The sequence below is a fragment of the Shinella sp. SUS2 genome, assembly GCF_001262505.1.
In the GTDB taxonomy this organism is placed as follows: Bacteria; Pseudomonadota; Alphaproteobacteria; order Rhizobiales; family Rhizobiaceae; genus Shinella.
This window is the reverse complement of the sequence record NZ_KQ410725.1, coordinates 170,218-225,571: the sequence shown is the minus strand read 5'-3', so window position 1 is coordinate 225,571 and position 55,354 is coordinate 170,218. Positions and strand designations below refer to the sequence as shown.

The window sequence follows — 55,354 nt, the reverse complement described above, 5'->3', positions numbered from 1 at the left end:
CGGGGCGGATCGTGCTCGTCTCCAACGAGGTCGGCCTCGGCATCGTGCCTGAAAACCGCATGGCGCGCGAATTCCGCGACCATGCCGGGCGGCTGCACCAGAAGGTCGCCGCCCTCGTGCCTGAAGTCTATTTTATCGCGGCCGGACTGCCGCTGAAAATGAAGGGTTGAGCCATGCTGCAACAGAAGATCCCCGCCACCGTCATCACCGGCTTCCTCGGCGCGGGCAAGACGACGCTGATCCGCAACCTCCTGCAGAATGCCGGAGGAAAACGCATCGCGCTCATCATCAACGAGTTCGGCGATCTCGGGGTCGACGGCGACGTGCTGAAGGGCTGCGGCGCGGAAGCCTGCACCGAGGACGATATCATCGAGCTGACCAACGGCTGTATCTGCTGCACCGTCGCCGACGACTTCATCCCCACCATGACGAAGCTGCTGGAGCGGGAGAACCGTCCGGACCACATCGTCATCGAGACCTCGGGCCTCGCCCTGCCGCAGCCGCTGGTCGCCGCCTTCAACTGGCCGGAAATCAAGACGCAGGTGACGGTGGACGGCGTGGTGACGGTCGTCGACAGCGCCGCCGTTGCCGCCGGCCGCTTTGCTGACGACCACGACAAGGTGGATGCGCTGCGCGTTACGGACGAGAACCTCGACCACGAAAGCCCGCTCGAGGAACTGTTCGAGGATCAGCTTACGGCCGCGGACCTCATCGTGCTCAACAAGACCGACCTGATCGATGCCGAAGGCCTCAAGGCGGTGCGCGACGAGGTCGCCTCTCGCACGGAACGCAAACCCTCGATGATCGAGGCGAAGAATGGCGAGGTCGCCGCCGCCGTACTGCTGGGCCTCGGCGTCGGCACGGAGGACGACATCGCCAACCGCAAGTCGCACCACGAGATGGAGCACGAGAACGGCGAGGAGCACGACCACGACGAGTTCGACAGTTTTGTCGTCGAGCTGCCCGCCATCGTGGATCCGGCCGCCTTCATCGAGCGTCTCAAGGGTGCCATCGCCACGCATGACGTCTTGCGCGTCAAGGGTTTTGCCGATGTGCCCGGCAAGCCGCTGCGCCTGCTCATCCAGGCCGTCGGCAGCCGTATCGACCATTATTTCGAGCGTGCCTGGGCCCCGGGCGAGGCCCGCGGTACCCGCCTCGTCGTCATCGGCCTGCATGACATGGATGAAGTTGCCGTGCGTGCGGCCATCGCCGCGGCGGTGTGAGTTCCGGCATGAGCATGCAGCAGTCCCTCCCTTCGGCGTTTCAGGTGCGGCTCGGCCTTTTTGGGCGTGCCGCGTCGATGGATCCTCGGGCCAAGCCCGGGGATGACGGAGGGGAGGAGAGGCTGCAAAGCCCATCAATCGGCGCGGCGGCGGCGATCGTTGCCCACCATCCCTGCCGTCCATCGTCATCTTCGGGCTTGACCCAAGGGACCACCGGCTCGATGTGCCGGCAGAAGGGAGGCGCGGCATGCATCTCCTTCTAGCCCAGAAAGGCACCATCGCAGACGGCCGGGAGGCGATCGACCTCGGCCAGACGCCGGGCGACATCCTCTTCCTTTCGGCCGCCGACACGGAGCTTGCCTCCATCGCCGCCGCCCACCGGGCGCGCGCGACGCAAACGCAGCTGCGGCTCGCCAGTCTCGCCACGCTCTCCCATCCGATGTCGGTGGATACCTATATCGAGCGCACGGCGCGCCACGCCAAACTCATCGTCATCCGCGCCCTCGGCGGCGCCAGCTACTTCCGCTATGTGCTGGAAGCGCTGCTTGCAACCGCTGTCGCCAATGGCATCCGGCTCGTGGCGCTGCCTGGCGACGACCGGCCGGACGAGGGTCTCGTGCCCTTCAATCGCATAGACGACGCTGACCGCCAGAGCCTCTGGGCCTATCTCAACGAGGGCGGCGCGGACAACGCGGACCGTTTCCTCGCCTATGCCGACGCGCTGGTGTTGGGCGGCAGCAAGCCGGAACCCGCAACGCCGCTGGAAAAGGCCGGCATCTGGTGGCCGGGACGGGGTGTGGTCGATATCGAGACCTGGCAGGCGCTGGCGGGTGCCGCGTGCCCCGCTTTAGAGGAGCACGCTCCCCCGACCGCTGCTATCTGCTTCTACCGCGCCTATGTCCAGAGTGGCGAGACGCGCCCGGTCGAAATGCTGATCGAAGCCTTGGCGGCCGAAGGTGTTCGGGCCCTGCCGCTCTTCGTCTCCAGTCTCAAGGAGCCCGTCTCCATCGAGACGGTCCGCGCCGCCTTCGCGGATGTCCAGCCCGAGGTGGCGCTGAACGCCACCAGCTTCGCCGTGTCCGCGCCCGGTGCCGGCCGAAAGCCGACGGTGCTCGACGAGACCGGCGCGCCGGTTCTGCAGGTCGTCTTCTCCGGCTCTTCGCGCGAGGCTTGGGAGGCATCGGGGCAGGGGCTGACGGCGCGCGATCTCGGCATGAACGTCTCCCTGCCGGAGGTCGATGGCCGCGTGCTCGCCCGTGCCGTCTCCTTCAAGGCGGCCGCACGCTATGACGAGCGCGTCGAGACGAACATTGTCAGCCTCGATCCGGTCGAGGACCGCATCCGCTTTTCCGCCCGGCTGGCCGCCGGCTGGGCGCGGTTGCGGCGGGCAGTGCCGGCGGAACGCCGCATCGCCCTCGTCATGGCGAACTATCCGAACCGCGACGGGCGCCTCGGCAACGGCGTCGGCCTCGACACGCCCGCCGGCACGCTGGAGGTCCTGCGCGCCATGGCGGCGGCGGGCTACACGGTCGACGGTCTGCCGGCCGATGGCGACGCGCTGATCGCCCACCTGATGGCCGGCCCGACCAATGCGGCGAGCGACGGGCGTGAAATCCGCGAAACGCTTTCCCTGAATCATTACAAGGCTTTCTTTGCCTCTCTTCCGACGCTGATTCAGGCGGAGATGACGGCCCGCTGGGGCGCGCCGGAGGACGATCCCTTCGTCACCGGCGATGTCTTCGCCCTGCCGCTCGCCCGTTTCGGCGAGACGCTGGTCGGCATCCAGCCGGCGCGCGGCTACAACATCGATCCGAAGGACACCTATCACTCGCCGGACCTCGTACCGCCGCACGGTTATCTCGCCTTCTACGCCTTCCTGCGCCGGCATTTTGGCGCCCATGCCATCGTGCATATGGGCAAGCACGGCAATCTCGAATGGCTGCCCGGCAAGGCGCTGGCACTGTCGGAGGCCTGCTATCCGGAGGCCGTGCTCGGCCCGGTGCCGCATCTCTATCCCTTCATCGTCAACGATCCGGGTGAGGGAACGCAGGCCAAGCGCCGCTCCGCCGCCGTCATCATCGACCACCTGACGCCGCCCTTGACCCGTGCCGAGACCTACGGCCCGCTAAAGGATCTCGAAGCGCTCGTCGACGAGTATTACGAGGCTTCCGGCGGAGATCCGCGGCGCATCAAGCTGCTGACGAAGCAGATCCTCGAGCTTGTGCGCGACATCGGCCTCGACCGCGACGCCGGCATCGCCCGCGGCGATGGCGAGGAGACGGCGCTGCAGAAGCTCGACGCCTATCTCTGCGACCTCAAGGAAATGCAGATCCGCGACGGCCTGCACGTCTTTGGCGTCTCGCCCGAGGGCCGGCTCCTGACCGACCTGACGCTGGCGCTCGCCCGCGTGCCGCGCGGCCTTGGCGAGGGCGGCGAGGCGAGCCTGCAGCGGGCGATCGCGGCGGATGCGTTTGCGATACCCCCCTCTGTCCTGCCGGGCGTCTCCCCCTCAAGAGGGGATATCCCGCGGCAAGACTTCGACCCGCTCGACTGTATCTCCTCCGACCCGTGGACCGGGCCGCGCCCGCAAATCCTCGAAGCCCAGTCCGACGCCCCATGGCGCAGCAATGGCGACACCGTGGAGCGCGTCGAGCTGCTCGCTGCAAAGCTGGTGGACGGCACGTTCCCTTGCCCGGGAAGTTGGCACGCCACCCGCGCCGTGCTCGACACGATCGAAAGCACCATCGGTCCGGCCATTGCCGCCTGCGGAGCGGCGGAGATCACGGCGCTCATGCGCGGCCTCGACGGCCGCTTCATCGAACCCGGCCCCTCGGGCGCGCCGACGCGCGGGCGGCCGGATGTGCTGCCGACCGGGCGCAATTTCTACTCCGTCGACAGCCGGGCCGTGCCGACGCCGGCGGCCTGGGAGCTTGGCAAAAAATCTGCCGAGCTGCTCGTAACCCGCTATGCGCAGGACCATGGCGAATGGCCGACCTCCTTTGGCATCACCGCCTGGGGCACCTCCAACATGCGTACCGGCGGCGACGACATTGCTCAGGCCATGGCGTTGATCGGCGTCAAGCCGACCTGGGACATGGCCTCGCGCCGCGTCACCGGCTTCGAGATCATCCCGCCCGCCATGTTGCGCCATCCGCGCGTCGACGTGACGCTGCGCATCTCCGGTTTCTTCCGCGATGCCTTCCCCGAGCAGATCGCGCTGTTCGACAGGGCCGTGCGTGCGGTCGGCGCGCTGGACGAGGACGATGCCGACAATCCGATCGCTGCGCGCATGCGGGCGGAGGCGGCAGCGCTGGCGGCGAAGGGTACGTCCGAGGACGAGGCGCTGAAGCAGGCCGGTTTCCGCATCTTCGGCGCGAAATCCGGCGGCTACGGCGCCGGCCTCCAGACGATGATGGACGAGGGGCTGTGGACGGAGCGCGGCGACCTTGCCGAAGCCTGGCTCGCCTGGGGCGCGCATGCCTATGACGGGACGAGCGACGGCGTGCCGATGCGCGAGCGGCTGGAGGCACGCATGAAGAGCCTTGAGGCCGTCGTGCAGAACCAGGACAGCCGCGAGCACGACCTGCTCGACAGCGATGAATACTACCAGTTCGAGGGCGGCATGGCGGCTGCAGCGGAGCATCTCTCCGGCAGGCAGCCCGTCATCTACCACAACGACCTGTCGCGGCCCGAAAAGCCTGTCGTGCGCACGCTGGAGGATGAGATCGGCCGCGTCGTGCGCGCCCGTGTCGTCAATCCCAAATGGATCGACGGCGTCATGCGCCATGGCTACAAGGGGGCCTTCGAGATTGCCGCGACGGTCGATTTCATGTTCGCCTTCGCCGCGACGACCGGTGCGGTGAAGGACCACCATTTCGAGGCGGCCTACCAGGCCTATGTGCTGGACGAGCGGGTGCGCGATTTCCTCATGGAGAAGAACCCGGCGGCGCTTGCCGAACTGGCGGCGCGGTTTGCCGAGGCGATCGACCGGGGCTTGTGGACGCCGCGCTCCAATTCCGCGCGCTTCGACCTGGACATGCTCGGCGCGCGCAAGGCCTCCTGATTGCGAATGAGACGAAGGGAAGAACGATGAGCGACAACCACGACGAAACCGCCGGCATGAGCGAAGCCGAGCTTGCCCGCCACTCGGAGAAGATGGCGAAGAAAAAACAGGCGCGCGAAAAGATCATGGCGACCAAGACGGACGAGAAGGGTCTCGTCATCGTCCACACCGGCAAGGGCAAGGGCAAGTCCACTGCCGGCTTCGGCATGATCTTCCGCCATATCGCGCACAAGAAGCCCTGTGCCGTCGTGCAGTTCATCAAGGGCGCCATGGTGACGGGCGAGCGCGATCTCATCGAGGCGCATTTCTCCGATCTCTGCCAGTTCTTCACGCTGGGCGAGGGCTTTACCTGGGAAACGCAGGACCGCGCGCGCGATGTCGCAATGGCCGAGAAGGCCTGGGAGAAGGCGAAGGAGCTGATCCGCGACGAGCGCAACTCGATGGTGCTGCTCGACGAGATCAATATCGCGCTGCGCTATGATTACATCGACGTCAACGAGGTGATTGCGTTCCTGAAGACGGAGAAGCCCTACATGACGCATGTCGTTTTGACGGGCCGCAACGCCAAGGAAGAGCTGATCGAGATCGCCGACCTTGCTACCGAGATGGAGCTGCTGAAGCACCCCTTCCGCGCCGGCATCAAGGCGCAGCAGGGCGTGGAGTACTAAACCCCGGGGGCGTTGCCCCATCCTCCGGTGCCGAGACCGTCTCCCCGCAGGCGGGGAGACGCGGGAAAACGACGCGCAGATCGTTCCTCGCCTTGCTTGCGGGGAGAGGATGCCGGCAGGCAGGTGATGGACTTTGGTTGGTCGCTCGCCTTTTGGAATCACCACCCCAGCCAGACGCGGAGCGGATGGCTGGGATCGGCCATCAGGCGGATAGCAAGCGTAATCGAGGTGACGACGAGCAGCGGCTTGATGATCTTCGCGCCGACCCTCATCGCGACGCGCGAGCCCGCCTGTGCGCCGAGGAACTGTCCGACGCCCATCACGAGGCCGACCTTCCACAGGACAACGCCATAGGCGAGGAACACGGCGAAGGCGCCGACATTCGAGCCGAAATTCAGGAGCTTGGTGTGTGCCGTCGCCTTCAGCACGCCAAAACCCGCCAGCGTCACGAAGGCCAGCATGAAGAACGAGCCGGTGCCCGGGCCGAACACGCCGTCGTAGAAGCCGATCGCCGGCACGATGGTGGCGGTGAACAGGAAAACGCTCATGCGGCGGTGTTTGTCGACATCGCCGATATTCGGCTTCAGCCCGAAATAGACGGCGATGGCCACCAGCAGGAAGGGCAGGATCGCCTTCAGCACGTCGCCGGGCACCACGGTGGCGAGCAGGGCGCCGAAGGCCGATCCCACCGCCGAGACCACGGCCATCGGCATCTGTTCGCGAAGCCGGACATGGCCGGCGCGGGCATAGGCGAGCGTCGCCGAGCCGGAGCCGAAGAGGGATTGCAGCTTGTTCGTGCCGAGCGTTTCGAGCGGCGGGATGCCGGCGATCAGCATGGCCGGAATGGTGATCATGCCGCCGCCACCGGCGATGGAATCGATGAAACCGGCAAGGAAAGCAGCGAAGAACAGGAAGACGAGGATATGAAGGGCGATGTCGGCCAAGGCGGGACTCGGACTATGCGAGGAGAGGATTTTCCGCACTTCTGTCAGACTGCGCCGCAAAAGCAAAGCCCAGGGTGCCCGCAAGCCGAGAAGGCGCTTGCGCCGGCCATGCAAGACGGGTCAAACAGGCTTAATGGCACCACGAGGAGAGGTGAGGATGAGCAAGGGTCTGGACACGGGCAGCGAATGGGAGCGGGCGTCCGCCGCGGAGCAGGGCTTCGATCCGCGCCTCGAACGCAAGCTGCTCGCCGGTATCGAAGCCGGCCTCATCCGCGACGTGCATGCGGTACTGGTCAGCCGGCGCGGCAAGCTGGTGCTGGAGCACTATCGCACCGCGGTCGACGAAAGCTGGGGCATGCCACTTGGCACGGTCGCCTTCGATGCCACGACGCTGCACGATCTGCGGTCGGTGACGAAGAGCGTGGTGGGGCTGCTCTACGGCATCGCGCTCGACCGGGGTCTCGTCCCGCCGCCGCAGGCGCCGCTTCTGGCGCAGTTTCCGGACTATCCGGATCTTGCCGCGGACCCGGCCCGCGCGGACCTGACGATCGGTCATGCGCTGACCATGACGCTGGGGCTGGACTGGGACGAGTACCGCTCCTACGCCGATCCGCTGAACAGCGAGATCGCCATGGAGAACGCCCCGGATCGCTATCGCTTCGTGCTGGAGCGGGCGGTGCTGCAGGCGCCCGGCACGCACTGGGTCTATTCCGGCGGGGCAACCGCGCTGGTTGGGGCGATCATCGAGCGGGGCAGCGGCCAGCGGATCGAGGATTTCGCCCGAGAGGCCTTGTTTGCGCCGCTCGGCATTTCACGGTTCGAGTGGCTGAGCGGGGCGGACGGCGTCGCTTCGCCGGCCTCCGGCCTTCGCCTTTCCGCGCCGGATCTTCTGCGCATCGGCCGCCTCGTATTGGAGGGCGGGCGTATCGACGGGCGGCAGGTCGTGTCGAAAGGCTGGCTCGACGTGTCGCTGGCGCGGGCCGTTTCGACTGACGACGGGCTCGACTACGGCCACTTCTGGTTTCTCGGCGCGGCACCGGTGCCGGCCTTCGGCGCGGAGCGGCCGTGGATGGCCGGTTTCGGCAATGGCGGCCAGCGGCTCTGGGTGATGCCGGAGGCGGATCTTGCCTGCGTCATCTTCTCCGGCAACTACAATGCGCCGGACGCCTGGGTGTCGCCGACACGCCTGTGGCGGGAGATCGTGCTCGCCAATCTCGTCTCTGCATGAGGCGTGGCGCAACCGGTGCGGATCATGCCGCAATCCGGTTTGACCGGCTTCCCGCCCTCCGGTACTAAGAAACCAGCGACGGTGCCCGCGGGGCGGGCCGAGCGGTGTCCGGTGCGGCTGACCCAGAGGGGCTTCATCCGGAACTGTCGGTGGACGGCAAGGCCGGGTCCTTTCGCGTGGAATTTTGCGAGAGACCGTCATGCGCGCTGAGGCCCCATCTCCTGACACCGGACGACGTATGCTCGTCCTCGGCCTCGGCTGCGAACGCGGTACGCCGCCGGCGGAACTCCTCGATCTTGCCCTGTCCGTCATCCCTATCCCCGGTGATGTCGCCTTCGTCGCGACGCTGGATGCCCGCGCGGAGGAACCGGCCATGCATGCCGTCGCCCGGCATTTTGCCGTTCCGCTCGTCACTTTTCCGGCGGCTCGGCTGGAAGCGGAGACAGCCCGTCTTGCCAATCCCTCGGAGCGTGTCTTCGCCATCACCGGCTGCCACGGCGTTGCGGAGGCGGCGGCGCTGGCGCTGGCCGGCGGCAGCGGCAGGCTCGTCGTGGAGAAGACGAAATCGGCCCATGCCACCGTGGCGATCGCCGAATCTTTCCAGTCGCTTGCGGCGCTTTCCTTCGGGATTGAGTCCGCGCCTTCGCATTCTGATTCAAGTCGGGAACCCGCCTGATGCAAACCCTTTTCGCCGCCCTCCCGCCCATGGAAAAGGGCAGTGTCTGGCTCGTCGGTGCCGGCCCGGGCGATCCTGGCCTTCTGACCCTGCATGCCGCCAACGCGCTCCAGCAGGCGGATGTCATCGTGCATGACGCGCTGGTCAATGCCGAGTGCCTGTCGCTCGCCCGGCCGGGCGCCGTACTGGAATTTGCCGGCAAGCGCGGCGGCAAGCCCTCGCACAAGCAGCGGGACATTTCGCTGCGGCTCGTGGAGCTGGCGCGCGCCGGCAACCGCGTGCTGCGGCTGAAGGGGGGCGATCCCTTCGTCTTCGGTCGGGGCGGCGAGGAGGCACTGACCCTCATCGAACATGGCGTTCCGTTCCGCATCGTGCCGGGCATTACGGCCGGCATCGGCGGCCTTGCCTATGCGGGCATTCCGGTAACGCACCGCGAGGTCAACCACGCCGTCACCTTCCTCACCGGCCATGATTCTTCCGGCCTCGTGCCGGACCGCATCAACTGGGAGGGCATCGCCAAGGGCTCGCCGGTCATCGTCATGTACATGGCGATGAAGCATATCGGCCAGATCGCCGCCAATCTCATCGCCGCAGGCCGCGCGCCGGAGGAACCCGTCGCCTTAGTCTGCAATGCCGCGACCGCCCAGCAGCAGGTGCTGGAGACGACGCTTGCGCGCGCGGAGGTCGATGTCACAGCGGCCGGTCTTGAGCCGCCGGCCATCGTCGTCGTCGGCGAGGTGGTGCGCCTGCGCGCCTCGCTCGACTGGCTCGGTGCGCTGACGGAGGGGCGCGTTCTGGCGCCCGATCCGTTCGGCTCCCGTGGACTGAAGGACCCGGCATGAGCGGATTGCTCATTGCTGCGCCCGCGTCCGGCTCCGGCAAGACGACGGTGACGCTGGGGCTCGCGCGTGCCCTTGCCGATGCGGGCCTTGGCCTCGTTTCCGGCAAAGCGGGGCCGGATTACATCGATCCGGCTTTTCACGCAGCCGCCAGCCGCAAGGCCTGTCTCAACTACGATCCCTGGGCGATGCGGCCGGGCCTCATCCGCGCCAATGCCGCTGAGCAGGCCGGTGCGGGGGATTTCCTGCTTGTCGAGGCGATGATGGGCCTCTTCGACGCCGCCGCCGACGGCACCGGCGCACCGGCAGACCTTGCGGCGACACTTGGCCTGCCTGTCGTGCTCGTCGTCGACTGCAGCCGCATGTCCCAGTCCGTCGCCGCGCTGGTGAAGGGGTATCGCGATTATCGCAGCGATATCCACCTTGTCGGTGTCATCCTCAACAAGATTGGCAGTTTGCGGCACGAGGCCATGCTGCGCGGCGCGCTGGAGGCCAGTGGCATCGAGATCTTCGGCGTGCTGGAGCGTGATCCGCTTCTTGCCTTGCCGGAGCGGCATCTCGGCCTCGTGCAGGCCGGCGAGCATGGCATGCTGGAGAATTTCATCGCCCATGCGGCCACGGTGGTGACGCGGTGCTGCAATCTGGAGCGCCTGATTGCGGTTGCCGCACGGCAGGAAAGGGGGCGGCCGGAGACGGCCGTGCCACGCTTGCCGCCGCTCGGCCAGCGCATTGCGATCGCCCGCGACGTCGCCTTCGCCTTCACCTACGAGCACCTCCTGATGGGCTGGCGCATGGCGGGAGCGAGCCTTTCCTTCTTTTCGCCGCTGGCTGACGAAGCGCCGGCGGTTGACGCGGATGCCGTCTATCTGCCCGGCGGTTACCCGGAACTGCACGGGGCTGCTCTTGCCAATGCGGATGTCTTCCGTCTAGGCATGCAGGCGGCAGCGCGCCTGGGGGCGCGCATCTATGGCGAATGCGGGGGCTACATGGCGTTGGGGGAGGCTCTGGTTGCGGCGGACGGATCCCGCCATGGCATGCTCGGCCTCCTGCCGCTCGTCACCAGCTTTGCCGAACGTCGGCGTCATCTCGGCTACCGCCGCGTGGTGCCGCTTGCCGGCTCGGGATTTTCAGCACCGATGACCGCCCACGAATTCCACTACTCGACCGTCGCCAGCGAAGGTGCGGCGGAGCGCCTCTTTTCCGTCACGGACGCGATCGGCGAGGATCTCGGCGAGGCGGGCCTGCGTCGCGGAAGCGTCAGTGGCTCCTATATGCACCTCATCGATCTCGCACCGGAGGCGGCATGACCGCGCCGCGTATCGTTCATGGCGGCGGCATCGCCGCTGCCGCCGGCCGTTTCGGCGGCCGGCCGGAGGACTGGCTGGATCTTTCGACCGGTATCAACCCCAATCCGGCAACCCTGCCCGAAGTGGATGTTGCCGCCTGGCACCGGTTGCCGGATCGCCACCGCCAGGACGCGACCCGTGCCGCCGCCGCCCGCTATTATGGCGCATCGGGCGCGCTGCCCTTTCCCGTGCCGGGAACGCAGTCCGTCATCCAGCTGCTGCCGCGGTTCGTCGCTGCCGGCCGGCGTGCCGCCGTCATCTCGCCGACCTATGGCGAATATGCCCGCGTGCTGGAAAATACCGGCGTGGCGGTGGACCGCGTCGCCGGCCTTGATGCGGTGAGCGATGCCCATGGCCTGGTCGTCGTCGTCAATCCGAACAATCCGGACGGCCGGCTGTTTTCGCCCGACGCGTTGCTCGACCTTCACCGGCGCATCGCCGGCCGCGGCGGCCTTCTTGTCGTCGATGAGGCTTTCGCCGACATGCGTCCCGAAGCCGCCGTCGCGCCGCTCGCCGGCGATGGCATGCCGGGCCTTCTCGTCTTCCGGTCCTTCGGCAAGTTCTTCGGCCTTGCTGGCCTGCGCCTTGGTTTCGTGATCGGCGAAACATCGATCGTCGAGCGGATCGAGGACGGTCTAGGTCCCTGGGCCGTGTCGGGCCCGGCACTCACCATCGCCACCGGCCTGATGACCGCCGACACGGCCGCCATTCGCCGGTCAATCGAGGCGCGCAAGGCCGCGCTTGATGCGGTCCTTGCCGATGCGGACCTTTCTGTTGTCGGCGGCACCGGCCTGTTCTCGCTGGTCGACCATATGGATGCGGCGGGCCTCCAGGAAGGGCTCTGCCGCCAGCACATCCTCGTGCGCCCCTTCGACTACAATCCGCGCTGGCTGCGCTTCGGTCTTGCGCCTGATGCGGCCTCGGATGCCCGGCTGGCGGCGGCGCTGGCGGCGGTGATGGCCGGACGATGAGCGAAACGCTTCTCCTGCTTCTGCTGGCGCTGTTGCTCGACCGCGTCGTCGGCGATCCGGACTGGCTGTGGCGGCGCGTGCCGCACCCGGTCGTGCTGTTCGGCTGGGCGATCGGGCTGATGGACAAGCTCTTCAACGGCAAGCGCCTCTCAGCGGAAACCAAGCGCTTCAACGGTGCCGTCTGCATCGCCGTGCTGCTTGCCGCCAGTGCGCTTTCCGGTTTCGTGGTGCACCAGCTGCTCGCACCGCTCGGCATTTTCGGCGCCCTCGTGGAAATCGTCATCGTCGCGATCTTCCTCGCGCAGAAGAGCCTTTACGGTCATGTGCGTGCCGTCTCCAGCGGCCTGAAGCGTGACGGTCTTGCGGGCGGGCGGCAGGCCGTGTCGATGATCGTCGGCCGCGACCCGGCGACGCTCGACGAGCCGGCCATCTGCCGTGCCGGCATCGAAAGCCTGGCGGAGAATTTTTCCGATGGCGTCGTCGCTCCGGCGCTCTGGTATGCGCTTCTCGGCCTGCCGGGCCTGTTCGCCTACAAGATGCTTAACACCGCCGATTCGATGATCGGCCACAAGAACGCGAAATACCTCGATTTCGGCAGGGCTTCCGCCCGGCTGGACGATTTCGCCAACTGGCCCGCCGCACGGTTCTCCATCTTCCTTATCGCTGTGGGTGCCTGGGCGGTGAAGGGCAGGGCGGCGGCGCGCCATGCGGCCGGCACGGCGCTGCGCGACGCCGGCCTCCATCGCTCGCCGAATTCCGGCTGGCCGGAAGCGGCCATGGCCGGGGCGCTCGGCATCGGCCTTGCCGGCCCGCGCATCTATGGCGGCACACGCGTCGACGAACCGATGATGAATGCCAGCGGGCGCACCGTGGCGACAGTCGCCGATATCGATCTGTCCCTGCGGATATTCTCCGGCGCCTGCGCCGCACTCGCTGCTGCTGTATTGCTGGCGATGCTTCTTGTCGCTTTGCTGTGAGCGCGCTGCACAGCGTTTGATAAAATTTTACGCCTTAACTTCGTTTTCTTTTCTTCACCCCCGTCAATATTGTGGAAGTCTGAAACGTCTATATTCTGTCTCGCTGTGAGACATGGCGTGGAAGCCGTGCGCAATCGAATAGAGGGGAAGTCATGCGTATCTTGTTTGCGACCGCAGTCGCATTCCTTCTTGTATTGTTCCAGACCCAGACCGCTCTGTCTGCCAACCTTATCGCCCAGATCAGTCTTTCTTCGCAGACCATGGTCGTTACTCAGAACGGCGCGGTGAAGTATCGCTGGCGCGTCTCGACCGGCCGCAAGGGGTACGGCACGCCGACGGGAGCCTGGTCGGCGAAGTGGGCCTCGCGCAACCATCGCTCGCGCAAGTACAACAACGCGCCGATGCCCTATGCGATCTTCTTCAAGGGCGGATATGCGGTTCATGCGACCTACGAGACGAAGCGCCTCGGTCGTCCCGCGTCGCATGGTTGTGTACGCCTCCACCCGAACAATGCGGCGACCTTCTTCCAGATGGCCAATCGCCACGGGCTGTCCAACACACGCATCGTCATCACGCGTTGAGCATTTTGCTCAATCGTTGCCGGCGTAGCGCATCAGCCGGTCCATGTCGGGAACGGTGACATGGCGGTTGTTCTCGATGCGGATGACGTTTTCCTTGCGCAGCTTGGTGAACTGCCGGCTGACGGTCTCGATCGTCAGCCCGAGGAAATCGGCGATGTCGGCGCGTGAGAGCGGCAGGTCGAAGGTCGACATGTCGACGCATTCCGGGTCGATATGGGTGGCGATGAGGTAGAGGAAGCTTGCCACCTTCTCCTGCGCCGTCTTGCGGCCGAGGGTCAGCATCCAGTCGCGGGCTTCGTCCAGTTCCTTCAGCGCCTGCCGGTGCAGCTTGTGTTCCAGTTCCGGCGTCTTCTTGACGAGACGGTCGAGCACATGGCGGGGGAAGTTGCACACTTCGCTTTCCGTCGCCGCTTCCGCGGTGATGGCGCTTTCCTCAAGGAAGGGCCGGCCGAGGAAATCGGGGGCGAATTGCAGGCCGACGATCTGCTGGCGGCCGTCCGCCATGACCTTGGTCAGCTTCACGACGCCGCGCATGATGTTGGAATAGTTCACCACCGTCTCGCCCTGGCCGATGACTTCGGCGCCGGTGTCCAGGCGGTTGCGGAACGAGTGCTTGTTGAGTTCGGAAAGCTGCTCGGAGGTCAGCGCGCCGCACACGCCGCCATGGCGGGCCTCGCAGGCACGGCATACGACCGGAATATCGGAGTTATGGATATCTTGGCGGCGAATTTCCATATCGGCTTTCCTTTCGCCCGGCGGGTGCTGCGGCGCAATAATGCCGTGCTACCGCACGTGGTTCTGAACATAAAGCGTGCCGCCTAGCGGCAAAATAGCGCTTCCTGACTATTGTCAAATCCTAGCGCACTCATTCCGGCTTTCACTTGATCAAAATCAAATGGCGACGGCCATTTCGTGTTTATTTGCTATGTGAGCAAGGAGATGACCATGCAGCACACCCTCGTAGAACGCCTTTCGTCGCCGGTTCCCCGCTATACGAGCTATCCGACCGCGCCGCATTTCGACGAAAGCATCGGACCGGACGTCTATGCCGGGTGGCTGGGGCGCCTTACGGCAGAGAATCGCCTCTCGCTCTACGCCCACATTCCCTATTGCGACCGGCTGTGCTGGTTCTGCGCCTGCCACACCAAGCAGACGCTGCGCTATGAACCCGTCGAAGCCTACCTCAAGGGGCTGCATGCGGAGATTGCCGCCATCGGAGGACGCGTGTCACGGGAGGTCCCCGTCACGGCGCTGCATTTCGGCGGCGGTTCGCCGACCCTCCTGCGGCCGGATGACATGCGGACGCTGAAGACCTGTCTGGAGGCGAGTTTTTCCTTCGCGACGGATGCGGAAATCTCCGTAGAGATGGATCCGAACGATCTCGATGACGCCAGGCACGATGCGCTGGCCGATATCGGCATGACCCGCGCCAGCCTCGGCATCCAGGATTTCGACCCCACGGTGCAGAAGGCGATCAACCGCATCCAGACTTTCGAGCAGACCCGCGGCGTGGTGGAGGCCGCACGGGCGCGAAACGTGCGCTCGGTCAATTGCGACATCCTCTACGGCCTGCCGCACCAGACGCTGGAGACGCTGGCCGAGACGGTTCGCGCGGTCCTGTCGCTTGCGCCCGACCGTATCGCGCTCTTCGGCTATGCCCATGTGCCATGGATGAAGAAGCACCAGACGATGATCGACGAGGCGGCGCTGCCGGGCGTGGTCGCGCGGTTCGAGCAGATGGCGCTTGCGGCCGACATGCTGGTCTCGGCCGGCTATGAGGCGATCGGCATCGATCATTTCGCGCTTCCCGCCGACGGGCTCGCCGTGGCGGCGCGGCAGGGCACGCTCCGGCGCAATTTCCAGGGCTATACCGACGACCAGGCGGACGCGCTGGTCGGGCTCGGTGCATCGTCGATCGGCCAGCTTCCCGAAGGTTACGTGCAGAACATGCCGGCGACGGGCGAATACCTGCGCCGGGTGGAGGAGGGTGGCCTTGCCGCCGTCCGCGGGTACGCGCTGACCGGGGAGGACCGCGCCCGCGCCTTCGTGATCGAGAAGATCATGTGCGATTTCGGCTTTTCCTTCACGGCGCTTGCCGCAAGCCATCCCGCCTTCTCCGGCATCATCCGGGCCGAGGCGATCGGTTTTGCCGCTGCCGACCGGGACGGGCTTGCCCGCATCGACGGCGACCGTTTCGTGCTCACCGCGGCAGGGCGACCCTTCGCCCGCACCGTCGCTGCGGTCTTCGATGCGCATCTGGCGAGCGGACGCGGGCGGCATTCCATCGCGGTCTGACCGGCGGCCCGTGGCCATGCTGTTTGCGCAACACAGCATCGCCGACTGCGCAGGGCCCTCATCAAACCCATTGGCAATTGCGTCTTATTTCCATATAGGATCGCCCGACTATAGATTCATGAGGTATGGGCGTGACTGCTACATTCGACAAGGTTGCCGACATCATTGCTGAGACGAGCGAGATCGATCGCGAGACGATCACGCCGGACAGCCACACGATCGACGATCTCGGCATCGACAGCCTCGACTTCCTCGACATCGTCTTTGCGATCGACAAGGAATTCGGCATCAAGATCCCGCTGGAACAGTGGACCCAGGACGTCAACGAGGGCAAGGTCGCGACGGAAGAGTATTTCGTCCTGAAGAACCTCTGCGCCAAGATCGACGAACTGCGGGCTGCCAAGGCCTGAGGTAACAGCGCCGGCCGGTTTGCGGCCGTGTTCCTGACGATCCCGGTGCTTGTGGTGCACGGCCTGCCGTTTCCGGCAGGCCTTTCGATTTCCGGAACCTGCCGGAGGTATCCCGATGCTGCTCGAATATTTCCAGATGATCGATCGCGTGGAGGCCGTTGACGGCGCGCGCCGCGTGTTGAAGGCCCGCTCGGTCGTGCCGGCGAAGAGCCCCGTTTTTGAAGGCCATTTTCCCGGCATGCCGCTCGTTCCGGGCGTGCTGCTCATCGAGACGATGGCGCAGGCCTCCGGCTTCCTCGTGCTGGCTGCGACGGATTTTGCCGCCATGCCCTTCCTGATGACCGTCGACGGCGCGAAGATGCGCACCTTCGTCGAGCCGGATGCCGTGCTCGACATCGAGGCGGTACTGGAGCATGACGGGTCGGGTTATGCCGTGACCAAGGCGAAGATCACGTCCTCGGGCAAGAAAGTCTGCGATGCGCAATTGAAGCTGCGCACCATGCCGTTTGCCGAGGTGCCGCTCGCCGATATCGTGCGCAAGCGCGCCGTCGAGGTGGGTTTGTTCGAGGCGCTCGAAGCGTCTGCGGAAGGGAAATGAGCATGGCGAACAACGATGTGGTCATCACGGGCGTCGGCATCGTCACCTGCCAGGGTGTCGGCGCCGCGGCGCATGTGGAAATCCTTGGTGGCGCGAGCGCGCCGGCGCTGAAGATCGAGACAGAGCGTTTTGCGCCCTATCCGGTGCATCCGATGCCCGAGATCGACTGGAACCAGCAGATCCCCAAGCGCGGCGACCAGCGCCAGATGGAGAACTGGCAGCGCCTCGGCGTCTTCACCGCCGGCCTCGCGCTCGACGATGCCGGTTTCAAGGACGATGCGGATGCCTGCGGCACGATGGATATGATCGTTGCGGCCGGCGGCGGCGAGCGCGACATCGCGGTGGATTCGCTGATCGTCGACGAAGGCCTCAAGCGCAATGACCGCGAGCATCTGCTCAACGAGAAGCTGACGACCGAACTGCGCCCGACACTCTTCCTTGCCCAGCTGTCCAACCTGCTCGCCGGCAATATCTCCATCGTGCACAAGGTCACCGGTTCCTCCCGCACCTTCATGGGCGAGGAGGCGGCTGGCATTTCCGCCATCGAGACCGCTTTCCACCGCATCCGCTCCGGCCAGTCGACGCATACGCTCGTCGGCAGTGCGCTGGTGGCCGAGCGGCAGGATGTCATCATGCTCTACGAGGCCATGCAGGCGCATGCGACGGGCGGCTGGACGCCGCTCTGGTCGCGCGATGAAGCGGCTGGCGGTGGCATCATCACCGGCACGGCCGCGGCCTTCCTCGTTCTGGAATCGCGTGCCCACGCCGAGGCGCGCGGTGCGCGCATCTATGCGACCATCGACGCCATCGGCGGCGATCGCGGCTCGCGGGACGAGGGCCGGCTGGAAGCCCGCCTCGAGCGCTTGGCCGACGGGGCTTCGGCCGGTGCCGAGACCTTGGTCTTCTCCGGCGCTTCCGGCCAGCACGGCCCGACGGCGCGTGAAAAGGCCTGGCTCGACACGCGTTTTGCCGGCAGCCCGGTGCGCGGCTTCAGCGCGGTCACCGGCCAGGCGCTGGAAGCGCAGTTTCCGCTCGGCCTTGCCATTGCCGCCCTGACGCTCGGCGCGGGTGTCAAGGTCGCGCCGTTCGATACGAAGGCCGAGACCGTGATGACCGAAGCGGCAAAAAGCGCCGTCGTCACCACGGTCGGCCATGCCCGCGGCGAAGGCGTCGCAATCCTTGTCGCAGAGAAGTAGGAGCCGGCCATGACGAATGCCGCTTACAGGGATCATCTCGGCCGCCCGATCGTCGCCGTCACCGGCATGGGCGTCATCACCTCGCTGGGGCAGGGCCTCAAGGACAACTGGACGGCGCTCGTCGGTGGGGTGTCCGGCATCCATGGCATCACGCGCTTCCCGGTGGACGGGCTCAACACCCGCATTTCCGGCACGGTGGATTTCATCGACCTGCCCGTCGAAAATCCGGTCGAGCGCTCCTACGCCTATGCCCGCGAGACGACGGACGAGGCACTGGCACAGGCCGGCCTTTCCGGCGAATTCGGCGGTCCGCTCTTCCTCGCCGCTCCCCCGATCGAACCGGACTGGCGCGACCGTTTTGCGCTCGCCGACCGCGCTCCGCCGTCCGAGCGTCCGGGCGATGCCTATGACCGCTTCCTTTCGGCCTTGCGCGAGAAGGCCGAACCTGCCCTGCATGAGGCCTGGGCCTTTGGCTCGATCTCCGAGCGGCTCGCGGATCGTTTCGGTACGCGCGGGCTGCCCGTCACGTTGTCTACCGCCTGTGCCTCCGGCGCCACTGCCATCCAGCTCGGCGTCGAGGCGATCCGCCAGGGTCGTACCGACCGGGCACTGACCGTTGGCACCGACGGCTCGGTGACCGCCGAGGCGCTGATCCGCTTTGCGCTTCTCTCCGCGCTTTCCACACAGAACGACCCGCCGACCAGGGCCTCAAAGCCCTTCAGCAAGGACCGCGATGGTTTCGTCATCGCCGAGGGCGCGGCGACGCTCGTGCTGGAATCGCTGGAATCGGCCATTGCCCGCGGCGCGAAGGTGCTCGGCATCCTCAAGGGGTGCGGCGAGAAGGCGGACCATTTCCACCGCACCCGTTCCTCGCCGGATGGCGGCCCCGCCATCGCGACGATCCGTGCTGCGCTGGAAGACGCCGGCATCGACGAGAGCGGCATCGGCTATATCAATGCCCACGGCACCTCGACGCCGGAAAACGACAAGATGGAATATCTCTCCATGTCGACGGTCTTTGGCGACAAGCTGGCGAACATCCCGGTCTCCTCCAACAAGTCGATGATCGGCCATACGCTGACGGCGGCCGGCGCGGTCGAGGCGGTGTTCTCGATCCAGACCATGCTGACCGGGACCCTGCCGCCGACCATCAACTACACGAACCCCGACCCGGCGATCGTGCTCGACGTCGTGCCGAACGTGAAGCGCGATGCGCGCGTTTCCGCGGTCCTCTCCAACTCCTTCGGCTTCGGCGGCCAGAACGCCAGCCTCGTCATGACGGCCGAACCCGCCTGATAGGAATCTTGATATGCGCGCTCTCCAGCTTCTCGACGACCGCAAGCTTGAACTCACCGATATCCCGGAACCGGACGCTCCCGGCCCCGGCGAGGTGACGCTGCGCGTCAAGGCCGTTGCCCTCAACCATATCGACGTCTGGGGCTGGCGCGGCATGGCCTTTGCCAAGCGCAAGATGCCGCTGGTCATCGGCGCGGAAGCGGCCGGCGTCGTCGAAACGCTCGGCCCGGGCGTCTCCAACGTGCTGCCCGGCCAGCTCGTCTCGATCTATGGCGCGCGCACCTGCGGCCTCTGCAAGCCCTGCCGCGAAGGCCGCGACAATCTCTGCGAACATGTCGGCGGCGTACACGGCTTCCATCTGGACGGCTTCGCACAGGAGAAGGTGAACCTTCCCGCCCGCCTGCTCGTGCCGGCCCCGCCCGGTGTCGATGCGGTTGCGGCGGCACTCGCCCCCGTCACCTTCGGCACCGTCGAGCACATGCTGTTCGACAATGCCAAGCTTGAGCCCGGCGAGACGATCCTCGTGCATGCCGGCGGCTCCGGCATCGGCACGGCGGCGATCCAGCTTGCCAAGAAGATCGGCTGCACCGTCATCACGACCGTCGGTTCGAACGACAAGATCGAGAAGGCGAAGGCGCTCGGCGCGGATCATGTCATCAATTACCGCGAGGACCGTTTCGAGGGCGTCGTGCGCAAGCTGACGAAGAAGAAGGGCGTCGATGTCGTCTTCGAACATGTCGGCAAGGATACCTGGGCCGGCTCCATGCTCTGCATGAAGCGCGGCGGGCGGCTCGTCACCTGCGGCTCCACTTCAGGCGTCTCGACCGACCTGAACCTGATGATGCTCTTCCAGCAGCAATTGAAGCTGCTCGGCTCCTTCGGCTGCCGCATGGAGAACATGGCGAACGCCATGCAGAAGATGGCGCGCGGCCTCGTCCATCCGGTCATCGATACGGAAGTCACCTTCGACGGTATCGCGACGGCCCTGGAGCGCATGGAATCGCGCCAGATCTTCGGCAAGATCGTCCTGAAGCTGGATTGATACCGTGCGGATGATCGTCACACGCCTCGTCCTGGCGCTCAGGAAGTTCAAGCAATGGTCGGTGGCGCAGCTCGTCTTCGGCCTGCTCAGCCTCCTGAAGCTGCTGCCGGCAGACGGTGCGATCAATTTCGCCGATCGCGTGGCGCGCTGGATCGGGCCGAAGACGAAGCGCCACACGCTGACGCTCACCAATTTGCGCAATGCCTTTCCGGAGAAGCCCGAGGCCGAGATCGCTGAGATCGCGCTCGACGCCTGGGGAAACATGGGTCGGCTTGCGGCCGAATATGTTTTCCTCGACCGTCTCTTCGATTTCGATCCCGCGCGTCAAACGGCCGGCCGCATCGAGGTCTCGGGCATTCCGCTTTTCGTGGACCTGCGCGACAATCCGCGGCCCTTCATCGTCTTCACCGCCCATACCGGCAATTTCGAGCTGCTGCCGGTCGCCGGTGCCTCCTTCGGCCTCGACGTGACGGTGCTCTTCCGCCCGCCGAACAATCCTTACGTTGCCGACAAGGTTTTTGAATTCCGCCGCGCCCGTATGGGCGATCTCGTGCCGTCCCATGCCGGCTCGTCCTTCACGCTTGCCCGCAAGCTGGAAGCGGGCGGTCCGGTTGGCGTGCTGGTCGACCAGAAGTTCAACAAGGGCCTGCACACGGAATTCTTCGGTCAGAAGGTGCAGACCAACCCGCTGCTGGCCAAGCTCGTGCGCCAGTTCAACTGCGAGGTCTATCCCGCGCGTTGCATCCGCCTGCCGGGCAACCGCTACCGGCTGGAACTGGAACCGGCGATGCACATTCCCCGCAGGGAAAACGGCTCCGTCGATGTGGATGCGACCGCACAGATGCTGAACGACAAGGTCGAGCAGTGGGTGCGGGAATATCCCGGCCAGTGGCTCTGGTATCATGACCGCTGGAATATCAAGCGCGGCCTTATTACTTGACTGCTTACTATTGTTTCTTTCAATCGCGATTTTGAACACGTTCAGTTTCGCGAAATATTCGACTTTCGTCGAATTTGGGGTTTGACATCCTCTCGTTCGCTGTTACCATTTTGCTAATGTAAGCGCTTTGGGCAGCATATTTGGAGGGGAACGATCAAAGCTGTATCTCATTTCTGAACATTTCAAATAGTGTAGTGATGCAATTGCTGTAATTTTCAGCAATTCGGGGAGCATGCATTGAAAGCTCTTGTAGAGTTGTTCTGGTTTAAGTATTCACAACTCCAGCATGCGGTGAAGACCGGAAACGAACGGCTCGTTTCCATGCTGGACAGGGAAATCGAACCGGCCCTGGCGGCCGTGTTGCAGAAGGAGGCGAGCGACGCCTCCGAGTTTCGCTCCCAATTCCAGTTCGTGGTGGATCTCCTTCGGGAAGAGGCGGATGACAAGGCCTGCGTGCTCCGGCAGGCGCATCATTTCAAGCTGCTGCTGGACCGGTATTTCGGGACGGAAGAGGGTGTCGCGCCGTTCCGGGTGGAGATGCTCGAAGCTGGGCGTCCCGTTTCCACGCCGCGCGTGGTGGAGGATGGACTGCTCAACGAGGCGATTCTCGACAGCTTTCCGGACCGCGTCGCCGTCATCACGACGGACTATCGTTATCTCTACTCCAATCCGCTCAATGCCGAGTGCTTCAGCGAAAAGCCCATCGATCTCGTCGGCCGGCATATCGTGGAGTTCATCGGCGTGCAGCGTTTCGAGAGCCGTGTGAAACGCAATCTCGATCACTGCTTTGCCGGGGACGTGGTGGAATACGACTATGTTTCCGCGCGCCGGGGGCAGGCGATCACGCGTTGCCGCATGACGCCGTGCCTGTCGGCGGCGGGTAATGTGCTCGGCGCCATCCTGGTTCTGCAGGAAACGGCGCAGCAGGGGCCGCTCGCCGCCTGAGCGGTCAGGAGGAAAGGCCGGTGCCCCGCAGCATGAACTGCTGCTCGAAGGCGATGTGGCGCCGGATCGATTCGAAGAAGCCGCGGAGCATGTAGCCCGCGGTTTCCGCGTTCACGGTGTCATCGCCGCTGCCGAGCCGGTTCAGCGTATCGGTCAGCTCTTCCGCAAAGCACTCGTCCTCGACATGCTCGAACTTCAGCCGGGCAATGGAATCGATCAGCTCCCGGTCGCCGGAGGCCTTACGCTCCAGGAGCGGAAACACCGCCTCTTCCTCGTAGCGGTGGATGCCGTTCACCAGCGGCATCAGCGATTTGGCCGCATACATGCACTTCTGCCGGTTGACGTTTGCCGGCAGGCTGTCGGCGATATCCTCCAGCGCTTCGCAGAGTGTCAGTTGCGCGCTATGGGCCTTTTTCAGCCAGTCCAGTGAAACGGCGTCCGTCGGGGTATCCGAAAGCAGCCGGGCGATCCCTGTATAGTCTGTCATGTCGTGTTCCCTCGGTTCGAGAGTGCCGCGAGCGTTTCGACGCGCGGCTGCGTCAACCTGTCCCTTGATGCCGCTGGCAACCGCGCTTCGCCTTGATCCATGTCAAGGATGCTTCCGGCCGCATCTGCGAAGGCTCAGTCGAGCGCAAGGGCCGATTCCGCGAGGGAACCGGTGTTTGCGGGAAATTGACGAGTTGGGGGATGCCAACGATGAAATATGTAACGGAAACGATCGTCCTGGCCGTGGGGGCGTTCATCGCGCTGCTCGGCGCAGCCTTTGCTCAGGACAGGTTCTTCGAGGCCCACATGTGGGTTCTCTTCTTCGTGCTGCTCGCCAGCACGCTCTTCATGATCCGGCGCATCTCTTTCGCGCCGGCTGTCGCGGTCAAGTCCTCGCAGGACGACGAGGGCTACTTCGACGAGGTCGTCAAGTACGGCGTCATCGCGACGGTGTTCTGGGGCGTCGTCGGCTTCCTGGTCGGCGTCGTCGTGGCGCTGCAGCTGGCCTTCCCCGACCTCAACATCGAGCCCTGGCTGAATTTCGGCCGCACGCGCCCGCTGCACACATCCGCGGTGGTCTTCGCTTTTGGTGGCAATGCGCTGATTGCGACCTCCTTCTACGTGGTGCAGCGCACGTCGCGTGCCCGCCTCTTCGGCGGCAATCTCGGCTGGTTCGTGTTCTGGGGGTACCAGCTCTTCATCGTCATGGCCGCCACCGGCTACCTGCTCGGCATCACGCAGAGCCGGGAATATGCCGAGCCGGAATGGTATGTCGATATCTGGCTCACCATCGTCTGGGTCGCCTATCTGATCGCCTTCCTCGGCACGATCATGACGCGCAAGGAGCCGCATATCTATGTGGCGAACTGGTTCTTCCTGTCGTTCATCGTGACGATCGCCATGCTGCACATCGTCAACAACCTGGCTGTCCCGGTCTCGTTCCTCGGCGTGAAGAGCTACTCGGCCTTCTCCGGCGTGCAGGATGCGCTGACGCAGTGGTGGTACGGCCACAACGCCGTGGGCTTCTTCCTGACGGCCGGCTTCCTCGGCATGATGTACTACTTCATCCCGAAGCAGGTGAACCGTCCGGTCTATTCCTACCGCCTGTCGATCATCCACTTCTGGGCCCTGATCTTCATGTATATCTGGGCCGGCCCGCACCACCTGCACTATACGGCGCTGCCGGACTGGGCGCAGACGCTCGGCATGGTCTTCTCGATCATGCTCTGGATGCCCTCCTGGGGCGGCATGATCAACGGCCTGATGACGCTCTCGGGCGCCTGGGACAAGATCCGCACCGATCCGATCGTGCGCATGATGGTCATGGCCGTCGCCTTCTACGGCATGGCGACCTTCGAAGGCCCGATGATGTCGATCAAGTCGGTCAACTCGCTCAGCCACTACACGGACTGGACCATCGGCCACGTGCATTCGGGCGCGCTCGGCTGGAACGGCCTCATCACCTTCGGCGCGATCTACTTCCTCGTTCCGAAGCTGTGGAAGCGCGAGCGGCTCTACTCGATCCGCATGGTCAACTGGCACTTCTGGCTCGCAACCCTCGGCATCGTCGTCTACGCCGCTGTCATGTGGGTCGCCGGCATCCAGCAGGGCCTGATGTGGCGCGAATACGACGAGCAGGGCTTCCTGGTCTACTCGTTCGCCGAAACGATCGCCGCCATGTTCCCCTACTACGTGCTGCGTGCCGCCGGCGGCGGGCTGTTCCTGCTGGGCGCACTCATCATGGCCTACAACGTGACCATGACAATCCTCGGTTACCAGCGCGACGAGGCCCCGATCCCGGGTGCCGCGCCGAAGCTGCAGCCGGCCGAATAGGAGGGACCCGATGTCCATTCTTGACAAACACGCGATCCTCGAGCGCAACGCGACGCTTCTCCTCGTCGGCTCGCTCTTCGTGGTCACCATCGGCGGCATCGTCGAGATCGCCCCGCTGTTCTACCTGGAAAACACCATCGAGAAGGTGGAGGGCATGCGGCCTTATTCGCCGCTGGAGCTCGCCGGCCGGGACATCTATGTCCGCGAGGGCTGTTACACCTGCCACAGCCAGATGATCCGTCCGTTCCGCGACGAGGTGGAGCGCTACGGGCATTATTCGCTGGCGGCGGAATCGATGTACGACCATCCGTTCCAGTGGGGTTCCAAGCGTACCGGTCCGGACCTTGCCCGCGTCGGCGACCGCTATTCGAACGAATGGCACGTCCAGCACCTGATCGAGCCGCGCTCGGTCGTGCCGGAATCGGTCATGCCGAGCTATTCCTTCCTCAAGGAAACGCCGCTGGAGGTGAGGAACGTCTCGATGCATCTTGAGGCCAACCGCGCCGTGGGCGTGCCGTACAGCGACGAGATGATCGCCAACGCTGCCGCCGACATCAAGGCGCAGGCCGACCCGAATGCCGACACGTCGGGCATCGAGGCCCGCTATCCGAAGGCCAAGCTCGGCGATTTCGATGGCGACCCGGCCAAGCTTACCGAAATGGATGCGCTCGTCGCCTATCTGCAGATGCTCGGCACGCTGGTGGACTTCTCCACCTATGACGATGCCAGCGGCTACCGCTGAGGAGGAAGCCCATGGAAACCTACACCGCCATGCGGCACTTCGCCGACAGCTGGGGACTGCTCGCCATGACGCTGTTCTTCCTCGCCGTCGTCGCCTTCACCCTTCGCCCCGGCGCCCGCAAGGCCGCCGAACGGGCCGCTGAAATCCCTCTCAAGGAGGACTGATCATGGCCGAGAAGCATATTGACGAAATCTCGGGCGTCGAAACCACCGGCCACGAATGGGACGGCATCCGTGAATTGAACAACCCGATGCCACGCTGGTGGGTCTGGTCGTTCTACGCGACGATCGTCTGGGCGATCGGCTATACGATCGCCTTTCCGGCCTGGCCGCTGATCTCCGATGCCACGACCGGCATGCTCGGCTGGTCGAGCCGCGCCAATGTTGCCATCGAACTTTCCGAGGCAAAACAGGCGCAGGCCGGCATGGTCGACCGCATCGCGAAATCGTCGCTGCAGGAGATCATGGCCGATCCGCAGCTCTCGCAGTTTGCGATTGCCGGCGGCGCCTCGGCCTTCAAGGTCAATTGCGCCCAGTGCCATGGTTCGGGCGCGGCCGGTGCCGCGGGTTTCCCCAACCTCAACGACGACGACTGGGTCTGGGGCGGCACGGTGGACGACATCTACCAGACGATCGCCCATGGCATCCGCCATCCGGGCGACGACGAGACCCGCATCTCGGATATGCCGGCCTATGGCGAAATCCTCCAGCCGGAGGAGATCAAGCAGGTCGCGGCCTATGTGGTCAGCCTGACGGGCACGCCGTCGGATGCCGGCCTCGTGGAACCCGGCAAGCAGATCTTCGCCGACAACTGCGCGGCCTGCCACGGTGAGGACGCCAAGGGCAACCGTGAAATGGGCGCCCCCGACCTTGCCGACGCCATCTGGCTGAAGGGCGAGGGCGAGGCCGCCATCGCCCAGCAGGTGCGTGCGCCGAAACATGGTGTCATGCCCGCCTGGCTTCCCCGTCTCGGCGATCCGTCCATCAAGCAGCTTGCCGTCTTCGTACACTCGCTGGGCGGGGGCGAGTAGGCGCCAGGATCACCAAACGACGAAGGCCGCGGTTTCCGCGGCCTTTTTTTGGTCAGGAGCTTGCCCGGCGGAACAGCCTTCAGGCGACGACCGTGTTCCGGCCCATCGATTTTGCCCGGTAGAGGTTGCGATCGGAGGCGGCGAGCGCCTCGACCGGATCAAAACGCGGCGCGCAGTGGAAGACGCCGATGCTGATGCCGAGCGCGATGCGCATACCTGACGGCGCGCGGAGGTCGATTGCCTCCACCGCCTCGCGGATCGTCTGGGAATGGCCCAGCATGTGGTCGGGCGAGGCGGCGTCGAGGAAGACAGCGAACTCCTCGCCGCCCAGCCGGCCGATGAGGTCGTCCTTCTCCGCAAGCTTGCCCAAAAGCGCCCCGACGAGGCGCAGCGCCTCGTCGCCCGCGGCGTGGCCGAAGCGGTCGTTGACGGACTTGAAGTGGTCGAGGTCGAGGAAGAGCAGGCCGCCGGAGTGGCCATTGCGGCTGCGGGTTTCAAGTTCGGCCAGAAAGGTCGCGCGGTTGAGCACGCCCGTCAGCGCGTCGCGCTGCGCCTGGTGTTTCAGGCGGGCATAGGCCTCGGCAAGCTGGTCCTTTGCACTGGCGAGGGCGGCATTGGCGGCGCGCAGCCGGTCCGCCTGGTAAAAATGCAGGATCGAGACGGGAATGGAGATGGCGATCGGACAGACGATGGTCATGACGAGGCCGGCGCCCGCGACCTGGCCGCCCATGAGCGGCACGAAGGCGAAGCTGATGGCAAGGGATGCCAGCGTCGAGAGAATGCCGACCGCCAATGCCTTGCCGAGGATTTTGTACATGGAAAAAGCCCGCGTCCGTATTGATCGCGGGCCCTGACTAGGAGCGTCTTATTGAGAAAACCTGAATTCCTTCGGTAAAAGGCATCCGGCCGTTCACATTGACGTTACGGCAGGCAAATCACTGGTCGGACCAGACCGCGAGCTCGTAGCCGTCGGGGTCGGTGAACTGGAAGCGCCGGCCGCCGGGAAAGTCGAAGATCGGCTTGACGATCGCTCCGCCCGCCGCCGTCACCCGTGCCAACACCTCTTCCAGCGCATCGGCAAAGAGGATGACGAGCGGGCCGCCCTTGGCGCTGACCGGGGCAAGCGTCGTGAAGCCGCCGGTGAGGCGGCCGTCCTGGAACTCGCAGTACTGCGGGCCGTAGTCGGTAAAGGTCCAGCCGAAGGCCGCGCCGTAGAAGGCCTTGCTTGCCGCGATATCCGCGACGTTGAACTCGACGTAGTCGATCTTGCGATCTGCGCCTCTGGTGCTCATTCCTGTCCGTCCTTTTCTTCCATCAGTCTCGCCAGCGTTTCGAGATCACGCGCCACATGGGCCGCGTCCCGCTCGAAGGCTGCGTCGTCCATATCCGGTTGCCGCAGCAACAGGAACATCACCTCCGCGCCATCGCCGTTGGGCGCGACGCGCAGCGCATTGTCCACCACCCGCCCGTCCGGCAGCGTCACCCGATGGTCGACGATGCCGAAATCGTTCGGCGGGGCGAAGCGCACCCGCACATCGCCGATCGGCCCGCCGTCGGCGATCCAGTCTTCGCCGTCGCGCGTCAGCCCGGCGGCAAGGCCCGAGGCCCAGAGCGGCATGTTTTCCGGCCGGGCGGCAAAGGCGTGCACCGCACGCCAGTCACACCGGATGGTGCGGTGGATGACACGAGCGGGCAGGGTGGTCATCGGTTTCTCCATTCGGCGCCACGATACGCGGTCCCTTGCCGAAGTCTTGAACAAAACGGACATGTCAGACGCGCATCTGCCTCTGGATCTCGCCGGGCGTCAGGCTGGTCAATGCCAGCACGTCCCGGTTCATGTGCGCCTGGTCGGCAAAGCCCGTGTCGGCGGCAAGGCCGGCGAGGGAGGTGCCCGGCCCGGCGACCCGGTCGAGCAGGCTCTGCAATCTGAGGATACGGGCCAACGCCTTCGGCCCGTAGCCGAACTCGGCGACGCTGATGCGCCGGAGCGTGCGCGTCGTCACGCCGATTTCGGCGGCGATGACCTCCGGAGGCCGACGAGCGCTCAGTGCATACAGGGCCGCTGCATCGGGCCGCAGGTCGGGAATTTCTCCCATGCCGGTGGCGAAAATCGCCTGGAGCAGCCGCAGTCTCTGCCGGGGGCCAGAAGTTGCAAGCAGGCGCTCGTGCTGGGTGACCAGCCCGTGCAGGCCGATGTCGGCAAGGGGCACGACCTTGCCGGTCAGCGCGTCGAGGTCGCAGCGCAAGAGGTGGCGGGCGATGCCGGGTCGCAGGCGCAACCCGAGGATCGCCTCGCCCGGCCGGAGTTTTGGAAAGGCGGCGGTACGATCAGGCCCGGCAACGCGAAAACCCTGTTCCGTCCACAACAGGTCGACGCAGCCATCCGGCACGACAGCAATGCGTGCGGCCGGCGGGTTTTCAGGCGCACGATGCATCCAGGCGCAGCGAATGACGGCCGAGAGCGCGTCCGCAGGTGCGTATTCGCGGTAGTCGCCGTAGCGCTTGGCCAGGATGGTGCCCGTCATTGTCCGTCCTCTGTGCGGCAACCCGCCACGCCCTGCTATGTCCAAAACTTGACGTAGATCAACGATGGAGACCGTCGTTGGCGTCATTGTGCCGGCACAACGACAGGTGCGGCCGACAGACATGCAACAGAATACCACGACGATCTACAATTCCATCGAGCGCCATGAGGCGGAACCCGTCAATTCGGCGAAGGTTCGAAAGCCGCTTTACGAAAAGCGCAAGAAGATCTTCCCGAAGCGTGCGGAAGGCCGCTTCCGGCAGTTCAAGTGGCTGGTGATGCTGATCACGCTCGGCATCTATTACCTGACACCCTGGATTCGCTGGGATCGTGGGCCGCACGCGCCGGACCAGGCGGTGCTCATCGACCTGGCCGGCCGTCGTTTCTATTTCTTTTTCATCGAGATCTGGCCGCAGGAATTCTTCTTCGTCGCCGGTCTGCTCGTCATGGCGGGCTTCGGGCTGTTTCTCGTCACCTCGGCGGTAGGGCGCGCCTGGTGCGGTTATGCCTGTCCGCAGACCGTCTGGGTCGATCTCTTCCTTGTCGTGGAGCGGGCGATCGAAGGTGACCGCAATGCGCGGATAAAGCTCGACACCGGGCCGTGGACGCTCGACAAGATCTGGAAGCGTGTCAGCAAGCACGCCGTCTGGCTGGTGATCGCGGTTGCGACCGGTGGCGCCTGGATCTTCTATTTCGCCGATGCGCCGACGCTGCTCGTCGATTTCGCGATGCTGAAAGCGCCGCCCGTCGCCTACATCACCGTCGCCATCCTGACCGCGACCACCTACATTTTCGGTGGGCTGATGCGCGAGCAGGTCTGCACCTATATGTGCCCCTGGCCGCGCATCCAGGCGGCGATGCTCGATGAGAGTTCGCTGGTCGTCACCTACAACGACTGGCGCGGCGAGCCGCGCACCCGCCATGCCAAGAAGGCGATCGCCGCCGGCGAGAGCGTCGGCGATTGCGTCGATTGCAACGCCTGCGTCGTCGTCTGTCCCATGGGCATCGACATCCGCGACGGCCAGCAGCTCGAATGCATCACCTGCGCGCTGTGCATCGATGCCTGCGACAATGTGATGGACAAGATCGGCAAGGAGCGCGGCCTCATCGCCTATGCGACGCTGTCGGACTATTCGGCCAACATGGCGCTCGCCACGGCCGGCGGCACGGAGCCGGTCGATCCGAAGCGCGTGCGCGGTGCCGACGGCGCCTTCGACGGCAAGATCCGGCATTTCGACTGGCGCATCATTTTCCGCCCGCGCACGCTGCTTTATTTCGGCGTCTGGTCGCTGGCCGGCTTTGCGCTGCTCTTCGCGCTCCTTTCGCGCGACCGGCTGGACCTCAACGTCATCCACGACCGCAATCCGCAGTTCGTCGTCGAATCGGACGGTTCGATCCGCAACGGCTATGCGGTGAAGCTGCTCAACATGATCCCCGAGCCGCGCGTCATCACCGTGTCGATCGAGGGCATGCCGGGCGCAACGATGAAGATCGCCGGCCATGAGAGCGCCGACGGCCGCAGCGTCGATGTACCGGCCGATCCGGACAAGGTGACGGCGCTGCGTGTTTTCGTCACCCTGCCGCAGGATCGGCTTGCAGAAGCCGCCGAAGGCTTCCAGATTATCGCGGAAGACCGGCAGGGCCACGAGCGCGACGTCTATTCCGCCAATTTCAACACGCCGGGAGCAAAGTGATGGCCATGGAACGCAAGGAACAGGGGTTTGTCTTCACCGGCTGGCATATGGCGGGTGTCATGGGGCTGTTCTTCGGCACGATCATCACCGTCAACCTGATCATGGCGTGGAATGCCTCGAACAGCTGGAGCGGCCTCGTGGTGCCCAACACCTATGTCGCCAGCCAGCAGTTCAACGGCAAGGTGGCGGAAGCGCGCGCGCTTGCGGCCAGCGGCATCGAGGGTGACCTCACCGTGAAGGATGATCGCATCGTCTACCGTGTCACCGATGCGAACGGCGCTCCCGTTGTCGCTGACGACGTCTCGGCGGTGTTCAAGCGGCCCGTCGACGAGCGCAAGGATTTCACGGTCGCTCTTCAGCCGGTGGGCGACGGGCTGTTCTCGGCGGACCGCCCGGTGCCGGCCGGCCAGTGGGTCGTCGATATCAGCACGAGGCGCGATGGCGAGAAGGTCTTCCACCAGACCGTGCGCACCGTTGTTGCGGGAGGGGCGAAATGAGCTGCTGCGCACCCGGTACGGAGGGCGCCCTCGATGCACAGCGTGCGGCGCTGCCTTCCTCGGAAGAACTGATGCTGGCGAGCCGCTCCGTCGGTGAAGGCCTGCGCCAGAACGACCTCAGCGTGCCGGGCGTCTATTGCGGCGCCTGCATCACCACGGTCGAGGGCGCGCTGAACGCGCTGCCCGTCGTGGAACGGGCGCGCGTCAACCTCTCCACCCGCCGCGTTTCGGTGGTCTGGAAGGAGGAAGTCGAAGGCCGGCGCACCGATCCGCAGGAGATCGCCAGCGCCATTCGCGCCACGGGTTATGACACGCATCTCTTCTCGCTCGCGGCGGAAGGCGACGACCGCCTGCGCAACCAGTTGATCCGCGCCGTTGCCGTATCCGGCTTCGCCGCGATGAACATCATGCTGCTCTCGGTCTCCGTCTGGTCGGGCGCGGAGGCCGCAACTCGCGACCTCTTCCACTGGATCTCCGCGCTGATCGCCGGCCCGACGCTGATCTATGCCGGCCGCTTCTTCTACCAGTCGGCCTGGAATGCGGTGCGTCACGGCCGCACCAACATGGATGTGCCGATCGCGCTCGCCATCACGCTCTCCTACGCCGTTTCGCTCTGGGAGACGCTGCACAGCGCCGAGCATGCCTGGTTCGACGCGACGGTGAGCCTGCTCTTCTTCCTTCTGATCGGCCGTACGCTGGACCACGTCATGCGCGACCGCGCCCGCTCGGCCATAACCGGCCTTGCCCGCCTTTCGCCGCGCGGGGCAATGGTCATCCGGCCGGATGGCGGCCGCGACTACCGGCCTGTCGAGGAGATCGCCGTCGGCGAGCACCTTTCCATCGCCGCCGGCGAGCGTATCCCGGTCGATTGCCGCGTGCTTTCTGGCGCAAGCGACATCGACCGCTCAATCGTCAACGGCGAAAGCGATCCCCTGGCCGCCTCGCCGGGCACGCGGCTGGAAGCGGGTGCGATGAACCTCACCGGCTCGCTGACCGTCGAGGCTGTCGCCACGGCGCGCAATTCGTTCCTGTCGGAGGTCATCGGCCTGATGGAGGCCGCGGAAGGGGGCCGGGCGCGCTATCGCCGCATCGCCGACCGCGCCGCGCAGATCTATTCGCCGGCCGTGCACCTGCTGGCGCTCGTCTCTTTTCTCGGCTGGGGTTTTTACGATGGCGACTGGAAGCATGCCATGCTCGTCGCCATCGCCGTGCTGATCATTACCTGCCCCTGCGCGCTCGGCCTCGCGGTGCCGGTGGTGCAGGTCGTTGCGGCAGGACGCCTGTTTGCCGGCGGCGTGATGGTCAAGGATGGGTCGGCCATGGAACGCCTTGCCGAGATCGACACCGCCGTCTTCGACAAGACCGGTACGCTGACGCTCGGCAAGCCGCGCCTCGTCGACCGCGAAAAGGCCGATCGCACCCATCTCGCGCTGGCGTCGGCGCTCGCCGCCCATTCGCGCCATCCGCTGTCGATGGCGCTGGCGAGCGCCTGGGCAGGGCCGATGCCGCTCTTTGAAAGCGTGACGGAAGTTGCTGGCGGCGGCCTGGAGGCGGAGACGCCCCAGGGCCTCTATCGCCTCGGCAACCGCGCCTTCGCCAGCGGCAGTGCCGCAGCCGGCGACGAGGAACACGGGCTTTCGGAAGTCGTGCTCTCGCGCAATGGCAAGGTGCTGGAAACCTTCCGTTTCGAGGACACCCTGAGGGCTGGGGCTGGGGATGCCATCGCCACGCTGAAGCGGGCGCAGATCGATATGGCGATCCTCTCGGGTGACCGGGCGCCGGCCGTTGCCCGCATCGCAGGCCTTCTCGGCATCGCGCGCTGGCGCGCTGCGCTGTCGCCCCGGGAAAAGACGGAAGCGGTCACCGAGCGGGCGGCGGCCGGCCACCGTGTGCTGATGGTCGGCGACGGCATCAACGATGCGCCGGCGCTCGCCGCCGCCCACGTCTCCATCGCTCCGGCCACGGCGGCCGATGTCGGCCGGCAGGCGGCGGATTTCGTCTTCCTGCACGAGAGCCTCGAGGCCGTGCCCTTCGCCCATGCGACCGCCAGCCGTGCCGGCCGTCTTATCCGGCAGAATTTCGCGCTCGCCATCGGCTACAATGTCGTCGCCGTGCCGATCGCAATTCTCGGCCACGCCACGCCGCTGATCGCCGCCATCGCCATGTCCACCTCGTCGATCATCGTCGTGGTGAACTCGCTGCGCCTGCGCGGCCAGATGCCGGCCTTCGCCATGCGGGCGGCGGACGAGGCCCGCCCGGTCAATCCGCTGGTGCGCGCGGCATGAACACGCTGGTCTTTCTCATTCCCATCGCGCTCTTTCTCGGCGGGCTCGGGCTTGCCGCCTTCCTCTGGTCGTTGAAGAGCGGGCAGTATGACGATGTCGAGGGCGCCGCCTGGCGCGTTCTCGACGATGGCGACGACAAGCCGAAGCGCTGACGGCGCCGCTGCAGGCGGGTGAATTATGGGATCTGAATCGCCATGCAGATGGCGGTGAAAATCCCGCCAAAGGCAAACAATCCCTTGTCGTAAATCGATTTGAATGCCAAAACACCACCGCTGGAGCAGAGCTCCTCACTCTCTTTCTGCGCGGCGTTTCCGGCATGGGTCTGGAAGTATCCCACGCCGCGCCATCCTACGGAGGTATGAACGTGGCACAGGCGGAAATCGGTCTCATCGGTCTCGGCGTGATGGGGTCCAACCTTGCGCTCAATATTGCTGAAAAAGGCAACAAGATCGCAGTCTTCAATCGCACGGTGGCGCGCACGAAGGAGTTCTACGAGGAAGCTGGCGACCTCAAGGGGCAGATCGTCCCTTGCGAGACGATCGAGGAATTCGTTGCCGCCATCCGCCCGCCACGGCCGATCATCATCATGATCCAGGCCGGTGCCGCGGTTGACCAGCAGATGGATCTGCTGCGTCCCTATCTCGAACAGAACGACATCATGATCGATGCCGGCAACGCGAACTTCCGCGACACGATGCGCCGCTTCGATGCGCTGAAGGACAGCGGCCTTACCTTCATCGGCATGGGCGTTTCCGGTGGCGAAGAAGGCGCGCGTCACGGCCCCTCCATCATGGTCGGCGGCACGGAAGAGTCGTGGAAGCGCGTCGAGAAGGTGCTGACCTCGATCGCCGCCACGTACAAGGACGAGCCCTGCGTCGCCTGGCTCGGCGAGAACGGCGCCGGTCACTTCGTCAAGACCATCCACAACGGCATCGAGTATGCCGACATGCAGATGATCGCCGAGATCTACGGCATCCTGCGCGACGGCCTGAAGATGAGCGCGTCGGAAATCAGCGCCGTCTTCGGCGAATGGAACAAGGGCCGCCTCGAATCCTATCTGATCGAGATCACCGAGACGGTTCTTGCCGCCAAGGACCCGATCGGCGGTGGACCGATGGTCGACATGATCCTCGACAAGGCCGGCCAGAAGGGTACGGGAAAATGGTCCGCCATCGAGGCGCAGAACATGGGCGTGCCGGCCACCGGCATCGAGGCCGCCGTCGCCGCCCGCTCGATCTCCTCGTTCAAGACGGAGCGCGAAGCCGCTGAAAGGATCCTCGGCCTGCCGGACGTGCCGGCACTCGCCGTGGCCGACAAGGCCGCCTTCATCAAGGACCTCGAAAGCGCGTTGCTGGCTGGCAAGATCGGTGCCTATGCGCAGGGCTTTGCCGTGATGTCCGCCGCCTCGAAGGAATATGGCTGGAACCTGCCGATGCCGACCATCGCCAAGATCTGGCGTGCCGGCTGCATCATCCGTTCGCAGTTCCTCGACGAGATCACCAGCGCCTTTACCAAGGCGCCGGATGCGGCGAACCTCATCGTCACACCGGCCTTTGCGGCCATGGTCAAGGAAACCGACGGGGCGCTGCGCCGCGTCGTCTCCACTGCCGCGCTGCACGGCCTGCCGGTCCCTGCGCTCGCCTCTGCGCTCGGTTATTTCGACAGCTACCGCCGCGCGCGCGGCACGGCCAACGTCATCCAGGCCCAGCGCGACTTCTTCGGCGCCCATGGCTTCGACCGCGTCGACGGTGCCGACAGCCATCACGGTCCGTGGGGTTCCGGCCTCAACGCCTGAGATCCGGCGACACGATGAGAAAAGGCCCGGTCGCAAGACCGGGCCTTTTCGTTTGCGGGTGTCTTGCGGCTGTGTCAGGCATAGACGCCGCGAAGATGCGGGCCGATGGCGCCGTCCGACAGGGCTGCGAGTGCAGGTTTCGCCGAGGCCTTGGGCGGGGGCATTCTCGCGCCGATCGCAAACAGGATGGCACTGGCCACCGAGAAGCCCGCGAAAAGAAGGAACATGCCGGGGCCGCCGAAGGCGCCGAGCATGAGGCCGCCGAAGGTCGGGCCGACGAAATTGCCGAGGGTCGAGAACGAGTGGGCGCCGAAATAGCTGCCCCTGTTGCGGTCGTTCGAGATGCCGTCGACCAGCATGTATTCCGACGGGACGACCAGGATTTCGCCGATGGTGAAAACGACCATCGAGATGGCAAGACCCCAGAGGCCGGCGGAGAAGAGGAAGCCGAGCTCGCCGGCAAGGAACAGCAGGCAGCCGACGATGAGGGCATTGAGTGCGCCGGCGCGTTCGATGAAGCGGCGGGCGAACGGGTTTCCGATCAGGACGACCGCGCCGTTGATGGAGACGATGTAGGCAAAGATCTCCACGCCACCGGGTATGCTGCCGGAAAGATAGGGGGCGAGCGTGGCCGACCATTGGCCGTATACGGCGATCAGCAGAGTGCCACCGCCGACGAAGAAGGCAAGGCGCGGATCGCGGGCCGCGGTCTTGATGCTCTGAAGCACCGACAGTCTCGGTGCGGAAGCCTGCTCCACCGCGCTGCGGTGCAGCGGCACGGCCAGCAGGTAGAGGGCAAGCGCGAACATCGCATAGACGGCGCCGGCGATGATGAAGAGCGTCATGGACGCGGCGCCCGCCGCAATGCCGATCAGCGGGCCGACGGCAAAGCCGAAGTTGATCGCCATGTAGCGCCAGGAGAAATATTTGAGACGCAGCGGTTCGGGGCACACGTCGCTCATCAGCGCGCGGGAAACCGGTTCGTTGATCGCAACCGCGACGGCCGCGACGACCTGGGCGATGCAGAAGGCGAGCACCGTCTCGGCGATCCCCATGCCGACCATGGCCAGGGCCATGGACAGCAGCGTAAGCGTCAGCACGGCCTTGCGGCCCACCTTGTCCGACAGCGAACCCGCAAAGGGGGCGGCGACCGCGCCGACGAGCGGACCGATGCCCAGCAACATGCCGATCATCGCCGGTCCGAGGCCGAAGGTCTGCTGCAGCTTGATGGCGAGGAACGAGAGCGTCATCGCCCTTGCGATGTTGACAAGGCCGGCGCCCGCGATGAGGAACAGCACATAGTTCAGTCGTTGTTTCTCGTCGGCCATCATCGCTCCTTGCCCGCCTGCCGTGATGATTCACGCGACCGCTCTGCGGTGCCGTAAAAACGAGCGATCCGCAACGGCCAGAAATGACCACAGCGGGGCTCCGGCCAGCCGGGGCAGGGGGCGTGTGTCAGGTGTCGTCCGTCGGGATCGGATAGCTGAGGGTCTGCAGGTCTTCCGGCGCCGCTCCCTCGATGCGGCCGATGACGGCCTTGGCAAGCTCGCGGCCGGCAAGGCGGATGTCCTCGCGCATGGTCACGACCTCGGGCCGCAGCCATTGCAGGAACATGTGCGGCTCCTTCGACACCATGTCGATGTCCTCGCCGAGTTTGCGGCCGTTGGCCTCCAGCGCGGCGATCAGTGCCACCGCGCCGCCGCCGCTGCCCGAGACGATGCCGTCGGGCCCGTCCGGTGCGCTGAACAGCGCTTCCGCGGCCCTGCGGATATCGACGAGATTGTTGTCGAGGTTCACCTGATTGAAGGGCAGCGCCATCGCGCCGAAATCGCGAATGCCCTTTTCGAACCCTGCCCGCATATGCAGGTAGAAGGTGAGGTAGGGTGGCGGCTGCAGCAGGATGAGCCGTTTGCGGCCGCGCTCGACGAGCTTGCGGACCGCCTCGTAGGCAAAACGCTCGTTGTCGAAATCGTGGTAGGGATGGGTGAGATCCATTTCCGTGCGCCCGTGCGTGGCGAAGGGAAAGTTACGCTCCATCATCAGTGCGACGCGCGGGTCCTTCGGTTCGGTGCGCGAGATGATCACACCGTCGGCCGCGCCCGTTTCTAGCACGTAGCGCACCGGATCCAGCGCATTGCCCTGCGCCCTGTAGGGTGTCACCACGAGATGGTACTGGGTCGTCGCGAGGACTTCCGAAATGCCGATGACCATGGGGCTTGTCAGGCCCATGATCTCTTCCTCCAGGCTGAGGATCAGGCTGATGACATTCGTCTTGCCGGTTCTCAGACGCACGCCGGCGCGGTTTGGCTGGTAGCCGATCTGGCGCGCGACGAGGCGCACGCGCTCCTTCGTCTCCGCACCGATATCGGGCGCGTCCTTCAGCGCCCGCGAAACCGTGGTGATGCCGAGGCCCGTCATGAAGGCGATCGTCTTCAGCGTCGGCCGCTCGCCCGGTTGTGGAAGCGCTCCGGCCGGGCCCTCGCTCTTCGTCTTGTCCATCCCCAGCCTGCCACCTCTACGCCCTTGGACCGGTTATACATTTTTTACCTTGGCCCGCCACTCCCTCGCGACGGGTTGCCTCAAGCTGTAACGATACAGGTTCTTTGTCGAGCAAAAAATACACCGTTGGTGGCCCAGGTAAGTCGGAGGGTTCGTTTTGCACCGCAAAGCCATAAAGTATGCGCTTGCGAAATTTTCCGTATGCACCAGTTTTCAAATGTTCGTTTTTTTGTAATACAAACAATTATTTGATCTCATTCTGCGTGGTTTCCGTTGCGACCCTTCTCGCCAGAAATACGGTATTCTCTGGTCGGTAAATTTGCGCGGGGAGGAAAAGCCGCTTTTGTCTTTCACTCCTGTTGCGTGATGAAAACGATTAGGCTACGTTTTTACTGCAACGTTTCAGTGAGGGAGGAGACTCATGAAAATGCGCTTTATGGCTGCTGCGCTGGCAGCGACCGCGGTCCTGCCGTTTGCCGTCGCCAACGCGACCGATCTGGAGGTGACCCATTGGTGGACGTCGGGCGGGGAGGCTGCGGCGGTCGCGGAATTTGCAAAGGCCTTCGATGCGACGGGCAACAAATGGGTCGATGGCGCGATTGCAGGTGCCGGCGGCACGGCGCGCCCGATCATGGTCAGCCGCATCACCGGCGGCGACCCGATGGGGGCGACCCAGTTCAATCACGGGCGCCAGGCGGAGGAGCTGATCGAGGCCGGCCTCCTGCGCGACCTCACGGATGTGGCGACGCGCGAGAACTGGAAGGAGATCGTCAAGCCCGCCAGCCTGCTCGACAGCTGCACGGTCGACGGCAAGGTCTATTGCGCGCCGGTCAACATCCATTCCTGGCAATGGCTGTGGCTGTCGAACGCCGCCTTCGAGACGGCGGGCGTGCCTGTTCCGAAGAACTGGGACGAGTTCGTTGCCGCCGCGCCCGCGCTGGAAAAGGCCGGCATCGTTCCGCTCGCCCTCGGCGGCCAGCCCTGGCAGGCGGCCGGTGCCTTCGACGTGCTGATGGTGGCGATCGCCGGCAAGGACACGTTCAACGCGGTGTTCAAGGACAAGGACGCCGAGGTGGCGGCCGGTCCTGACATGGCAAAGGTCTTCAAGGCGGCCGAGGATGCGCGGCGCATGTCCAAGGGCACGAATGTGCAGGACTGGAACCAGGCGACCAATATGGTGATAACGGGCAAGGCCGGCGGCCAGATCATGGGCGACTGGGCGCAGGGCGAGTTCGCGCTCGCCGGCAAGGTGGCCGGCAAGGATTATACCTGCCTTCCAGGCCTCGGCGTGAACGAGGTCATCTCGACCGGCGGCGATGCTTTCTATTTCCCGGTTCTGGCGGATGCGGAGAAGTCCAAGGCGCAGGAAGTGCTGGCCTCCACGCTGCTCTCCCCGGTCACCCAGGTGGCGTTCAACCTCAAGAAAGGCTCGCTTCCCGTTCGGGGCGACGTCGATCTTGCGGCGGCGAACGACTGCATGAAGAAGGGCCTCGACATCCTCGCCAAGGGCAATGTGATCGAGGGCACAGACCAGCTTCTGACGGCCGACAGCCAGAAGCAGAAGGAGGACCTCTTCTCCGAATTCTTCGCCAATCCCGCGATGACGCCGGAAGACGCGCAGAAGCGGTTCACCGACATCATCGCTTCGGCGGACTGATCGGGTGGGCAATTCCGGCGGGTCTGCCTCCGGAATTGCGGGTGAATGCATCGGCCGGTGGCTTGCCGCTGGCCGATGGCGCCCCTCGCGGGGCACATCCCTGATCGAGACCAAGGAGGAAGTGACCCATGACGGGCCAGGCACACACCGGTCGTCCCCGTAAACTGCTGCGCAATCTCAGTTCCAAGATTGCCTCCATTCCCATGATGCTCACCGCTGTCGTCATCTTTCTCGGCGGCACGATCTGGACGGTCGTCTATTCGTTCACCAATTCGAAGCTGCTGCCACGGGCGAAGTTCGTCGGCCTCGACCAGTACGAGCGCCTGTGGGATGCGCCGCGCTGGATCGTCTCGATCCAGAATCTCGCGATCTACGGCGCGCTGACACTGGTCTTCAGCCTCGTCATGGGGTTCGTGCTGGCGGCGCTGATGGACCAGAAGATCCGCTTCGAAAACACGTTTCGCACGATCTTCCTCTTTCCCTTCGCGCTGTCCTTCATTGTCACCGGCCTCGTGTGGCAGTGGATCCTCAATCCGGAATTCGGCGTGCAATCCGTCGTGCGTTCGCTCGGCTGGGAAAGCTTTGCCTTCGATCCGCTCTACGATGCGCAGATCGTCATCTATGGCGTGCTGATTGCCGGCCTCTGGCAGGGCACGGGGCTTGTCATGTGCCTGCTGCTTGCGGGGCTTCGCGGCATTGACGAGGACATCTGGAAGGCGGCACGCGTCGACGGTATCCCGATGTGGAAGACCTATCTCTTCATCGTCATCCCGATGATGCGCCCCGTCTTCATCACCACTCTCGTCATCATCGCCAGCGGCATCGTCAAGGTCTATGACCTCGTGGTGGCGCAGACGAGCGGCGGGCCGGGTATCGCCTCGGAGGTGCCGGCGAAATACGTCTACGACTACATGTTCCAGGCCCAAAATCTCGGGCAGGGCTTTGCCGCCTCCACCATGATGCTCGTCACGGTCGCCATCATCATCATCCCCTGGGCCTACCTCGAATTCGGAGGGCGCAAGCGTGTCTGACAGCGTCATTCTTTCCGCTCCCGCAGCCGCTGCCAAAGCCGGTGCGGAGCCCTGGGGCGCCAAGCCTCGCCGTGCCCTTTCCGGCCGCAACATCATGCTCTACGGCACGCTCTTCGTCGCCGCGCTCTACTATCTGCTGCCGCTCTACGTCATGATCGTCACCTCGCTGAAGGGCATGCCGGAAATCCGCCTCGGCAACATCTTTTCGCCGCCGCTGGAAATCACCTTCGAACCCTGGGCGAAGGCCTGGGCCAGCGCCTGCACCGGCCTCAACTGTGATGGCCTGTCTCGCGGCTTCTGGAATTCCGTGCGCATCACCGTGCCCTCGACGCTGATCTCCATCCTCGTCGCCTCGGTCAACGGCTATGCGCTCGCCAACTGGAAGTTCAGAGGCGCGGACGTCTTCTTCACCATCCTCATCGTCGGGGCCTTCATTCCGTATCAGGTGATGATCTATCCGATCGTCATCGTGCTGCGCGAAATGGGGATCTACGGCACGCTGACCGGCCTCGTCCTGGTACACACCATCTTCGGCATGCCGATCCTTACACTGCTCTTCCGAAACTATTTTTCCGCGCTTCCGGAGGAACTGTTCAAGGCGGCGCGCATCGACGGGGCAGGGTTCTGGCAGATTTACCTGCGCATCATGCTGCCCATCTCGCTGCCGATCTTCGTCGTCGCGATGATCCTGCAGATCACCGGGATCTGGAACGACTTCCTCTTCGGTGTCGTCTTCACCCGGCCGGAGGTCTACCCGATGACCGTGCAGCTCAACAACATCGTCAACTCCGTGCAGGGGGTGAAGGAATACAACGTCAACATGGCCGCGACGCTGCTGACAGGCGCGGTTCCGCTCATCGTCTATTTCGTGTCGGGGCGTCTCTTCGTCCGCGGCATCGCCGCCGGCGCCGTGAAGGGTTAAGCCATGCAGAACTCCGTATCGATCAAGGACCTTTCGCTCAACTTCGGCGCGGTCAACGTGCTGGAAAACCTCAATCTCGACATCGGCGACGGCGAATTCCTGGTGCTTCTCGGTTCGTCCGGCTGCGGGAAATCGACCCTGCTCAACTGCATCGCCGGCCTTCTGGAGCCGACCGGCGGGCAGGTCTTCATCAAGAACAAGAACGTCACCTGGGAGGAGCCGAAGGACCGCGGCATCGGCATGGTGTTCCAGTCCTACGCGCTCTACCCGCAGATGACGGTGGAGAAAAACCTCTCCTTCGGTCTGCAGGTCGCCAAGGTGCCGAAGCCGGAGATCGACAAGCGCATCGCCCGCGCCGCCGAAATCCTGCAGATCGGCCCGCTCCTCAAGCGCAAGCCCTCGGAACTCTCCGGTGGCCAGCGTCAACGCGTGGCGATCGGCCGGGCGCTGGTGCGCGATGTCGACGTCTTCCTGTTCGACGAGCCGCTCTCCAATCTCGATGCGAAACTGCGCTCGGAACTGCGTGTGGAAATCAAGCGGCTGCACCAGTCGCTGAAGAACACGATGGTCTACGTCACCCACGACCAGATCGAGGCGCTGACGCTCGCCGACCGCATCGCCATCATGAAGAGCGGTGTCATCCAGCAGCTCGCCGATCCCAACACGATCTACAATGCGCCGAAAAACATGTTCGTCGCCGGCTTCATCGGCTCCCCGTCGATGAATTTTTTGCGCGGCGAGATTGCAGCGCGGGACGGCAGACCGGTCTTCGCGACCAATGGCGTCGATTTCGCGCTCGACGGCTATCGCGCGTTGGACCTGCTCCAGCCCGGCCGGAACGTCGTGCTCGGCGTGCGGCCGGAACATGTCGCGGTCAATGCCGAGGGCATCGAGACCCACAAGGCGACCGTCGACATCGAAGAGCCGATGGGGGCCGACAACCTGCTCTGGCTCAGACATGCCGGTCATACCCTTTCCGTCCGCGTCGGTGGGGCGCGGCGCTTTGCGCCGGGAACCGCCGTCACGCTCGCCTTCGACATGGGGCTCGCCTCGCTGTTTGATGCGCAGACGGAGGAGCGGATCTAGGGCCGGCACGGCTTGCCTCCCTTCAAGCCGGTTTTCCACTTTCAGCAAGACGAGGATTTCTTGATGCAGACAGTCAGTTTCCAGCTTTACAGCGCCCGTGACTTCCAGCCTTTTTCGGCGGTTTTCCGCATCCTTGCCGAGGCAGGCTACAAGCAGGTGGAGGGGTATGGCGCCCTCTATGCCGCGCTCGACGATGCGGCGATCCTTGCGGTGAAGGCCGATCTCGATGCGAACGGTCTCACCATGCCGACCGCCCATTTTAGCCTCGATATGCTTGAGAGCGAGCCGGAACGCGTGCTTGCCATCTGCCGCACGCTCGGCATCGTCGCTGTCTACTGCCCCTATCTCCTGCCGGAGGACCGTCCGACGGATGCTGCCGGCTGGCGCGCCTTCGGCGAGCGCCTGCAGAAGGCCGGCGAGCCAATCTGCAAGGACGGTCTCACCTTCGGCTGGCACAATCATGACTTCGAGTTCTTCACGCTGTCCGACGGCGCCGTGCCGCTGGATCACCTCTTTGCCGGTGGTCCAGACCTCGCCTGGGAGGCGGATATCGCCTGGATCATCCGTGGCGGTGCGGATCCCTTCGCCTGGATCAGAGAATACGGCGATCGCATCACCGCCGTGCACGTCAAGGACATCGCGCCCAAAGGCGAGAATGCCGACGAGGACGGCTGGGCGGATGTCGGCCACGGCATCGTGCCCTGGGCGGATCTGGCCAAGGCGCTCGCCGGCTCGCCCGTGCGGCATTTCATCGTCGAACACGACAACCCCAAGGATATCGCACGGCTCGCCATGCGTTCGATCGCGACCATCAAGGCATTTTAAGGACTGACCGCCATGAGCAAGGAATACGGAGTCGGCATCATCGGCTGCGGCAACATTTCGAGTGCCTATTTCAGGCTGATCCCGACGTTCAGGAACCTGAGGCTCGTCGCCTGCGCCGACATCAACCCTGCCGCATCCAGAGCGCGTTCGGAGGCGTTCGGCGTGGAAGCGCAGGAGATCGAGGCGCTGCTCGCCAACCCTTCCGTCGATGTCGTCGTCAACCTGACGGTGCCGGAGGCACACTACCCGGTCTCGAAAAGGGCGTTGGAGGCCGGAAAGCACGTCTATTCCGAAAAACCGTTCGTGCTGACGCTGGAGCAGGGCGAGGATCTCCGTCGCATCGCCGATGCCAGGGGGCTGAAGGTCGGTTCGGCGCCGGATACCTATCTTGGCGGCGCGCACCAGTTCGTGCGCCATCTCATCGACAGCGGCAGGGTCGGCAAGATCATGTCCGGCACCGCGCATGTGCTAGGGCCGGGCATGGAGAGCTGGCATCCGAACCCGGACTTCTTCTTCGCGCCGGGCGGCGGGCCGGTCCTCGATATGGGGCCTTACTACGTCAACAACCTCGTCAATCTCGTCGGGCCGGTGCGGCGCGTCGTGGCGCTCGCAAACCGGGCGCATGAGGCGCGCACCATCGGCAACGGTCCCCGTCTCGGCGAGAAGGTGCCGGTGGCCGTCGCGACGAACATCCATGCCATCCTCGACTTCGTCAGCGGCGCGCAGGTCTCGCTGATGGCGAGCTGGGACGTCTGGGCGCATCGCCACCAGAACATGGAACTCTACGGCACCGAAGGCGCCGTCTTCGTGCCTGATCCGAATTTCTTCGGCGGCACGGTGGAGGTCGCCGGCACGGACCGCGAGCCTGTCGCGGTGGAGGTTTGGGATCACCCGCTGACGGCGCAGAACTACCAGTTCGACTGGGGCCTGCAGGCGAACTACCGCGGCATCGGCCTTGCCGACATGATGGAGGCGGTGACGACCGGCCGCGACTATCGCTGCTCGCTCGACCGCTCGCTGCACACGATCGACGTCCTAACCGCGATCCTGCGCTCGGCCGGGGAGGGCAGGGCGGTGGATATCGTGACGACCTGCACGCAGCCTGCGGCGTTGGGCATCGAGGAGGCGCGGGCACTTTTGCGGTAATATTGTCCGCGGCCGCCCCTCATCCGGCCTGCCGGCCACCTTCTCCCCGCAAGCGGGGCGAAGGGGACATGCCGCACCGTTCTCCCCAGCCAATACCCGTTCGTGGGGCAAGTCCTCTCTCTCCGCTTGCGGGGAGAGGGGGAAAAGCCTCTTGTCGCGATGCGCAGGAGAGCGGTATTGAGACTCGCCACGAACGAACGAAGGAATTTATCATGGCCTGGCAGCCTGCGGAAAACCGTTACGACACGATGACCTACAACCGGCTGGGACGGACCGGCCTGAAGCTGCCGGCGATCTCGCTCGGGCTCTGGCACAATTTCGGCGACGACACGCCGCATGACCGTAAAGTCGATATGTGCCGCACTGCCTTCGACCTCGGCATTACCCATTTCGACCTCGCCAACAATTACGGCCCGCCACCCGGCACGGCCGAAATCGCCTTCGGCGAGATCCTGCGCACGGATTTCGCCCATCTGCGCGACGAGCTGATCATTTCCTCGAAGGCCGGTTACGACATGTGGCCGGGTCCCTATGGCGAGTGGGGCAGCCGCAAGTACCTGATCGCCTCCTGCGACCAGAGCCTGAAGCGCATGGGTCTCGACTATGTCGACATCTTCTATTCCCACCGCTTCGATCCGGAGACGCCGCTCGAAGAAACCTGCGGCGCACTCGACCATATCGTGCGCTCCGGCCGCGCGCTCTATGTCGGCATCTCCTCTTACAATTCGCAGCGCACCCGCGAGGCGGCGGCGATCCTGAAGGACCTCGGCACGCCCTGCATCATCCACCAGCCGAGCTATTCCATGCTCAACCGCTGGATCGAGACGGATGGCCTCGTCGATACGCTGGACGAACTCGGCATCGGTTCCATCGTCTTTTCGCCGCTGGCGCAGGGCATGCTGACCGCGAAATATCTCGGGGGCATTCCGGGTGACAGCCGCGCGGCGCTGAACCACTTCCTCAAGACGGACTTCATCCGCCCCGAGATCATCGACAATGTCCGCAAGCTGAACGAGATCGCCGAGCGGCGCGGCCAGACGTTGGCCCAGATGGCGATCGCCTGGGTGCTGCGCGGCGGACGTATCACCTCCGCGCTGATCGGCGCCAGCCGCTCCGCGCAGATCGTCGACTGCGTCAAGGCACTGGAAAAGCCGGACTTTACCGCGGAAGAACTGGCTGCGATCGACACCTACAGCCAGGGTGCGGACATCAACCTCTGGAAGAAGTCCGCCGAACTCGACTGACGGGATGGCTCGCCCGGCCGCAAGGCCGGGCGAGCACCTCATCCGCTTATCCCGCCTTGCGGGCCCAGAGCGGGAAGGGGTCCGGCAGGTTTGCCCAGCGGGCGGGCTCGAATGTTTCCGCCTCGACAAGACAGGCGTCCAGCCGGCGGCGGAGCGCGGCTTCATCCATCGGGTCCGCGCCGATGAAGACGAGCTCCTGCCGCCGGTCGCCCCAGACGGGATCCGAGGCGCTGGCAATGGCCTCCACTGCCGCCGGATCCTGCGGCCAGTGCTGGCGCGGCACGGCGGCCCACCAGAGACCGAGCCGGCCGCTCCGGACCAGCGCGCCCGCCTGGCTCAGCTCGCCGACATGGTGCGGCCGGGTGGCAAGCCAGAAGAAGCCCTTGGCGCGGACGACGCCGGGCCAGGTCTCGCCGAGGAAGGCCTTGAAGCGGGCCGGATGGAAGGGTTTCTTCGCACGGTAGACGAAGGAGCGGATGCCGTATTCTTCGGTCTCCGGCACATGGTCCCTGAAGCCGTGCAGTTCCTTGAACCAGAGCGGGTGTTCGCTCGCCTTCTCGAAATCGAAGCGGCCGGTGCCGAGGATGTCGGCAAGCTCGACGCGGCCGAAATCCGTTTCGACGATGCGGGCGGAGCTGTTGAGGCTGCCGACGATCTGGCGTGCCGCGCGAAGGTCGTCGGGGCTCGCCGCGCCGGTCTTGTTGAGCACGATGACATCGGAAAATTCGATCTGTTCGACGAGCAGTTCCACCAGCGTGCGCGTGTCGCCTTCGCCCGCCGTTTCGCCGCGATCGGCGAGAAAGTCCTCGGACGCATAGTCCTTCAGCAGGTTGGCGGCATCGACGACCGTCACCATCGTGTCCAGCCGGGCGACATCCGACAGGCTCAGGCCGTTCTCGTCGCGGAAATCGAAGGTGGTGGCGACGGGCAGCGGCTCGGAAATGCCGCTCGATTCGATCAGCAGGTAGTCGAAGCGGTTCATCTCCGCCAGCCGGCGGACCTCGGCGAGGAGGTCGTCGCGCAGCGTGCAGCAGATGCAGCCGTTCGTCATCTCGACGAGCTGTTCGTCGGTGCGCGAAAGGTCGGCCCCGCCGTCGCGGATGAGGGCGGCGTCGATGTTGACCTCGCTCATGTCGTTGACGATGACCGCGACACGCAGGCCGCTGCGGTTGTTCAGAACATGGTTGAGCAGCGTCGTCTTGCCGGCGCCGAGGAAGCCGGAGAGGACGGTGACGGGAAGGCGGTTGTCCATGGGCGATTGCCTCTTAATGTTATACTATTACATTTTTGGGGCCGAAAAAGGCGGGATGCTCCCGCCTCGTTCGTGTGTTCATCCTATCGACCGGTTCGCACCGCATTTCCGGGCTTGCCCCGGCTATCCGGCCGGCATGCCCGGTCTTGGATGCCCGGATCAGGCCCGCGCATGACGGAGGAAGGTGAGCGTGCCGTGCTCACCGGTCGGGGAGCGGATCACGGGTCCATTCCGGGTCGCACTCAGCCTTTCTGACCGAGGCAATCGCGCAGCGAGGTCGCAATGCTCCGCATCAGGGTGAAGTAGAGGTCCGCGCCGGGCTCCAGCGTGGCGGCTTCCGGGTCGAGCGTTCCGGATTTCGCGTCGGTGCCTTCGATGACGACGTTCACCAGCTTGGGTTCGAACTGCGGCTCGGCGAAGACGCAGGTTGCGCCGAGCGTCTTCACCTTCTCGCGGATTTCCGTGAGGCGGGCGGCGCCGGGCATGGTTTCCGGGCTGACGGTGATGGAGCCGGCGGTGGCCACGCCGTAATGGTGCTCGAAATACTGGTAGGCGTCGTGGAAGACGATGAAGGGCTTGTCCTTCACGGGGGCGACGGTTTCTGCGATCTCCTTGTCGAGTGCGCCGAGCTTCTCGGTGAGCGCCGCAAGGTTCGCCTGATAGGCGGCGGCATGGTCGGGATCCTTTTCCGACAGGACACGGGCGGCTTCGGCGGCGATGGCGCGGGCATTGTCCGGGCTCAGCCAGAGATGCATGTCGAAGGCGCCGTGTTCATGCCCTTCGTGCCCGGCTTCCCCGGCATGGCCGCCGTCTGCCTCCTTGCCGTGGTCGTGGCCTTCCTCGCCATGGGCGTGATCGTGTCCGTCCTCGCCCTCATGGTCATGTGCTTCGAACGGGCCACCTTCGCGGAAGGGCAGCTTTTCGAGGCCGGGCGCATCCTCCAGTTCCACGACGGTCGCCTTGCCGCCGAGCGCTTCAAGCGGCTTTTCGAGGAAGGCTTCGAGGCCGTGCCCCACCCAGAAGACCACGTCCGCATCCTGCAGGGCGGCCGCATTGGACGGCTTCAAGGCATAGGTATGCGGCGAGGCGCCGCCCTCGACGATCAAGGCCGGCTCGCCGACGCCCTGCATGATCGCGGTGACGAGCGAATGGATCGGCTTGATCGACACGACCACGTCAGGCGTCTCGGCCCGCGCGGCGATGGTGCCGGCGGAAAAAAGCGCTGTGGTGAGGAGGAGGGTGCGAACGGCCTTTTGCATGGGGATCTCCGTCTTGAATTGCAATGTAATGTTATTACATCAATTGCGTTATGCTATAACGTGTGCCATACCCTGACGCAACAGGCTTTTGGAAAAATGATGCTGCAGACCCCCACCAAGACCTTCCAGCCGCTCGTCTCGCTTGCGGGCGTCGGCGTTCGTCGCCAGGGCCGCTGGCTCGTGCGCGGCGTGGAGTTCTCCATTGCACCGGGCGAGATCGTCACATTGATCGGCCCCAACGGGTCCGGCAAGTCGACGACGGCCAAGACGGCGATCGGCGTGCTGAAGGCCGACGAGGGCCGGGTGGAGCGTAAGGCCGGCCTCAAGGTCGGATACGTGCCGCAGAAGCTGTCGATCGACTGGACCATGCCGCTCACCGTGGACCGGCTGATGACGCTGACCTCGCCGCTGAAGGGCGCGGAGATCGATGCCGCGCTGGAGGCGACCGGCATCCGGCATCTCGCGCGCGCAGAGGTGCAGCACCTGTCGGGCGGCGAGTTCCAGCGTGCGCTGCTGGCCCGGGCGATCGCCCGCAAGCCGGACCTCCTGGTGCTCGACGAGCCGGTGCAGGGCGTCGATTTTTCCGGTGAGATCGCGCTCTACGACCTCATCAAGACGATCCGCAACACCACGGGCTGCGGCATCCTGCTGATCTCGCACGACCTGCATGTGGTGATGGCGGAGACCGACACCGTCATCTGCCTCAACGGCCATGTCTGTTGCCGGGGAACGCCGGAGACCGTCAGCCAGAGCCCGGAATATCTGAAGCTGTTCGGCGCCCGTGCCGGCCAGACGCTCGCTTTCTACAACCACAACCACGACCATACGCACCTGCCGGACGGCCGGGTGCTGCATGCCGATGGCTCGATCACCGACGATTGCCGGCCAGAAGACGGGCGCCCCGTCGATATCCTGCCGACCGGCGGGCGGGCGGGGCCGATGCGCATCGGCCATGTGCATGGCCCGAACTGCGGCTGCGACCACGGACCGGCGCCGGCCCGCAGCGGCGAGGAGCGGCGCGATGCTTGACGATTTCTTCATCCGTGCCCTCGTTGCCGGCGTGGGACTGGCGATCACCGCCGGGCCGCTCGGCTGTTTCGTCGTCTGGCGGCGCATGGCCTATTTCGGCGACACGATGGCGCATTCGGCGCTGCTCGGCGTCGCGCTGTCGCTGCTGATGGAGTTCAACCTCCTGCTCTCCGTTTTCATCGTCGCCGCGTCCGTCTCGCTTCTCCTCCTGCTGTTGCAAAGGCGTGGCACGCTTTCCACCGACGCGCTGCTCGGCATCCTCTCGCATGCGACGCTGGCGATCGGCCTCGTCATCGTCTCCTTCATGACCTGGGTGCGCATCGACCTCGTCGGCTTCCTGTTCGGTGACATTCTCGCCGTCACGCGCGCCGACGTGGACCTCGTCTGGGGCGGCGGCGTGCTCGTCACCTTCGCCATTATCTGGTTGTGGCGCCCGCTGATCGCCTCGACGGTGAACCCGGAACTGGCGGAGGCGGAAGGCCTGCAGCCGGAACGCACGCGGCTTGCCTTCATGCTCCTGATGGCACTCGTCATCGCCATCGCCATGAAGATCGTCGGCATCCTGCTGATCACCTCGCTGCTGATCATTCCCGCGGCCACGGCCCGGCGCTTTTCCACGAGCCCGGAGATCATGGCGGTGCTCGCCTCGGTCGTCGGGGCACTCGCCGTTGTCGGCGGGCTCTTCGGTTCCTTGAAATTCGACACGCCCTCCGGTCCCTCGATCGTGGTTGCAGCATTGGCTCTGTTCATTCTAAGCCTGCTCACCAGGCCGAGGACGAGCGGAGCGGCTCATTCGCCAGCAAGCCAGGGAGGTCGGGCATGACCACGCAACCATTGACGCGCAACCAGGGCCTCGTCTTCGACGTGCTGTCGCATTCCGAAGGCCCGCTGAGCGCCTATTCGATCCTCGACAAGCTGCGCGACAACGGGTTTCGTGCACCGCTGCAGGTCTACCGGGCCCTCGACAAGTTGCTGGAATTCGGCCTCGTGCACCGGCTCGAAAGCATCAATGCCTTCGTCGCCTGCGCCCATCCGGAGGACGGCTGTCACGCCCACGGCATCACCGCCTTCACGATCTGCGAGACCTGCGGCAAGGTCACCGAGTTCCACGACCACGTCATCGAGGACCGGCTGAAGGGCTTTGCGATGGACCGCAACTTCAAGACCGGCAAGACGACGATCGAGATTCGCGGCACCTGTGCGGGCTGTGCCTAGAGCGCTTCCGCCGAAGCGTGAGCGCTTCGGCTGGCTCGGCTAGAGGTCTCAACCCGCCTTCTTGTCGAAGATCGCCTCGACGGCGCGGATGGTCGAGGGGCCGAACTGGCCGTCGATCGCGCCGGAATAGACGCCCGCCTCGACCAGCCGCTGCTGGAGGGCCTTGCGGAACTTGAGCGACCAGGCCGTGGTGTTGTCCTTCATCTGGTAGCGCGCGCCCTGGTGGCCGAGGCGAAGGGCTTTCTCCATCCAGGCCGCTGCCGTGACGGGATCGTTTTCCGTGTCGATGCCGTCGAGAATGGCGGCGGCGTTCTGGGCGCCCTGGCCATTGCCGTTCTCCGCGGCCTTCGCATACCATTTCAATGCTTCCTGCTTGTCCTTGCGCACCGCGCGGCCGCGTTCGTACATGGTGCCGATGTTGTTATAGGCCTGCGCGTTTCCGGCATCGGCGGCTTTCCGGTACCATTCCAGGGCCAGCGCATGGTTCTGCTTGACCCCGTCGCCGTTGGTCAGTGCGAAGCCGAGGCTGGTCATGGCTTCGGCGTTGCCGGCCTCGGCGGCCTTGCTGAACCAGCGGTAGGCCTCCTTCTTGTCCTTGGCGACACCCAGCCCTTCATCATAGAGGAGGCCGACCTTGTTCATCGCGAAGGCATTGCCGAGGTCCGCGGATTTGCGGAACCAGCGCATGGCCTCGGCGCGATCCTGCGCCGTGCCTTCGCCATTCTCGTAGAGAATCGCAAGATTGCGCATCGCCTGGTGGTTGCCGAGATCGGCGGCCTTGCGATACTGCGCCAGCGCTTCGGCAAAGCGGCCGCCATTGTCCAGCGCCCGGCCGAGCTGGTAGGCGAAGCGCTTCTCGCCGGGATTTTCGCGTATCGCCGCCTCGCAGGCCGGTATCGCGCGGGTGAAATCGATCTTGTAGAAGTCGACGCCCTTGGCGGCGGCCAGCTTGAACGGGTCGTTCTCGGCGGCCGCCAGGCGGTCGCATTCGGTTTCGCCGGACGTTTCCTGGCGGCTGACGGCGGGGGCGAGCGCGGCCATGCGCTGGCGGGCGATGTTGGCAAAGGCGCAGGCCGGGAAAAGGCGCAGATGATCCTCGAACATCGCCTTGTCCTTGCTCTCGCGGATTTCCGCCCAGTGCGCGCTCGCATCCCGGCAGGGATCGCCCTGGCCGATGGCGCTGCCGGCGGCGTCGGGCGCAAGGCCTTCGCCCAGCATGACCGTCTCGAACAGCGAGCCGGTCTTGAACGGACGCTGCTTGCCGCCCGTCGCCTCGAACACGTCCTTGGCGACCGCGCGCAGCGCCGCCTCGATCTCCAGCCCTGGAGTGACGAGGTGGCGGGAGAGCGCCGCGGCATAGGGGCTCATCGCGCCGTCGCCGTCGAGCGCCACGTCGCCGGGCGCAGTGGCATAGCCGATCAGCATGTTGCTTTCGGCGCTGTCGACGCGGGCGAGGCCCCGGGTGGGGATGCCGCGGGTGGAGAGCCGCTTCATGGAGGTGAGGAACGGGTTGTCGCGGCAGGCATCCAGCAGCACGAGCTTCAGCTTCGTGGCACCGGCCAGCGCATGCAGGAGGTCGTCGAGCAGGATCGTCTCGTATTTGACGTCGCGGTCCGAGGCGAGCTTCGCATCGACGGGGATGAGGAAATTGTCGCCGTTCACCTCGATGCCATGGCCGGAATAGTAGATGAGGCCGATATCGGCGCCGGCGACCTTTTCCTCGAAGCCGGCAAGGGCTTGCGACATCGCCGCGCGGCCGGCGTTCTCGAGCACCGTCACCTCGAAGCCGGCCGTCTCCAGCGTCGCCTTCATCGCCGTGATGTCGTTGGGCGGGTTCTTCAGCACTGTCGCCGGCGCGGCATAGGTGGCATTGCCGATCAAAAGGGCGGCCTTGCGCGCGGCAACGGCCGGCTGGCCGATGACGACGGCAAGAAGCAGGATGGCGAGACGAAGCAGCATGGTCCCCTCACGCGGCCTTCATGGCGAGGAGAAGTATGCCGCAACCCTGTCGGGCGGGGAAGTTTTTCCGGTGGATTTTTTCCGGTCGAATGCCGGGATCAGAGCGCCTTGAGGCCGATCTTGAAGCGCTGCCAGTTGCGCACATAGCTTTCGGCGGAGCGCGTGAGCCCGGCGACCGCCTCGTCGTCCAGCGTGCGGATCGCCTTGGCGGGCGCGCCGACGATCAGCGAATTGTCCGGGAAAACCTTGCCTTCCGTCACCAGCGCATTGGCACCGACGAGGCAGTTCTTGCCGATGACCGCACCGTTCAGCACCGTCGCACCCATGCCGATCAAGGAGTTGTCGCCGATGGTGCAGCCGTGGATGATGGCGCTGTGACCGATCGTGCAGCCTTCGCCGATCGTTACTGGTCTGCCGGGGTCGACATGCACGACGACGCCCTCCTGGATGTTCGAGCGCGCGCCGATGGTGATCGGCTCGTTGTCGCCGCGCAGCGTGGCGCCGAACCAGATGCCGACATCCTCGCCGAGGACGACCCGGCCGATGACGTTCGCATCCGGCGCGACCCAGTAGCGGTCGCCTTGGGGAAGGCTCGGGGCGTGGTCGTCGAGGGCATAGAGCGGCATGGTTTCCTCCGGCAGGTCTGATTCCTGCCGTCACTCTAGCACCGGTGAAGGAGGGCGGGGAAAGGCCAGGGTGGTTTTTCCGGGCCATATGGAGTATGAGCCGCGCCATGACGAACGCAGCCACATTCTACCGCCAGGCCGTGACGACGGGGACGAAGATTTTCGCCACCGCGCCGATGATCGACTGGAGTGATCGCCACTACCGCGTCTTCGCGCGCCAGCTCACGACGAATGCGCTGCTCTTCACCGAGATGATCGTCGCCGATGCGATCCTGCGCGGCGACCGCGAGCGACTGCTCGGCTTCGACGCGGTGGAGCATCCCGTCGCGCTCCAGCTCGGCGGCAACGATCCGGCAAAACTGGCCGAGGCGGCGCGGATCGGCGAGGGTTTTGGTTATGCCGAGATCAACCTCAATGTCGGCTGCCCGTCGGACCGGGTGCAGTCCGGCACGTTCGGCGCCTGCCTGATGCGCGAGCCGCAGCTCGTCGCCGATTGCGTGGCGGCGATGAAGGCGGCGGTTGCCGTTCCCGTCACCGTCAAATGCCGCATCGGCGTCGACGACCAGGATCCGGAGGTGGCGCTGCGCGAGCTTGTTTCTCGCGTGAAGGCCGCCGGGACGGATGCCGTCTGGGTCCATGCGCGCAAGGCCTGGCTCCAGGGGCTCTCGCCGAAGGAGAACCGGGACATTCCGCCGCTCGACTACGGCCTCGTGCGCCGGCTGAAGGCGGAGAACCCAGACCTATTCGTCGGGCTCAACGGCGGGCTTCACACCCTGGGGCAGGCTCTCGAAGAGATGACGGGACTGGCTGGCGTCATGCTCGGACGGGCTGCGTATCAGGATAGCGGCATTCTTGCGGGCGTGGATACTCTTTTTCCGCATCCGCTCCAGACGGCTGGTCGCCTATCCGATCCGAAGGTGCTTTCCACGGAATATTGGGAAGCGGTGCGGGACGCGATGATGGCCTATGCGGGCGGGGTGATCGCCCGCGGCGGACGGGTGGCGCATGTCACGCGGCACATGATCGGGCTCTTCCAGGGCTTTCCGGGCGCGCGAAAATACCGGCAGATCCTGTCGACCGACGCGACGAAGCCGGGGGCGGGGCCGGAGGTGATCGCGGCGGCCTTCGCGGCGGTGCTGTCCGCCAGGGCCGAGACGGCCGCGGCGGCGGAATAGCGCTTTCTGTGCATCGCCTTGCGCCGACCACAATTTCGTCCCCTCGGGGTCGGAGAGTTTGTTACAGAGACGACGCAGTGCAAAAAGACGGACAGGTGGCCGCGTGATCGATCCCTACGCCATGCTCGGAATAGAGCGCGATGCCGACGACAACCAGGTGAAGGCGGCCTATCGCAAGGCCGCCAAGGGCATGCATCCGGATTCCGGCGGCGACGCGGACCAGTTCGCCCGCCTGCAGACCTGCTACGACCTTTTGCGCGATCCCGTGCGCCGAAAGGTCTTCGACGACACCGGCTTCGACCCGCAGCTTGCCGATCCGCGCGACCTCAAGGGCCTGATGCTGCTCGAACCGCTGGTCAACGACGTGATCCTCGACGAGCGCGAGCCCGGTAGCTTCGATCCGCTGGCGGCGATGCGCCGAAAACTCTCAGACGACATCGTCAAGAGCCGCTTCCACATCCTCGAGCTGGAGCGCCACCGCAACCGTGTGCGCCAGCATATCGACCGGCTCGGCCGCAAGCCCGGCACGGACTTTCTGGGCTCCATGCTGCGCGCCCGCTCGCAGTCGATCGCCGAGGCGATCCGCAATGCGGAGGGGCAGATCCAGGTCATCGAGCAGGCCTATTCCATGCTGGAGGGCTATTCCTACGAGCTGGCGGCGGCGCTCGAACCGCTGCCGGTCGAAGTGAAGGGCGAGGCGGCGGAATAGGCCGCCCGCGCCGTCTCAACGGGGCAGCGGCGGCTCGTCGCCCTCGTATCGCACCGGCAGCCTGTTTTTCGCCCGCGCGGTGGCGAAGGCGCGGTACTCCGCAAGCGCGGCACCGTGCAGGAGCGGGCGGGCGGCCTCCACCGCGGCGTCCTGAAGGGCGCGGGTCTCGCGCCAGGGCGAGGCGAAGGCGAGCTTTCCGCGGGAATTGCCGAAATCCCTGACAGCGCGCACGATCTGGACGAAATCGTCGAACAGGCGGCGCTGCTCCGCGTCGAGATGGCCGAGGCAGCAGGGTTCCTGCGTGTCGTGGAAGAACCAGGCGCAGTAGCCGCGGCGGCGGCAGCTCCGGATGCGGCAGACGCGCTGCGGCAAGGCCAGCATCTCGGCCGCGCGCACGAGGAGGGCAAGGTCGGACGGGGGAGGCTGGGGGCGATCGGCCATCGGGGCTCCTGTCGGGGTTGGGGCGGATGCCGCGCCGGCCCGCGCCGGTTGCGCGCTGCACGGGACTGCGGCCCTGCCGAGGGGGGTGTGCCGGGGTATCCGGTTCACCGGAAAGGCTTTCCGATCCCGTTTCTATCGCATCGTCCGGCGGCGAA

55 protein-coding genes (1 of these 55 cut by a window edge) are annotated in these 55,354 nt (G+C 65.1%); 40 read left to right on the top strand and 15 right to left on the bottom strand.

Features of this window, described 5'->3' with window-relative positions:
- The 4 genes from cobU to cobO form a co-directional block, all read left to right on the top strand.
- Nucleotides 1-170 carry the 3' portion of a bifunctional adenosylcobinamide kinase/adenosylcobinamide-phosphate guanylyltransferase gene (cobU, locus tag AKG11_RS06205; protein ID WP_050743284.1) on the top strand. 355 nt of this gene lie to the left of the window's left edge, so 170 of the gene's 525 nt are visible here — the last part of the coding sequence; the start codon falls outside the window, past its left edge; it ends in the stop codon at nt 168-170.
- Between the two features lie 3 nt (nt 171-173).
- Nucleotides 174-1,223 (top strand): cobalamin biosynthesis protein CobW, encoded by a 1,050-nt coding sequence (gene cobW / locus AKG11_RS06200; RefSeq protein WP_050743283.1) that lies wholly within the window; start codon nt 174-176, stop codon nt 1,221-1,223.
- Between the two features lie 247 nt (nt 1,224-1,470).
- Complete coding sequence (cobN, locus tag AKG11_RS06195) at nt 1,471-5,286, top strand: cobaltochelatase subunit CobN (protein WP_050743282.1); 3,816 nt, start codon at nt 1,471-1,473, stop codon at nt 5,284-5,286.
- 26 nt (nt 5,287-5,312) lie between these two features.
- A complete protein-coding gene (cobO, locus tag AKG11_RS06190) occupies nt 5,313-5,954 on the top strand; it encodes a cob(I)yrinic acid a,c-diamide adenosyltransferase (protein ID WP_023516634.1) in 642 nt (213 codons plus the stop codon).
- 158 nt (nt 5,955-6,112) lie between these two features.
- Here the strand turns inward: cobO and AKG11_RS06185 are convergent, their stop codons facing one another.
- On the bottom strand, nt 6,113-6,898 hold the full coding sequence (locus tag AKG11_RS06185) for a TSUP family transporter (protein ID WP_050743281.1): 786 nt from the start codon (nt 6,896-6,898) through the stop codon (nt 6,113-6,115).
- 157 nt (nt 6,899-7,055) lie between these two features.
- Between AKG11_RS06185 and AKG11_RS06180 the strand changes: the two genes are divergently transcribed.
- The 7 genes from AKG11_RS06180 (at nt 7,056) to AKG11_RS06150 (ending at nt 13,516) form a co-directional block, all read left to right on the top strand.
- Nucleotides 7,056-8,126, top strand: coding sequence for a serine hydrolase domain-containing protein (locus tag AKG11_RS06180; protein WP_082342349.1), 1,071 nt, complete (start codon nt 7,056-7,058; stop codon nt 8,124-8,126).
- Nucleotides 8,127-8,325: 199 nt separating this feature from the next.
- On the top strand, nt 8,326-8,802 hold the full coding sequence (locus tag AKG11_RS06175; RefSeq protein WP_050743280.1) for a cobalamin biosynthesis protein: 477 nt from the start codon (nt 8,326-8,328) through the stop codon (nt 8,800-8,802).
- Nucleotides 8,802-9,644 (top strand): uroporphyrinogen-III C-methyltransferase, encoded by an 843-nt coding sequence (cobA, locus tag AKG11_RS06170; protein WP_050743279.1) that lies wholly within the window; start codon nt 8,802-8,804, stop codon nt 9,642-9,644. Before AKG11_RS06175 ends, cobA begins: the two co-directional genes overlap by 1 nt.
- Nucleotides 9,641-10,948: a cobyrinate a,c-diamide synthase gene (locus AKG11_RS06165; RefSeq protein ID WP_050743278.1), complete on the top strand. Its 1,308-nt coding sequence runs from the start codon at nt 9,641-9,643 to the stop codon at nt 10,946-10,948. The genes cobA and AKG11_RS06165 overlap by 4 nt, the downstream gene beginning before the upstream one ends.
- Nucleotides 10,945-11,958: a threonine-phosphate decarboxylase CobD gene (gene cobD / locus AKG11_RS06160; RefSeq protein WP_050743277.1), complete on the top strand. Its 1,014-nt coding sequence runs from the start codon at nt 10,945-10,947 to the stop codon at nt 11,956-11,958. The genes AKG11_RS06165 and cobD overlap by 4 nt, the downstream gene beginning before the upstream one ends.
- Nucleotides 11,955-12,935: an adenosylcobinamide-phosphate synthase CbiB gene (cbiB, locus tag AKG11_RS06155; RefSeq protein ID WP_050743276.1), complete on the top strand. Its 981-nt coding sequence runs from the start codon at nt 11,955-11,957 to the stop codon at nt 12,933-12,935. The genes cobD and cbiB overlap by 4 nt, the downstream gene beginning before the upstream one ends.
- A gap of 152 nt (nt 12,936-13,087) precedes the next feature.
- A complete protein-coding gene (locus AKG11_RS06150; RefSeq protein WP_024270883.1) occupies nt 13,088-13,516 on the top strand; it encodes a L,D-transpeptidase in 429 nt (142 codons plus the stop codon).
- A 9-nt stretch (nt 13,517-13,525) separates the two neighbouring features.
- Here the strand turns inward: AKG11_RS06150 and AKG11_RS06145 are convergent, their stop codons facing one another.
- Nucleotides 13,526-14,251 (bottom strand): Crp/Fnr family transcriptional regulator, encoded by a 726-nt coding sequence (locus AKG11_RS06145; RefSeq protein ID WP_023515613.1) that lies wholly within the window; start codon nt 14,249-14,251, stop codon nt 13,526-13,528.
- A 210-nt stretch (nt 14,252-14,461) separates the two neighbouring features.
- On the opposite strand from AKG11_RS06145, the gene hemN reads away from it, so the two are divergent.
- From hemN to AKG11_RS06105, 8 genes are all read left to right on the top strand, one after another.
- Nucleotides 14,462-15,811 carry an oxygen-independent coproporphyrinogen III oxidase gene (gene hemN, locus AKG11_RS06140; protein WP_050743384.1) on the top strand — a complete coding sequence of 450 codons (1,350 nt, stop codon included), beginning with the start codon at nt 14,462-14,464 and terminating at the stop codon, nt 15,809-15,811.
- 125 nt (nt 15,812-15,936) lie between these two features.
- Complete coding sequence (locus AKG11_RS06135) at nt 15,937-16,221, top strand: acyl carrier protein (protein WP_088016464.1); 285 nt, start codon at nt 15,937-15,939, stop codon at nt 16,219-16,221.
- A 115-nt stretch (nt 16,222-16,336) separates the two neighbouring features.
- Complete coding sequence (locus AKG11_RS06130) at nt 16,337-16,819, top strand: 3-hydroxyacyl-ACP dehydratase FabZ family protein (protein ID WP_050743275.1); 483 nt, start codon at nt 16,337-16,339, stop codon at nt 16,817-16,819.
- A complete protein-coding gene (locus AKG11_RS06125) occupies nt 16,816-18,015 on the top strand; it encodes a beta-ketoacyl-ACP synthase (protein WP_023515661.1) in 1,200 nt (399 codons plus the stop codon). The genes AKG11_RS06130 and AKG11_RS06125 overlap by 4 nt, the downstream gene beginning before the upstream one ends.
- Nucleotides 18,016-18,024: 9 nt before the next feature.
- Entirely contained in the window at nt 18,025-19,311 is a 1,287-nt protein-coding gene (locus tag AKG11_RS06120; protein WP_023515660.1) for a beta-ketoacyl-ACP synthase, read from the top strand.
- 13 nt (nt 19,312-19,324) lie between these two features.
- Nucleotides 19,325-20,353, top strand: coding sequence for a zinc-binding dehydrogenase (locus AKG11_RS06115; protein ID WP_023515659.1), 1,029 nt, complete (start codon nt 19,325-19,327; stop codon nt 20,351-20,353).
- Nucleotides 20,354-20,363: 10 nt separating this feature from the next.
- Complete coding sequence (locus tag AKG11_RS06110; RefSeq protein WP_024270884.1) at nt 20,364-21,293, top strand: lipid A biosynthesis lauroyl acyltransferase; 930 nt, start codon at nt 20,364-20,366, stop codon at nt 21,291-21,293.
- A gap of 237 nt (nt 21,294-21,530) precedes the next feature.
- Nucleotides 21,531-22,238 (top strand): PAS domain-containing protein, encoded by a 708-nt coding sequence (locus tag AKG11_RS06105; protein ID WP_050743274.1) that lies wholly within the window; start codon nt 21,531-21,533, stop codon nt 22,236-22,238.
- Between the two features lie 4 nt (nt 22,239-22,242).
- Here AKG11_RS06105 and AKG11_RS06100 read toward each other — a convergent pair whose 3' ends face one another.
- Nucleotides 22,243-22,725 (bottom strand): hemerythrin domain-containing protein, encoded by a 483-nt coding sequence (locus tag AKG11_RS06100; RefSeq protein WP_050743273.1) that lies wholly within the window; start codon nt 22,723-22,725, stop codon nt 22,243-22,245.
- Nucleotides 22,726-22,934: 209 nt separating this feature from the next.
- On the opposite strand from AKG11_RS06100, the gene ccoN reads away from it, so the two are divergent.
- Genes ccoN through ccoP form a run of 4 tightly spaced genes read left to right on the top strand, consistent with a single transcriptional unit; the run spans nt 22,935 to nt 26,329 of the window.
- Nucleotides 22,935-24,557 (top strand): cytochrome-c oxidase, cbb3-type subunit I, encoded by a 1,623-nt coding sequence (gene ccoN / locus AKG11_RS06095; protein ID WP_024270886.1) that lies wholly within the window; start codon nt 22,935-22,937, stop codon nt 24,555-24,557.
- Nucleotides 24,558-24,567: 10 nt separating this feature from the next.
- Entirely contained in the window at nt 24,568-25,299 is a 732-nt protein-coding gene (gene ccoO / locus AKG11_RS06090) for a cytochrome-c oxidase, cbb3-type subunit II (protein ID WP_050743272.1), read from the top strand.
- Nucleotides 25,300-25,310: 11 nt separating this feature from the next.
- A complete protein-coding gene (locus AKG11_RS06085) occupies nt 25,311-25,463 on the top strand; it encodes a CcoQ/FixQ family Cbb3-type cytochrome c oxidase assembly chaperone (RefSeq protein ID WP_023513312.1) in 153 nt (50 codons plus the stop codon).
- Between the two features lie 2 nt (nt 25,464-25,465).
- Nucleotides 25,466-26,329: a cytochrome-c oxidase, cbb3-type subunit III gene (gene ccoP / locus AKG11_RS06080; RefSeq protein ID WP_050743271.1), complete on the top strand. Its 864-nt coding sequence runs from the start codon at nt 25,466-25,468 to the stop codon at nt 26,327-26,329.
- A gap of 79 nt (nt 26,330-26,408) precedes the next feature.
- On the opposite strand, the gene AKG11_RS06075 is transcribed toward ccoP, so the two are convergent.
- The 4 genes from AKG11_RS06075 to AKG11_RS06060 all read right to left on the bottom strand — a co-directional run bounded on the left by AKG11_RS06075 (nt 26,409) and on the right by AKG11_RS06060 (nt 28,854).
- Nucleotides 26,409-27,146, bottom strand: coding sequence for a GGDEF domain-containing protein (locus AKG11_RS06075; RefSeq protein ID WP_050743270.1), 738 nt, complete (start codon nt 27,144-27,146; stop codon nt 26,409-26,411).
- Between the two features lie 118 nt (nt 27,147-27,264).
- On the bottom strand, nt 27,265-27,621 hold the full coding sequence (locus tag AKG11_RS06070) for a VOC family protein (protein ID WP_050743269.1): 357 nt from the start codon (nt 27,619-27,621) through the stop codon (nt 27,265-27,267).
- Complete coding sequence (locus tag AKG11_RS06065) at nt 27,618-28,034, bottom strand: hypothetical protein (protein ID WP_050743268.1); 417 nt, start codon at nt 28,032-28,034, stop codon at nt 27,618-27,620. Before AKG11_RS06065 ends, AKG11_RS06070 begins: the two co-directional genes overlap by 4 nt.
- A 64-nt stretch (nt 28,035-28,098) precedes the next feature.
- Nucleotides 28,099-28,854 (bottom strand): helix-turn-helix domain-containing protein, encoded by a 756-nt coding sequence (locus AKG11_RS06060; RefSeq protein ID WP_050743267.1) that lies wholly within the window; start codon nt 28,852-28,854, stop codon nt 28,099-28,101.
- Nucleotides 28,855-28,975: 121 nt separating this feature from the next.
- On the opposite strand from AKG11_RS06060, the gene ccoG reads away from it, so the two are divergent.
- The 4 genes from ccoG to ccoS are packed head-to-tail and all read left to right on the top strand — an operon-like array spanning nt 28,976 to nt 33,481.
- Nucleotides 28,976-30,547 (top strand): cytochrome c oxidase accessory protein CcoG, encoded by a 1,572-nt coding sequence (gene ccoG, locus AKG11_RS06055; RefSeq protein WP_050743383.1) that lies wholly within the window; start codon nt 28,976-28,978, stop codon nt 30,545-30,547.
- Nucleotides 30,547-31,044, top strand: a complete 498-nt coding sequence (locus tag AKG11_RS06050; protein WP_050743266.1) for a FixH family protein — start codon at nt 30,547-30,549, stop codon at nt 31,042-31,044. Before ccoG ends, AKG11_RS06050 begins: the two co-directional genes overlap by 1 nt.
- The gene (locus AKG11_RS06045) at nt 31,041-33,329 is read left to right on the top strand and encodes a heavy metal translocating P-type ATPase (protein ID WP_050743265.1); all 2,289 of its coding nucleotides are present in this window, start codon (nt 31,041-31,043) and stop codon (nt 33,327-33,329) included. The genes AKG11_RS06050 and AKG11_RS06045 overlap by 4 nt, the downstream gene beginning before the upstream one ends.
- A complete protein-coding gene (gene ccoS, locus AKG11_RS06040; protein WP_023513303.1) occupies nt 33,326-33,481 on the top strand; it encodes a cbb3-type cytochrome oxidase assembly protein CcoS in 156 nt (51 codons plus the stop codon). The genes AKG11_RS06045 and ccoS overlap by 4 nt, the downstream gene beginning before the upstream one ends.
- Before the next feature lie 23 nt (nt 33,482-33,504).
- Here the strand turns inward: ccoS and AKG11_RS34440 are convergent, their stop codons facing one another.
- Nucleotides 33,505-33,666, bottom strand: a complete 162-nt coding sequence (locus tag AKG11_RS34440) for a hypothetical protein (protein ID WP_156334072.1) — start codon at nt 33,664-33,666, stop codon at nt 33,505-33,507.
- 27 nt (nt 33,667-33,693) lie between these two features.
- Here AKG11_RS34440 and gndA point away from each other — a divergent pair, with 27 nt between their 5' ends.
- Complete coding sequence (gene gndA, locus AKG11_RS06035; RefSeq protein ID WP_050743382.1) at nt 33,694-35,124, top strand: NADP-dependent phosphogluconate dehydrogenase; 1,431 nt, start codon at nt 33,694-33,696, stop codon at nt 35,122-35,124.
- A 74-nt stretch (nt 35,125-35,198) separates the two neighbouring features.
- Here the strand turns inward: gndA and AKG11_RS06030 are convergent, their stop codons facing one another.
- Entirely contained in the window at nt 35,199-36,452 is a 1,254-nt protein-coding gene (locus AKG11_RS06030) for an MFS transporter (protein ID WP_050743381.1), read from the bottom strand.
- A gap of 127 nt (nt 36,453-36,579) precedes the next feature.
- Complete coding sequence (locus AKG11_RS06025) at nt 36,580-37,623, bottom strand: LacI family transcriptional regulator (RefSeq protein ID WP_050743264.1); 1,044 nt, start codon at nt 37,621-37,623, stop codon at nt 36,580-36,582.
- Between the two features lie 421 nt (nt 37,624-38,044).
- Here AKG11_RS06025 and AKG11_RS06020 point away from each other — a divergent pair, with 421 nt between their 5' ends.
- The 7 genes from AKG11_RS06020 to mgrA all read left to right on the top strand — a co-directional run bounded on the left by AKG11_RS06020 (nt 38,045) and on the right by mgrA (nt 45,534).
- Nucleotides 38,045-39,280 carry an ABC transporter substrate-binding protein gene (locus AKG11_RS06020; protein ID WP_037408037.1) on the top strand — a complete coding sequence of 412 codons (1,236 nt, stop codon included), beginning with the start codon at nt 38,045-38,047 and terminating at the stop codon, nt 39,278-39,280.
- A 128-nt stretch (nt 39,281-39,408) separates the two neighbouring features.
- Complete coding sequence (locus AKG11_RS06015; RefSeq protein ID WP_050743263.1) at nt 39,409-40,311, top strand: carbohydrate ABC transporter permease; 903 nt, start codon at nt 39,409-39,411, stop codon at nt 40,309-40,311.
- Nucleotides 40,304-41,233, top strand: coding sequence for a carbohydrate ABC transporter permease (locus AKG11_RS06010; RefSeq protein ID WP_050743262.1), 930 nt, complete (start codon nt 40,304-40,306; stop codon nt 41,231-41,233). The genes AKG11_RS06015 and AKG11_RS06010 overlap by 8 nt, the downstream gene beginning before the upstream one ends.
- Nucleotides 41,234-41,236: 3 nt before the next feature.
- A complete protein-coding gene (locus AKG11_RS06005; protein WP_050743261.1) occupies nt 41,237-42,319 on the top strand; it encodes an ABC transporter ATP-binding protein in 1,083 nt (360 codons plus the stop codon).
- A 63-nt stretch (nt 42,320-42,382) separates the two neighbouring features.
- On the top strand, nt 42,383-43,144 hold the full coding sequence (locus AKG11_RS06000; RefSeq protein ID WP_050743380.1) for a sugar phosphate isomerase/epimerase family protein: 762 nt from the start codon (nt 42,383-42,385) through the stop codon (nt 43,142-43,144).
- Nucleotides 43,145-43,156: 12 nt separating this feature from the next.
- On the top strand, nt 43,157-44,290 hold the full coding sequence (locus AKG11_RS05995) for a Gfo/Idh/MocA family protein (protein ID WP_050743260.1): 1,134 nt from the start codon (nt 43,157-43,159) through the stop codon (nt 44,288-44,290).
- Between the two features lie 212 nt (nt 44,291-44,502).
- The gene (mgrA, locus tag AKG11_RS05990) at nt 44,503-45,534 is read left to right on the top strand and encodes an L-glyceraldehyde 3-phosphate reductase (protein ID WP_023515516.1); all 1,032 of its coding nucleotides are present in this window, start codon (nt 44,503-44,505) and stop codon (nt 45,532-45,534) included.
- A gap of 46 nt (nt 45,535-45,580) precedes the next feature.
- Here mgrA and zigA read toward each other — a convergent pair whose 3' ends face one another.
- Nucleotides 45,581-46,786 (bottom strand): zinc metallochaperone GTPase ZigA, encoded by a 1,206-nt coding sequence (gene zigA, locus AKG11_RS05985; protein ID WP_050743259.1) that lies wholly within the window; start codon nt 46,784-46,786, stop codon nt 45,581-45,583.
- Between the two features lie 242 nt (nt 46,787-47,028).
- Nucleotides 47,029-48,045, bottom strand: coding sequence for a zinc ABC transporter substrate-binding protein ZnuA (gene znuA, locus AKG11_RS05980; protein ID WP_050743258.1), 1,017 nt, complete (start codon nt 48,043-48,045; stop codon nt 47,029-47,031).
- Nucleotides 48,046-48,144: 99 nt separating this feature from the next.
- On the opposite strand from znuA, the gene AKG11_RS05975 reads away from it, so the two are divergent.
- Genes AKG11_RS05975 through AKG11_RS05965 form a run of 3 tightly spaced genes read left to right on the top strand, consistent with a single transcriptional unit; the run spans nt 48,145 to nt 50,289 of the window.
- Entirely contained in the window at nt 48,145-49,074 is a 930-nt protein-coding gene (locus tag AKG11_RS05975) for an ATP-binding cassette domain-containing protein (protein ID WP_050743257.1), read from the top strand.
- The gene (gene znuB / locus AKG11_RS05970; protein WP_050743256.1) at nt 49,067-49,897 is read left to right on the top strand and encodes a zinc ABC transporter permease subunit ZnuB; all 831 of its coding nucleotides are present in this window, start codon (nt 49,067-49,069) and stop codon (nt 49,895-49,897) included. Before AKG11_RS05975 ends, znuB begins: the two co-directional genes overlap by 8 nt.
- On the top strand, nt 49,894-50,289 hold the full coding sequence (locus AKG11_RS05965) for a Fur family transcriptional regulator (RefSeq protein WP_023515521.1): 396 nt from the start codon (nt 49,894-49,896) through the stop codon (nt 50,287-50,289). The genes znuB and AKG11_RS05965 overlap by 4 nt, the downstream gene beginning before the upstream one ends.
- A 48-nt stretch (nt 50,290-50,337) precedes the next feature.
- On the opposite strand, the gene AKG11_RS05960 is transcribed toward AKG11_RS05965, so the two are convergent.
- Together AKG11_RS05960 and AKG11_RS05955 are read right to left on the bottom strand one after the other, a co-directional pair.
- Complete coding sequence (locus AKG11_RS05960) at nt 50,338-52,248, bottom strand: caspase family protein (protein WP_050743255.1); 1,911 nt, start codon at nt 52,246-52,248, stop codon at nt 50,338-50,340.
- A 98-nt stretch (nt 52,249-52,346) separates the two neighbouring features.
- Nucleotides 52,347-52,874, bottom strand: a complete 528-nt coding sequence (locus AKG11_RS05955) for a gamma carbonic anhydrase family protein (protein WP_050743254.1) — start codon at nt 52,872-52,874, stop codon at nt 52,347-52,349.
- A 107-nt stretch (nt 52,875-52,981) separates the two neighbouring features.
- Here AKG11_RS05955 and dusA point away from each other — a divergent pair, with 107 nt between their 5' ends.
- Together dusA and AKG11_RS05945 are read left to right on the top strand one after the other, a co-directional pair.
- Nucleotides 52,982-54,049: a tRNA dihydrouridine(20/20a) synthase DusA gene (gene dusA / locus AKG11_RS05950; protein ID WP_050743379.1), complete on the top strand. Its 1,068-nt coding sequence runs from the start codon at nt 52,982-52,984 to the stop codon at nt 54,047-54,049.
- Between the two features lie 121 nt (nt 54,050-54,170).
- Nucleotides 54,171-54,758 carry a J domain-containing protein gene (locus AKG11_RS05945; protein WP_088016465.1) on the top strand — a complete coding sequence of 196 codons (588 nt, stop codon included), beginning with the start codon at nt 54,171-54,173 and terminating at the stop codon, nt 54,756-54,758.
- 15 nt (nt 54,759-54,773) lie between these two features.
- Here AKG11_RS05945 and AKG11_RS05940 read toward each other — a convergent pair whose 3' ends face one another.
- Nucleotides 54,774-55,199, bottom strand: coding sequence for a hypothetical protein (locus AKG11_RS05940; RefSeq protein ID WP_050743252.1), 426 nt, complete (start codon nt 55,197-55,199; stop codon nt 54,774-54,776).
- Between the last annotated feature and the right edge of the window lie 155 nt (nt 55,200-55,354).

What these genes read in the sequence shown, in the direction of transcription:
- cobW (WP_050743283.1), top strand. Translation starts at nt 174, where the DNA reads ATGCTGCAACAGAAGATCCCCGCCACCGTCATCACCGGCTTCCTCGGC.
- cobN (WP_050743282.1), top strand. Translation starts at nt 1,471, where the DNA reads ATGCATCTCCTTCTAGCCCAGAAAGGCACCATCGCAGACGGCCGGGAG.
- cobO (WP_023516634.1), top strand. Translation starts at nt 5,313, where the DNA reads ATGAGCGACAACCACGACGAAACCGCCGGCATGAGCGAAGCCGAGCTT.
- AKG11_RS06180 (WP_082342349.1), top strand. Translation starts at nt 7,056, where the DNA reads ATGAGCAAGGGTCTGGACACGGGCAGCGAATGGGAGCGGGCGTCCGCC.
- AKG11_RS06175 (WP_050743280.1), top strand. Translation starts at nt 8,326, where the DNA reads ATGCGCGCTGAGGCCCCATCTCCTGACACCGGACGACGTATGCTCGTC.
- cobA (WP_050743279.1), top strand. Translation starts at nt 8,802, where the DNA reads ATGCAAACCCTTTTCGCCGCCCTCCCGCCCATGGAAAAGGGCAGTGTC.
- AKG11_RS06165 (WP_050743278.1), top strand. Translation starts at nt 9,641, where the DNA reads ATGAGCGGATTGCTCATTGCTGCGCCCGCGTCCGGCTCCGGCAAGACG.
- cobD (WP_050743277.1), top strand. Translation starts at nt 10,945, where the DNA reads ATGACCGCGCCGCGTATCGTTCATGGCGGCGGCATCGCCGCTGCCGCC.
- cbiB (WP_050743276.1), top strand. Translation starts at nt 11,955, where the DNA reads ATGAGCGAAACGCTTCTCCTGCTTCTGCTGGCGCTGTTGCTCGACCGC.
- AKG11_RS06150 (WP_024270883.1), top strand. Translation starts at nt 13,088, where the DNA reads ATGCGTATCTTGTTTGCGACCGCAGTCGCATTCCTTCTTGTATTGTTC.
- AKG11_RS06145 (WP_023515613.1), bottom strand. Translation starts at nt 14,251, where the DNA reads ATGGAAATTCGCCGCCAAGATATCCATAACTCCGATATTCCGGTCGTA.
- hemN (WP_050743384.1), top strand. Translation starts at nt 14,462, where the DNA reads ATGCAGCACACCCTCGTAGAACGCCTTTCGTCGCCGGTTCCCCGCTAT.
- AKG11_RS06135 (WP_088016464.1), top strand. Translation starts at nt 15,937, where the DNA reads ATGGGCGTGACTGCTACATTCGACAAGGTTGCCGACATCATTGCTGAG.
- AKG11_RS06130 (WP_050743275.1), top strand. Translation starts at nt 16,337, where the DNA reads ATGCTGCTCGAATATTTCCAGATGATCGATCGCGTGGAGGCCGTTGAC.
- AKG11_RS06125 (WP_023515661.1), top strand. Translation starts at nt 16,816, where the DNA reads ATGAGCATGGCGAACAACGATGTGGTCATCACGGGCGTCGGCATCGTC.
- AKG11_RS06120 (WP_023515660.1), top strand. Translation starts at nt 18,025, where the DNA reads ATGACGAATGCCGCTTACAGGGATCATCTCGGCCGCCCGATCGTCGCC.
- AKG11_RS06115 (WP_023515659.1), top strand. Translation starts at nt 19,325, where the DNA reads ATGCGCGCTCTCCAGCTTCTCGACGACCGCAAGCTTGAACTCACCGAT.
- AKG11_RS06110 (WP_024270884.1), top strand. Translation starts at nt 20,364, where the DNA reads ATGATCGTCACACGCCTCGTCCTGGCGCTCAGGAAGTTCAAGCAATGG.
- AKG11_RS06100 (WP_050743273.1), bottom strand. Translation starts at nt 22,725, where the DNA reads ATGACAGACTATACAGGGATCGCCCGGCTGCTTTCGGATACCCCGACG.
- ccoN (WP_024270886.1), top strand. Translation starts at nt 22,935, where the DNA reads ATGAAATATGTAACGGAAACGATCGTCCTGGCCGTGGGGGCGTTCATC.
- ccoO (WP_050743272.1), top strand. Translation starts at nt 24,568, where the DNA reads ATGTCCATTCTTGACAAACACGCGATCCTCGAGCGCAACGCGACGCTT.
- AKG11_RS06085 (WP_023513312.1), top strand. Translation starts at nt 25,311, where the DNA reads ATGGAAACCTACACCGCCATGCGGCACTTCGCCGACAGCTGGGGACTG.
- ccoP (WP_050743271.1), top strand. Translation starts at nt 25,466, where the DNA reads ATGGCCGAGAAGCATATTGACGAAATCTCGGGCGTCGAAACCACCGGC.
- AKG11_RS06075 (WP_050743270.1), bottom strand. Translation starts at nt 27,146, where the DNA reads ATGTACAAAATCCTCGGCAAGGCATTGGCGGTCGGCATTCTCTCGACG.
- AKG11_RS06070 (WP_050743269.1), bottom strand. Translation starts at nt 27,621, where the DNA reads ATGAGCACCAGAGGCGCAGATCGCAAGATCGACTACGTCGAGTTCAAC.
- AKG11_RS06065 (WP_050743268.1), bottom strand. Translation starts at nt 28,034, where the DNA reads ATGACCACCCTGCCCGCTCGTGTCATCCACCGCACCATCCGGTGTGAC.
- AKG11_RS06060 (WP_050743267.1), bottom strand. Translation starts at nt 28,854, where the DNA reads ATGACGGGCACCATCCTGGCCAAGCGCTACGGCGACTACCGCGAATAC.
- ccoG (WP_050743383.1), top strand. Translation starts at nt 28,976, where the DNA reads ATGCAACAGAATACCACGACGATCTACAATTCCATCGAGCGCCATGAG.
- AKG11_RS06050 (WP_050743266.1), top strand. Translation starts at nt 30,547, where the DNA reads ATGGCCATGGAACGCAAGGAACAGGGGTTTGTCTTCACCGGCTGGCAT.
- AKG11_RS06045 (WP_050743265.1), top strand. Translation starts at nt 31,041, where the DNA reads ATGAGCTGCTGCGCACCCGGTACGGAGGGCGCCCTCGATGCACAGCGT.
- ccoS (WP_023513303.1), top strand. Translation starts at nt 33,326, where the DNA reads ATGAACACGCTGGTCTTTCTCATTCCCATCGCGCTCTTTCTCGGCGGG.
- AKG11_RS06030 (WP_050743381.1), bottom strand. Translation starts at nt 36,452, where the DNA reads ATGGCCGACGAGAAACAACGACTGAACTATGTGCTGTTCCTCATCGCG.
- AKG11_RS06025 (WP_050743264.1), bottom strand. Translation starts at nt 37,623, where the DNA reads ATGGACAAGACGAAGAGCGAGGGCCCGGCCGGAGCGCTTCCACAACCG.
- AKG11_RS06020 (WP_037408037.1), top strand. Translation starts at nt 38,045, where the DNA reads ATGAAAATGCGCTTTATGGCTGCTGCGCTGGCAGCGACCGCGGTCCTG.
- AKG11_RS06015 (WP_050743263.1), top strand. Translation starts at nt 39,409, where the DNA reads ATGACGGGCCAGGCACACACCGGTCGTCCCCGTAAACTGCTGCGCAAT.
- AKG11_RS06005 (WP_050743261.1), top strand. Translation starts at nt 41,237, where the DNA reads ATGCAGAACTCCGTATCGATCAAGGACCTTTCGCTCAACTTCGGCGCG.
- AKG11_RS06000 (WP_050743380.1), top strand. Translation starts at nt 42,383, where the DNA reads ATGCAGACAGTCAGTTTCCAGCTTTACAGCGCCCGTGACTTCCAGCCT.
- AKG11_RS05995 (WP_050743260.1), top strand. Translation starts at nt 43,157, where the DNA reads ATGAGCAAGGAATACGGAGTCGGCATCATCGGCTGCGGCAACATTTCG.
- mgrA (WP_023515516.1), top strand. Translation starts at nt 44,503, where the DNA reads ATGGCCTGGCAGCCTGCGGAAAACCGTTACGACACGATGACCTACAAC.
- zigA (WP_050743259.1), bottom strand. Translation starts at nt 46,786, where the DNA reads ATGGACAACCGCCTTCCCGTCACCGTCCTCTCCGGCTTCCTCGGCGCC.
- znuA (WP_050743258.1), bottom strand. Translation starts at nt 48,045, where the DNA reads ATGCAAAAGGCCGTTCGCACCCTCCTCCTCACCACAGCGCTTTTTTCC.
- AKG11_RS05975 (WP_050743257.1), top strand. Translation starts at nt 48,145, where the DNA reads ATGCTGCAGACCCCCACCAAGACCTTCCAGCCGCTCGTCTCGCTTGCG.
- znuB (WP_050743256.1), top strand. Translation starts at nt 49,067, where the DNA reads ATGCTTGACGATTTCTTCATCCGTGCCCTCGTTGCCGGCGTGGGACTG.
- AKG11_RS05965 (WP_023515521.1), top strand. Translation starts at nt 49,894, where the DNA reads ATGACCACGCAACCATTGACGCGCAACCAGGGCCTCGTCTTCGACGTG.
- AKG11_RS05960 (WP_050743255.1), bottom strand. Translation starts at nt 52,248, where the DNA reads ATGCTGCTTCGTCTCGCCATCCTGCTTCTTGCCGTCGTCATCGGCCAG.
- AKG11_RS05955 (WP_050743254.1), bottom strand. Translation starts at nt 52,874, where the DNA reads ATGCCGCTCTATGCCCTCGACGACCACGCCCCGAGCCTTCCCCAAGGC.
- dusA (WP_050743379.1), top strand. Translation starts at nt 52,982, where the DNA reads ATGACGAACGCAGCCACATTCTACCGCCAGGCCGTGACGACGGGGACG.
- AKG11_RS05945 (WP_088016465.1), top strand. Translation starts at nt 54,171, where the DNA reads ATGCTCGGAATAGAGCGCGATGCCGACGACAACCAGGTGAAGGCGGCC.
- AKG11_RS05940 (WP_050743252.1), bottom strand. Translation starts at nt 55,199, where the DNA reads ATGGCCGATCGCCCCCAGCCTCCCCCGTCCGACCTTGCCCTCCTCGTG.